At 58.7% G+C, this 57,488-nt stretch carries 49 protein-coding genes (2 of these 49 only partly in view); 17 read left to right on the top strand and 32 right to left on the bottom strand.

Going from position 1 to position 57,488, the window contains the following annotated elements:
• Positions 1-2,168: the 3' portion of an efflux RND transporter permease subunit gene (locus ACOYXJ_RS08250; RefSeq protein ID WP_460368870.1), read on the top strand. The gene continues 898 nt to the left of window position 1, outside the view; only the last 2,168 of its 3,066 coding nucleotides appear in the window; its start codon lies off the left edge, out of view; it ends in the stop codon at positions 2,166-2,168.
• 90 nt (positions 2,169-2,258) lie between these two features.
• Entirely contained in the window at positions 2,259-4,511 is a 2,253-nt protein-coding gene (locus ACOYXJ_RS08245) for a glycoside hydrolase (protein ID WP_460368868.1), read from the top strand.
• 1 nt (position 4,512) lies between these two features.
• On the opposite strand, the gene ACOYXJ_RS08240 is transcribed toward ACOYXJ_RS08245, so the two are convergent.
• Entirely contained in the window at positions 4,513-5,139 is a 627-nt protein-coding gene (locus ACOYXJ_RS08240; protein WP_150794211.1) for a class I SAM-dependent methyltransferase, read from the bottom strand.
• 243 nt (positions 5,140-5,382) lie between these two features.
• Here ACOYXJ_RS08240 and ACOYXJ_RS08235 point away from each other — a divergent pair, with 243 nt between their 5' ends.
• A complete protein-coding gene (locus ACOYXJ_RS08235; protein WP_460368865.1) occupies positions 5,383-6,810 on the top strand; it encodes a hypothetical protein in 1,428 nt (475 codons plus the stop codon).
• A 231-nt stretch (positions 6,811-7,041) separates the two neighbouring features.
• Here ACOYXJ_RS08235 and ACOYXJ_RS08230 read toward each other — a convergent pair whose 3' ends face one another.
• The 11 genes from ACOYXJ_RS08230 to ACOYXJ_RS08180 form a co-directional block, all read right to left on the bottom strand.
• Complete coding sequence (locus ACOYXJ_RS08230) at positions 7,042-7,686, bottom strand: methionine ABC transporter permease (protein WP_401042959.1); 645 nt, start codon at positions 7,684-7,686, stop codon at positions 7,042-7,044.
• Positions 7,676-8,797 carry a methionine ABC transporter ATP-binding protein gene (locus tag ACOYXJ_RS08225; protein WP_460368862.1) on the bottom strand — a complete coding sequence of 374 codons (1,122 nt, stop codon included), beginning with the start codon at positions 8,795-8,797 and terminating at the stop codon, positions 7,676-7,678. The genes ACOYXJ_RS08230 and ACOYXJ_RS08225 overlap by 11 nt, the downstream gene beginning before the upstream one ends.
• Positions 8,798-8,799: 2 nt before the next feature.
• Entirely contained in the window at positions 8,800-9,609 is an 810-nt protein-coding gene (locus ACOYXJ_RS08220) for a MetQ/NlpA family ABC transporter substrate-binding protein (protein ID WP_460368860.1), read from the bottom strand.
• A gap of 119 nt (positions 9,610-9,728) precedes the next feature.
• A complete protein-coding gene (locus ACOYXJ_RS08215; protein ID WP_460368858.1) occupies positions 9,729-11,081 on the bottom strand; it encodes an LLM class flavin-dependent oxidoreductase in 1,353 nt (450 codons plus the stop codon).
• Complete coding sequence (locus tag ACOYXJ_RS08210; protein WP_460368856.1) at positions 11,081-12,274, bottom strand: SfnB family sulfur acquisition oxidoreductase; 1,194 nt, start codon at positions 12,272-12,274, stop codon at positions 11,081-11,083. The genes ACOYXJ_RS08215 and ACOYXJ_RS08210 overlap by 1 nt, the downstream gene beginning before the upstream one ends.
• A gap of 23 nt (positions 12,275-12,297) precedes the next feature.
• Complete coding sequence (locus ACOYXJ_RS08205; protein WP_007918734.1) at positions 12,298-13,539, bottom strand: SfnB family sulfur acquisition oxidoreductase; 1,242 nt, start codon at positions 13,537-13,539, stop codon at positions 12,298-12,300.
• Positions 13,540-13,807: 268 nt separating this feature from the next.
• On the bottom strand, positions 13,808-14,572 hold the full coding sequence (locus tag ACOYXJ_RS08200; protein ID WP_460368854.1) for a hypothetical protein: 765 nt from the start codon (positions 14,570-14,572) through the stop codon (positions 13,808-13,810).
• A gap of 473 nt (positions 14,573-15,045) precedes the next feature.
• Positions 15,046-15,795: an L-cystine ABC transporter ATP-binding protein TcyN gene (tcyN, locus tag ACOYXJ_RS08195; protein WP_016983649.1), complete on the bottom strand. Its 750-nt coding sequence runs from the start codon at positions 15,793-15,795 to the stop codon at positions 15,046-15,048.
• A 4-nt stretch (positions 15,796-15,799) separates the two neighbouring features.
• Positions 15,800-16,465, bottom strand: a complete 666-nt coding sequence (tcyL, locus tag ACOYXJ_RS08190) for a cystine ABC transporter permease (RefSeq protein ID WP_007918741.1) — start codon at positions 16,463-16,465, stop codon at positions 15,800-15,802.
• Positions 16,465-17,265, bottom strand: coding sequence for a cystine ABC transporter substrate-binding protein (gene tcyJ, locus ACOYXJ_RS08185; RefSeq protein ID WP_095122237.1), 801 nt, complete (start codon positions 17,263-17,265; stop codon positions 16,465-16,467). Before tcyJ ends, tcyL begins: the two co-directional genes overlap by 1 nt.
• Before the next feature lie 309 nt (positions 17,266-17,574).
• Positions 17,575-18,567 (bottom strand): D-cysteine desulfhydrase, encoded by a 993-nt coding sequence (locus ACOYXJ_RS08180; protein WP_460368851.1) that lies wholly within the window; start codon positions 18,565-18,567, stop codon positions 17,575-17,577.
• 190 nt (positions 18,568-18,757) lie between these two features.
• On the opposite strand from ACOYXJ_RS08180, the gene epsC reads away from it, so the two are divergent.
• Both epsC and betT read left to right on the top strand, forming a co-directional pair.
• Complete coding sequence (gene epsC, locus ACOYXJ_RS08175) at positions 18,758-19,684, top strand: serine O-acetyltransferase EpsC (RefSeq protein ID WP_016983653.1); 927 nt, start codon at positions 18,758-18,760, stop codon at positions 19,682-19,684.
• Positions 19,685-20,134: 450 nt separating this feature from the next.
• The gene (gene betT / locus ACOYXJ_RS08170) at positions 20,135-22,096 is read left to right on the top strand and encodes a choline transporter BetT (RefSeq protein WP_162835968.1); all 1,962 of its coding nucleotides are present in this window, start codon (positions 20,135-20,137) and stop codon (positions 22,094-22,096) included.
• Positions 22,097-22,120: 24 nt separating this feature from the next.
• Here the strand turns inward: betT and ACOYXJ_RS08165 are convergent, their stop codons facing one another.
• Together ACOYXJ_RS08165 and ACOYXJ_RS08160 are read right to left on the bottom strand one after the other, a co-directional pair.
• Entirely contained in the window at positions 22,121-22,381 is a 261-nt protein-coding gene (locus tag ACOYXJ_RS08165) for a hypothetical protein (protein WP_460368849.1), read from the bottom strand.
• 189 nt (positions 22,382-22,570) lie between these two features.
• Positions 22,571-23,608 (bottom strand): LacI family DNA-binding transcriptional regulator, encoded by a 1,038-nt coding sequence (locus ACOYXJ_RS08160; protein WP_460368847.1) that lies wholly within the window; start codon positions 23,606-23,608, stop codon positions 22,571-22,573.
• Between the two features lie 205 nt (positions 23,609-23,813).
• On the opposite strand from ACOYXJ_RS08160, the gene ACOYXJ_RS08155 reads away from it, so the two are divergent.
• From ACOYXJ_RS08155 to mgrA, 3 genes are all read left to right on the top strand, one after another.
• Complete coding sequence (locus ACOYXJ_RS08155) at positions 23,814-26,039, top strand: TonB-dependent receptor (RefSeq protein WP_460368845.1); 2,226 nt, start codon at positions 23,814-23,816, stop codon at positions 26,037-26,039.
• Between the two features lies 1 nt (position 26,040).
• On the top strand, positions 26,041-27,360 hold the full coding sequence (locus tag ACOYXJ_RS08150; protein WP_460368842.1) for an LLM class flavin-dependent oxidoreductase: 1,320 nt from the start codon (positions 26,041-26,043) through the stop codon (positions 27,358-27,360).
• A 109-nt stretch (positions 27,361-27,469) separates the two neighbouring features.
• Positions 27,470-28,507, top strand: a complete 1,038-nt coding sequence (gene mgrA, locus ACOYXJ_RS08145; RefSeq protein ID WP_123449464.1) for an L-glyceraldehyde 3-phosphate reductase — start codon at positions 27,470-27,472, stop codon at positions 28,505-28,507.
• Between the two features lie 225 nt (positions 28,508-28,732).
• Here the strand turns inward: mgrA and tauD are convergent, their stop codons facing one another.
• From tauD to ACOYXJ_RS08110, 7 genes are all read right to left on the bottom strand, one after another.
• Positions 28,733-29,575 carry a taurine dioxygenase gene (tauD, locus tag ACOYXJ_RS08140; protein ID WP_038359808.1) on the bottom strand — a complete coding sequence of 281 codons (843 nt, stop codon included), beginning with the start codon at positions 29,573-29,575 and terminating at the stop codon, positions 28,733-28,735.
• A gap of 143 nt (positions 29,576-29,718) precedes the next feature.
• A complete protein-coding gene (gene tauC, locus ACOYXJ_RS08135) occupies positions 29,719-30,558 on the bottom strand; it encodes a taurine ABC transporter permease TauC (protein WP_460368839.1) in 840 nt (279 codons plus the stop codon).
• Complete coding sequence (gene tauB, locus ACOYXJ_RS08130; RefSeq protein ID WP_460368837.1) at positions 30,555-31,349, bottom strand: taurine ABC transporter ATP-binding subunit; 795 nt, start codon at positions 31,347-31,349, stop codon at positions 30,555-30,557. The genes tauC and tauB overlap by 4 nt, the downstream gene beginning before the upstream one ends.
• Positions 31,350-31,365: 16 nt before the next feature.
• The gene (gene tauA / locus ACOYXJ_RS08125) at positions 31,366-32,343 is read right to left on the bottom strand and encodes a taurine ABC transporter substrate-binding protein (RefSeq protein ID WP_460368835.1); all 978 of its coding nucleotides are present in this window, start codon (positions 32,341-32,343) and stop codon (positions 31,366-31,368) included.
• Between the two features lie 330 nt (positions 32,344-32,673).
• Complete coding sequence (gshA, locus tag ACOYXJ_RS08120; RefSeq protein WP_150794196.1) at positions 32,674-34,257, bottom strand: glutamate--cysteine ligase; 1,584 nt, start codon at positions 34,255-34,257, stop codon at positions 32,674-32,676.
• A 284-nt stretch (positions 34,258-34,541) separates the two neighbouring features.
• A complete protein-coding gene (locus ACOYXJ_RS08115; RefSeq protein ID WP_007917925.1) occupies positions 34,542-34,925 on the bottom strand; it encodes a PaaI family thioesterase in 384 nt (127 codons plus the stop codon).
• On the bottom strand, positions 34,925-37,249 hold the full coding sequence (locus tag ACOYXJ_RS08110; protein WP_095123418.1) for a Tex family protein: 2,325 nt from the start codon (positions 37,247-37,249) through the stop codon (positions 34,925-34,927). The genes ACOYXJ_RS08115 and ACOYXJ_RS08110 overlap by 1 nt, the downstream gene beginning before the upstream one ends.
• 357 nt (positions 37,250-37,606) lie before the next feature.
• On the opposite strand from ACOYXJ_RS08110, the gene ompR reads away from it, so the two are divergent.
• Entirely contained in the window at positions 37,607-38,347 is a 741-nt protein-coding gene (gene ompR, locus ACOYXJ_RS08105; RefSeq protein WP_095123420.1) for an osmolarity response regulator transcription factor OmpR, read from the top strand.
• A 113-nt stretch (positions 38,348-38,460) separates the two neighbouring features.
• Positions 38,461-39,774: an ATP-binding protein gene (locus ACOYXJ_RS08100; RefSeq protein WP_007917930.1), complete on the top strand. Its 1,314-nt coding sequence runs from the start codon at positions 38,461-38,463 to the stop codon at positions 39,772-39,774.
• Between the two features lie 330 nt (positions 39,775-40,104).
• On the opposite strand, the gene rimK is transcribed toward ACOYXJ_RS08100, so the two are convergent.
• From rimK to rimA, 3 genes are read right to left on the bottom strand one after another with little or no spacing between them, the layout of a single operon-like run.
• Positions 40,105-41,010 carry a 30S ribosomal protein S6--L-glutamate ligase gene (rimK, locus tag ACOYXJ_RS08095; RefSeq protein WP_007949201.1) on the bottom strand — a complete coding sequence of 302 codons (906 nt, stop codon included), beginning with the start codon at positions 41,008-41,010 and terminating at the stop codon, positions 40,105-40,107.
• Positions 41,007-41,486, bottom strand: a complete 480-nt coding sequence (gene rimB, locus ACOYXJ_RS08090) for a retropepsin-like aspartic endopeptidase RimB (RefSeq protein WP_042557136.1) — start codon at positions 41,484-41,486, stop codon at positions 41,007-41,009. Before rimB ends, rimK begins: the two co-directional genes overlap by 4 nt.
• A gap of 16 nt (positions 41,487-41,502) precedes the next feature.
• Positions 41,503-42,282 (bottom strand): S6 modification regulatory phosphodiesterase RimA, encoded by a 780-nt coding sequence (gene rimA / locus ACOYXJ_RS08085; RefSeq protein ID WP_095123422.1) that lies wholly within the window; start codon positions 42,280-42,282, stop codon positions 41,503-41,505.
• A gap of 116 nt (positions 42,283-42,398) precedes the next feature.
• On the opposite strand from rimA, the gene ACOYXJ_RS08080 reads away from it, so the two are divergent.
• On the top strand, positions 42,399-42,806 hold the full coding sequence (locus ACOYXJ_RS08080) for an RNA-binding S4 domain-containing protein (protein WP_007917939.1): 408 nt from the start codon (positions 42,399-42,401) through the stop codon (positions 42,804-42,806).
• Between the two features lie 121 nt (positions 42,807-42,927).
• Here ACOYXJ_RS08080 and ACOYXJ_RS08075 read toward each other — a convergent pair whose 3' ends face one another.
• Entirely contained in the window at positions 42,928-43,728 is an 801-nt protein-coding gene (locus ACOYXJ_RS08075) for a phosphatase PAP2 family protein (RefSeq protein WP_102899596.1), read from the bottom strand.
• A gap of 105 nt (positions 43,729-43,833) precedes the next feature.
• Here ACOYXJ_RS08075 and hslO point away from each other — a divergent pair, with 105 nt between their 5' ends.
• Together hslO and ACOYXJ_RS08065 are read left to right on the top strand one after the other, a co-directional pair.
• Positions 43,834-44,736, top strand: a complete 903-nt coding sequence (hslO, locus tag ACOYXJ_RS08070) for an Hsp33 family molecular chaperone HslO (protein WP_150794193.1) — start codon at positions 43,834-43,836, stop codon at positions 44,734-44,736.
• A gap of 181 nt (positions 44,737-44,917) precedes the next feature.
• Positions 44,918-46,459 carry a phosphoenolpyruvate carboxykinase gene (locus ACOYXJ_RS08065; RefSeq protein WP_007917942.1) on the top strand — a complete coding sequence of 514 codons (1,542 nt, stop codon included), beginning with the start codon at positions 44,918-44,920 and terminating at the stop codon, positions 46,457-46,459.
• A 63-nt stretch (positions 46,460-46,522) separates the two neighbouring features.
• Here the strand turns inward: ACOYXJ_RS08065 and ACOYXJ_RS08060 are convergent, their stop codons facing one another.
• The 7 genes from ACOYXJ_RS08060 to ACOYXJ_RS08030 form a co-directional block, all read right to left on the bottom strand.
• Positions 46,523-48,142 carry a TIGR04141 family sporadically distributed protein gene (locus tag ACOYXJ_RS08060; RefSeq protein ID WP_460368829.1) on the bottom strand — a complete coding sequence of 540 codons (1,620 nt, stop codon included), beginning with the start codon at positions 48,140-48,142 and terminating at the stop codon, positions 46,523-46,525.
• A gap of 244 nt (positions 48,143-48,386) precedes the next feature.
• Positions 48,387-49,658, bottom strand: a complete 1,272-nt coding sequence (locus ACOYXJ_RS08055) for a type II toxin-antitoxin system HipA family toxin (protein ID WP_460368827.1) — start codon at positions 49,656-49,658, stop codon at positions 48,387-48,389.
• On the bottom strand, positions 49,655-50,149 hold the full coding sequence (locus tag ACOYXJ_RS08050; protein WP_460368825.1) for a helix-turn-helix domain-containing protein: 495 nt from the start codon (positions 50,147-50,149) through the stop codon (positions 49,655-49,657). The genes ACOYXJ_RS08055 and ACOYXJ_RS08050 overlap by 4 nt, the downstream gene beginning before the upstream one ends.
• A gap of 172 nt (positions 50,150-50,321) precedes the next feature.
• Entirely contained in the window at positions 50,322-50,483 is a 162-nt protein-coding gene (locus tag ACOYXJ_RS08045) for a YhfG family protein (protein WP_460373105.1), read from the bottom strand.
• Positions 50,484-50,659: 176 nt separating this feature from the next.
• A complete protein-coding gene (locus ACOYXJ_RS08040) occupies positions 50,660-50,959 on the bottom strand; it encodes a hypothetical protein (RefSeq protein ID WP_460368823.1) in 300 nt (99 codons plus the stop codon).
• 365 nt (positions 50,960-51,324) lie between these two features.
• The gene (locus ACOYXJ_RS08035) at positions 51,325-52,467 is read right to left on the bottom strand and encodes a hypothetical protein (RefSeq protein WP_460368821.1); all 1,143 of its coding nucleotides are present in this window, start codon (positions 52,465-52,467) and stop codon (positions 51,325-51,327) included.
• A gap of 93 nt (positions 52,468-52,560) precedes the next feature.
• Positions 52,561-52,836, bottom strand: coding sequence for a hypothetical protein (locus ACOYXJ_RS08030; RefSeq protein ID WP_102899589.1), 276 nt, complete (start codon positions 52,834-52,836; stop codon positions 52,561-52,563).
• Positions 52,837-53,139: 303 nt separating this feature from the next.
• Here ACOYXJ_RS08030 and ACOYXJ_RS08025 point away from each other — a divergent pair, with 303 nt between their 5' ends.
• The 4 genes from ACOYXJ_RS08025 to ACOYXJ_RS08010 all read left to right on the top strand — a co-directional run.
• Positions 53,140-53,643, top strand: a complete 504-nt coding sequence (locus ACOYXJ_RS08025) for a polysaccharide deacetylase (RefSeq protein ID WP_460368819.1) — start codon at positions 53,140-53,142, stop codon at positions 53,641-53,643.
• 181 nt (positions 53,644-53,824) lie between these two features.
• Entirely contained in the window at positions 53,825-55,753 is a 1,929-nt protein-coding gene (locus ACOYXJ_RS08020; protein ID WP_150794186.1) for a RecQ family ATP-dependent DNA helicase, read from the top strand.
• A gap of 213 nt (positions 55,754-55,966) precedes the next feature.
• On the top strand, positions 55,967-57,193 hold the full coding sequence (locus ACOYXJ_RS08015) for a 3-hydroxyacyl-CoA dehydrogenase (RefSeq protein ID WP_460368817.1): 1,227 nt from the start codon (positions 55,967-55,969) through the stop codon (positions 57,191-57,193).
• A 212-nt stretch (positions 57,194-57,405) separates the two neighbouring features.
• Positions 57,406-57,488, top strand: partial view of an acyl-CoA thioesterase gene (locus ACOYXJ_RS08010; RefSeq protein ID WP_150649944.1) — the 5' end (the start) only. Its footprint extends 343 nt past the window's final position; 83 of the gene's 426 nt are visible here — the first part of the coding sequence; its start codon is at positions 57,406-57,408; its stop codon lies beyond the right edge, outside the window.

The raw sequence follows: 57,488 nt of genomic DNA, 5'->3' as shown, positions 1-57,488 counted from the left end.
TCGGCAAGGCGTTGCACCAGCGCATCGATGAACTGACCGCAGACTTGCCGGTTGGCGTGGGTGTGCACACCGTGTCCGATCAGGCGGTGGTGGTGGAAGAAGCCGTCGGTGGCTTTACCAGTGCCCTGTTCGAGGCGGTGATCATCGTGCTGGTGGTCAGCTTCATCAGCCTCGGCGTGCGCGCCGGTCTGGTGGTGGCGTGCTCGATTCCGCTGGTGCTAGCGATGGTCTTTGTATTCATGGAATACAGTGGCATCACCATGCAGAGGATTTCCCTCGGCGCACTGATTATCGCCCTCGGCCTGTTGGTGGACGACGCGATGATCACCGTGGAGATGATGGTCACGCGCCTGGAAATGGGCGAGACCCGCGAGCAGGCCGCGACGTTTGCCTACACCTCGACGGCGTTCCCGATGCTCACCGGTACCCTGGTGACCGTCGCGGGTTTTGTGCCCATCGGCCTCAATGCCAGTTCCGCCGGTGAGTACACCTTCACCCTGTTCGCGGTGATTGCCGTGGCCATGATTGTGTCGTGGATTGTCGCGGTGTTCTTCGCTCCGGTGATCGGCGTGCACATCCTCAGCGCCAACGTGAAGCCCCATGACGCCGAGCCGGGCCGGGTCGGGCGTGCGTTCAATGGCGGTCTGTTGTGGGCGATGCGCAATCGCTGGTGGGCGATCGGCATCACCGTGCTGCTGTTTGTCCTGTCGATTTTTTGCATGCGTTTTGTGCAGAACCAGTTCTTCCCGGCATCGGACCGCCCGGAAATTCTCGTCGACCTGAACCTGCCGCAGAACGCCTCCATCGACGAAACACGCAAAGCCGTCGACAAGCTGGAAGAAACCCTCAAAGGCGACCCGGACATTGTGCGCTGGAGCACCTACATCGGTCAGGGCGCGATCCGTTTCTACCTGCCCCTCGACCAGCAATTGCAAAACCCGTACTACGCACAACTGGTGATCGTCAGCAAAGACTTCGAGGCCCGTGAGGCACTGAGTCAGCGTCTGCGCGAGCGCTTGCACAAGGACTTCGTCGGCATCGGCAGTTATGTCCAGGCGCTGGAGATGGGCCCGCCGGTAGGGCGGCCGATCCAGTACCGGGTCAGTGGCAAGGACATCGATCAGGTGCGCAAGCACGCCATCGACCTCGCCACCGAACTGGACAAGAACTCGCACATCGGCGAGATCATTTATGACTGGAACGAGCCGGGCAAAGTCCTGCGCATCGACATCGCCCAAGACAAGGCGCGCCAGCTCGGGCTGTCGTCCGAAGACGTGGCGAACCTGATGAACAGCATCGTCAGCGGCGCGCCTCTGACCCAGGTCAACGACGACATCTACCTGATCAATGTGGTCGGCCGGGCGGTGAATTCGGAGCGTGGTACGCCGGAAACCCTGCAGAATCTGCAGATCGTTACGCCCAACGGCACATCGATTCCGTTACTGGCGTTCGCCACTGTGCGCTATGAGCTGGAACAGCCGCTGGTGTGGCGTCGCGACCGCTTGCCGACCATCACCATCAAGGCCTCGGTGCGCGACGAGATCCAGCCGACCGATCTGGTGAAACTGCTCAAGCCGTCGATTGATGCCTTCGCTGACAAACTGCCAGTGGGCTACAAGGTCGCCACTGGCGGTACGGTCGAGGAAAGCGGCAAGGCCCAGGGACCGATCGCCAAGGTCTTGCCGTTGATGCTGTTTTTGATGGCGACCTTTCTGATGATCCAGTTGCACAGCGTGCAGAAGATGTTCCTCGTCGCCAGTGTCGCGCCGCTGGGACTGATCGGCGTGGTGCTGGCGCTGGTGCCGACCGGCACGCCGATGGGCTTCGTGGCGATTCTGGGGATTCTCGCGCTGATCGGCATCATCATCCGTAACTCGGTGATTCTGGTGACGCAGATCGATGAGTTCGAGAAGAAGGGCTATGCGCCGTGGGATGCGGTGGTCGAGGCGACTGAGCATCGGCGCCGGCCGATCCTGCTGACCGCCGCTGCGGCGAGCATGGGCATGATCCCTATCGCCCGCGAAGTGTTCTGGGGGCCGATGGCGTACGCAATGATTGGCGGGATTGTGGTCGCGACGTTGCTGACGCTGCTGTTTCTGCCGGCGCTGTATGTGGCCTGGTACAAGATCCGCGAGCCGAAGAAGGACGCTTCGTCATCGACCCACTGAGTGCGTTTGTTACACCTTTGGGAAAGGTCCGACTTACAACTGTGATGCCTTGCGTTACCGTCCTTCCTCCATTTGGAGGAGGGACGCCTGATGTCGACGGTCACTTGCTGGTTGCGCCAACTGCTGTTAGTGGCCGGCCTGTGCCTGTCGCCCTCATCGCTGGCCGACATCCTTTTGGTGAACCCGCTGTGGCGCGTACAGCTCGACCCCGCGACCCTCGCCGTGCGAGTCACCCCGGCCAACGGCGCGACTGTGCAGGCCTCGACGGGCGTCGCTGCGCACAGGATCAGCAACCTGGTGCAACGTGACAATCGTGTCGACTGGCAATGGGACGATGGCGCCTGGTCACTCAGCGTTGATCTCGCTCAACGCGACCTGAACTTCTCGATCACCGCACGCGCCCCGACTGAACTTGAGTTCTTGCGCCAGCCCGGCAATGCCATGGGCAAGGGCCTGATCTGGCCCTTGGCCGAGGGCCATTATGTGCCGCGCGGCGATCCGGTGTGGCAGGCGTTTCTGGTGAGTCAAGGGGTGCTCAATGCCACTCAGGATATGAGTCTGCCGATCTGGGGCGTCGAGCATGAGGGATTCAGTCTCAACTGGTTGCTGACCAACCCCTACAACAATCAACTGCTGTTCAGCGCTGAGGGCGATGCGCTCGCTTTGTCGGTGCGGCATCAATTCACCTCACTCAAGCCGTCGACAGCGCTGACGTTCAGCCTGTTTCTGGGTGACGCCGAGCCGCTGGCCGGTGCCAAGCGCTACCGACAATGGCGGATCGACACCGGCCGTCACGAAAGCCTGAGCAGCAAGCTTGAGAAAACACCGACATCGCGAAAGCTGTTGGGCGCCAGTCATGTCTACCTGTGGGGTAACGATCTGCTGGGGCAAAAGGATGTGCGTAACTGGCCGGCGTTGCTTGGCAAGTTGCGCGGCCAGACTGACCTTGCCGGTGCGTTGCGCGGCGGCATGGATGGTGAAGCCTTGCAACTGCTCGCCACGCAGACCGTGCTCAATCGTTATCAGCAAAACATTCTGCTGCGTAGCCTCAATCGGGCGCTGAACACTCAGGCGCGCAAAACCTGGCAGGCCCGCGCGGTGCCGGACATGCAAGCACTGGTCAACGGATACGCTGCCCTGCGTGGCCAACTGGCCCGCAAATTCGCCGGTGCCGTCACAGCCAGGCCCGAGCAATGGGGCAGCACCCTGTCGCTGGACTCCATTGCGCAATTGCAAAACGCCGGGCTGTCGCGCTTGTGGCTGGGTCTTGGTGAGGGCTGGGAGGGCGGGCTCTGGCATCCCGAGGCGGTTCGAGCAGGCGTGCAGGCCGGGTATCTGCTGGCGCCGTATGATTCTTACGAGACGGCGCTGAGTCGGGATGAGAACCCGGACTGGACCACCGCGCATCTGGGTGACACGGCTTACCGCGAGTGCGCCATCGTGCTGGAAAATCGCACGCTGAAAAGCGGCTTTCAGCAATCAGGTCACTACACCGACCCACGTTGCGTGCGCCCTTTGCTGGAGAAACGAGTCAAAGCGGTCAGCGTCGCCGCCGGTTTCAACAGCTGGTTTCTCGATGCCTACGCCACCGGCATGCTGTTCGACAGCTACCGCGCGGACGCCCCCATGACGCAGGCGCAGAATGCCGAGGGCAACGTCGCGGCGTCGCGCTGGATCAACGAAACGCTGCAATTGCCCAGCGGCTCCGAGGATGGCAATGCGACCACGGCTCAAAGCGTGCTGTTCGCTCATGGCATGCAGACACCGGTGATCGGCTGGGGTGATGCCGACATGAGTAAAAACCCGGATTCCGAATACTTTGTCGGCAAGTGGTTTCCGCCGGAGCAACCGGCCGTGTTCTTCAAATCCGTGCCGATAAAGGAACCGTTGCGGCGCATTCACTTTGACCCGGCCAGCCGTTTGCCGCTGTATCAAGCGGTGTTCCACGGCTCGCTCATCACCACCCATCACTGGTTGTTCGACAGCCTTAAATTGAGCAACGCAAGGGTGGAAAACGAACTGACGCAATTGCTTTACAACGTGCCGCCGCTGTACCACCTGAGTGCGGCGACGCTGGCGCAGCGATTGCCGCTGATGGCCCGCCAGGATGCATTCTTCCGTCCGCTGCATGAGCGCCTGGCGACACAGGCGCTGACCGGTTTCCAATGGCTGAGCGAGGATCGGCAGGTGCAGCAGACCTCATTTGAAGACGGCACTCGGCTGCTGGCCAACTTCGATCCAGCCCCGCGTGAAGTGGACGGCCGCACCTTGCCCGGCGAGAGCATCACGCTGCTGCTGCCGGAAGGTACCGTCAGCCACTACCGGGTGCAGGCAACTCCCTGACTCAGCCTTTGCGCCAGACGCTGGCCAACCACGGCTGCTGCTCGCGCGGCAGGCCTGCGGGACGGAAGTAGTGTTCAAGTTCGACGAATCCGGCGCGGGCAAGCAGCCCGCGCCATGCCTCCAGATCGTGATACGAGCCATAGCGCGGCCCGTTCCAGCCCTCGCGGTTATCCCCGCGCGGGTTAGAGCTGAACAGCACACCGCCCGGTTTCAAGGTATCGCGCAGCTGTTGCAAAACCCGTGGCAATTCCTGCAATGGCACATGAAACAGCACCGCGTTGGCGAAGATTCCGTCGAAGCGTTCGGCGGGTAGATCAAGCTTGAGGAAATCCTGGCACCACACTTCACAGCCACTGTCCTCACGGGCCATCCGCGCAAACTCGGGTGAGCCGTCGAGACCGACCGCGACGTGCCCCATGCGTGTAAACGTCTGCAGATCCCGTCCCGGTCCACAGCCAAAATCAAGAATCGCTAACGGCGCTACGCCCTGGATGTGCCGCAATAGAGCCTCGATGTTCTGGCTGACATCGTGATCGCGGGTGCCCTCACGAAAGTCTTCGGCCACTGAGTTGTAGTGGGCAAGGGTGGTGGCGGTGATCTGTTCCAGGTCGGTCGGAGTCTGCTTCATGGTCGGTTCGTGGTGGCAAGGACGATGGGCAGACTATAAGCGCTTTCGCGCTTTAAAGGATCGCAGCCTGCGGGCCTTGGATCTTCATTCTCCAGAAAGCACAAAACCCCGGCGCCTGTGCAATACATATGTACCGCACGCAGTAGCGCGCTGCGGGATGTAATGACGCCTGCGCGATAGACCACTGTCGCGATGTCTGCCCTGTTTTTTTATCGGGGGGAATCACTCAGGAAAAGGATGTTCATGAGCATTGTTCGCAAACCTGGCACTACCTCGCCAACCAACCGTAACCCGGTGAACGCCACACCACTGCGGAAAAGATCCGGCAGTTCGCCATCCGGCGACGGGACTCCCGTGAAGATTTACCGTTCTGATACGGATCCAGCAAACCAGGAGGCGGGGGCGCATTTCCCCGCCGTTACGATTGCGCCGTTGCACTCTGCCCAGATCCGGCCCGTGTCTGCGCAAGTCAAAACCCTTGAACGCTACAGCTTGCGCGCGCCAGCCAACTTGCCTGCCGCCAATGCTCAAGGCCTGCGCGTGTACAAGAACCGAAAATATGTCGATGTTGCCCCCGGCGAGATCGTCCTGGTTCGGGAAACCGGCACAGTCGGTGAATATCGGGCATCGCTGGTCTCTGAATCGGCGGCGTTGGGCCCGGCCTTGTTTCTTGATCCGCGCAGCAAGATCTGGACACTCGAACGGCCTCAACCGTTAACCGGTCCAGGCAAAGTGATTGACATCGACATCGATGAGCTCATTGGCGAGGTCAGAAGGGAGCATGCGCAAAAAAACCGGGTTCATACCGGTAGCGATGACTCGTTTGAGTACACGGCGGCACAGGAGGGCGCGCTGGTCGCTCGCGGCTTGAAGCAGTTCTCGCCGGAACAGGTGGCGATCATTCGCTCAGAACTGAAAGCGGTTGAAAACATCTTCGCTGATGCCAGCCACGCCATAGCTCTGAAATACCGGGAGGCGGATGCCGTTTACGACAGCTTTTTCGGCACCGGGCACCTCAATGTTGCGCAGCGATTCTCCGATTCTGTCGCGCGCGGTCTGGCGGTTTCCAGGGAATACCAGGGGGTTTGGGGCGCCGAGAAAATCCTCGGCGTCGATGCGCACAGCAATAGCGCGGCGTGGATGTACAAAAGCGATTTCCACGGCCGGCTGTTCATCAATCGCAAGTACATGCAGCGCGGTACATTGAGCCTGTCGTTGGGCCATGAAATGTTGCACACCAACAGAATCGACCGGTTCCAGGCCATCGGGCCCAACGCCGCAGACTATTTTTATCTGGATGGCCGACTGGGCCGTTTGCTGGTCCGGGATTCGCTATCCATGTACGACGTTCCCGAGCGCGGCGTCTCCGAGGCAATCATGCGTGGCGGTTTGACGGTCGACTATCTGAACGCGTTTTCAGACGACCACGATGCCTTCCTGTTCGCTGTCAGTGATTACCTGGGTAGCGGCGACGATCTGCAACTTCAGGCGGCGGTTGACGCGTTCAACGCCAGTCCGCCGTTGCGTGCGCAGTTGGCGGTGAACAACGCTGACAGCCTGATTTGTGCGGCAAAAGCTCTGCAAGTGCTGCATCAAAACAAAAGTGAATATTCGTGGCTGGACAGCCTGATTGAAGATCAAGACCGGCGCCCCTCCAATTCAGTTGTTTGAGTGTGTACCTGCTAGTTCTTACAGTTTCGGAACACCGTCAAAGCGCTCATTCTCCACTCTAAGGTGAGAAAGGACGCTTGTGACCATGAATGTTCACCACGCCGCCACTGTCGGATCATTGAGCTACGTTCGCTGATGATCCGCAGTGATGTCGATGCTCTGATTGAAGAAATAGCGCCGCCGCAGTCGGTCAGATTTATCCCGATTCCCAAAAACCAATCCTTCTTTTTTTCAGCGCTTGTTGAGACCCCGCGCCAACCGGTCCCCACCCAACTGAATTACCGCCACCAGAGCCACCAGCAACACAATCACCGTCAGCATGATCTGGCTGTCAAAGCGCTGATACCCATAGCGATAGGCGATATCCCCCAACCCACCCGCGCCAATCGCCCCGGCCATGGCCGACGAGTTGATCATCGTCACCAGCGTAATGGTGAAACCGCCGACAATCCCCGGCAGCGCCTCTGGCAGCAACACATGCCAGACAATGTGCCAGCGCCGGCAACCCATCGCCTGCGCCGCTTCGATCAAGCCATGATCAACCTCACGCAAACTCACTTCGGCAATCCGCGCAAAGAATGGCGTAGCAGCAATCGTCAGTGGCACCACGGCAGCCCAGACACCGTACGTAGTGCCGACAATCAAGCGGGTAAACGGAATCAGCGCGACCATCAGAATCAGAAACGGGATCGAGCGGAACAGGTTCACGAACGCCCCCAGCGCACGGTTCAACACTGGCGCTTCGTAGATCCCGCCCTTGTCGCTGGTGACCAGAATCACCGCCATGGGAATCCCCACCAGCAGCGCGATCAGTGATGACACACCGACCATCAGGAAGGTGTCGATAAAACCCTGCCACAAGCGATCAAACCACATAACCCAATACCTCCACGCGTTGCGCCCATTGCGCGGCGCGCTCACGCAATTGCTCGGTGCTGAACGATGTACCGCTGACGGCCAACAACAGTTGCCCCAGCGCATGCCCCTGAATCCGTTCGACACCGCCCTGAAGCAACTTCACCCGACCGCCGAGTGCTGTGAAAAGCGCGGCCAGATCCGGTTCATCACTGGCACTGCCGGTGAACTGCAAGCGCAGCACCACAGCGGCGTCGGAGGAGGGCGGCTGCGTCTGCAAACGGCTTTGCAATTCTTCCGGCAACGCGTGTTGCAGCGGCGCCAGCAAGGTCTGGCTGACCTCATGCTGCGGATTGCCGAACACTTCCCATACCGGGCCGTGTTCGACAACCCTGCCGTGCTCAAGCACGACAACGCGGTCGCAGATTTCGCGGATCACTGCCATCTCGTGAGTGATCAGAACGATGGTCAGGCCCAGGCGTTTATTGATTTCGCGCAGCAGGCCGAGGATCGACTGGGTGGTCTCTGGATCGAGCGCCGAAGTGGCTTCGTCGCAGAGCAGAATATCCGGGTCATGCACCAGCGCGCGGGCGATGCCGACACGCTGTTTCTGCCCACCGGAAAGCTGCGCCGGATAAGCCTTGTGCTTTTCCTCCAGGCCAACCAGTTCGAGCAGTTCGCGAACCTTTTTCTCGCGTTGTTCCTTCGCGACGCCCGCGACTTTCAGCGGCAGTTCCACGTTCTGCCAAACAGTCTTGGCCGACATCAGATTGAAGTGCTGGAAGATCATGCCGATGCGCCTGCGTAGCGCTACCAGACGATCTTCATCGAACTCGCCGATGTCGACCTGATCGATCAAAACCCGTCCAGACGTCGGCTGCTCCAGACGATTGATCGTGCGAATCAGCGACGACTTGCCGGCGCCGCTGCGGCCGATGATGCCGAACACTTCACCGCGCTGGATCGCCAGATCGATGCCCTGTAATGCCGCGACCGGGCCTTGTCGACCGTTGTAGGTTTTGCCCAGGCCGATAAAGCGTACGTGGGCGCGATTCAGCTCGGGGTGCAGCTCGGTTTTTTCAGCATGGTGTGGCTCTGGAATTTCCAGTCGCCGTTGGATCGCGGCCGTCATGCTCAGCTTTCCCAACCGGCTTGATACAGCTTGCCGTGGGCTTTATCCAGCGCCGCGCGAACGACCGGCGAATGCTGGTAGATGTCGACGAATTTGATCAGGCGCGGATCGGTTTTGCTCTTCGGCTGGATGACGAACTGGATCACGTATTCCTTGTGGTCGAGGCCGTCGAACAGCAGCGCCGAACCGGCATCGAAAGTCTTCGCCAGACGAATGTAGGCCGGGTAGCCCTGGACCAGATCGGCGTCGTCATAGGCGCGTACCAATTGCACGGCTTCGACCTGGAGGATTTTGATCTTCTTCGGGTTGGCGACAATGTCATCTTCGGTGGCTTTGTAGCCGACGCCCGGTTTCAATGTGATCAAGCCGGCCTTGGCCAGCAGTTGCAGGCCGCGACCGCTGTTGATCGGATCGTTGGCGATGGCGACGCTGGCGCCTTCGGGCAACTCGTCGAAGCTTTTGTATTTTTTCGAATAGAGGCCGACGTTGTTGATGATCCCCGGGGCGAACGGCACCAGATCAAAACCCGCGGCGGCTTTGGCGTTTTCGAGGAACGGAATGTGCTGGAAGTAGTTCACGTCGATGTCGCCGGCAGCGAGGCTGACGTTGGGTGCGATCCAGTCGGTGAACTCGACCAGCTCGACTTTGAGGCCTTGTTTGGAGGCTTCTTCGACGGCGGCTTCCAGCGGGATGGCGAAGGCGGCGGTGGTGCCGACTTTCAGTGGGGCGTCGGCGGCGAAGAGGCTCGAGCTGAACAGGCCGAGGGCCAGGGCCAGTGCTTTGACTGGGTGGGACAGGGTTTTCTTGGTCATGATGGTTTTTCCAGTCAGTGCATGAAATTTGTGGTGTTTGTTATGGCCTCATCGCGAGCAGGCTCACTCCTACATCTGGAATGCGTTCCCCTGTAGGAGTGAGCCTGCTCGCGATGCTTTTAGCGGCGAAACGCGGAGCCGGTGTGTTGCTCGGGTAGCTGCGCCGCTCCTTGAAACAGCTTCTCGCGCAGGCTGCCGGTGTCGTACGCGGTCTTGTACGACCCGCGCCGCTGCAACTCGGGAATCACCAGCTCAATGAAATCGACATAGCTTTCCGGCGTAACAATCCGCGTCAAATTGAACCCATCAAGACCGGTCTCGGCGATCCATGATTCCAGCTCATCCGCGACTTGCTCAGGTGAGCCAACCACGGTGATGTAGCGGCCACCGAGGGCGTGCTGATCAAGCAATTTGCGTCGCGTCCAGTCGTTGTTCTGCAGGTTCTTGGTCGCCGACTGAATGGCGTTGCTCTTCACGTACTGGATCGGTTCGTCGATCTCGTACTGGGAAAAATCGATGCCGGTGGAGGCGGAAAAATGCGCCACACCGGCTTCGGCGCTGGCGTAGCTCAGGTATTCGGCGTGCTTGGCCCATGCAGCCTCTTCGGTCGGGCCGACAATCACATTCAGGCCCATGAACACCTTGATGTCCTCAGGATTACGCCCGGCCTCCACGGCACTGGCGCGGACCTTGTCGACTTGAACCTTGGTCGACGGTTTGTTCTGGCCGCTGATGAACACACACTCGGCATGACGACCGGCGAAGCGCAAACCGCGATCGGAGCTGCCGGCCTGAAACAGCACAGGCGTGCGCTGCGGCGACGGCTCGCAGAGGTGATAACCCTCGACCTGATAGAACTCGCCTTTGTGCTCGACCTTGTGGACCTTTTCCGGTTGGGCGTAGATGCGCTGCTCGCGGTCATTGAGCACTGCGCCGTTTTCCCAACTGCCTTCCCAGAGTTTGTAGAGCACTTCGAGGTATTCATCGGCCTGATCGTAACGACGGTCATGCTCGACTTGTTCGCGCAGGCCCATGGCTTTGGCGGCGCTGTCGAGGTAACCAGTGACGATGTTCCAGCCGACGCGACCACGGCTCAGATGATCGAGCGTCGACATACGGCGGGCGAACAGATACGGCGGCTCATAAGTGAGATTCGCGGTCAGACCGAAACCAAGATTTTTGGTCACGGCAGCCATGGCTGAAACCAGCAGCAACGGATCGTTGACCGGCAACTGGATCGACTCTTTCAGCGGGACATCGACCGAGTTCTGATAGACGTCGTACACACCAACGATGTCGGCGATGAACAAGCCGTCGAACAGTCCGCGCTCCAGCAACTGCGCCAGTTCGGTCCAGTATTCGATGGTGTTGTAGCGCGTCGAGGTATCACGCGGATGCGTCCACAAACCATGGTTTATATGCCCGATGCAGTTCATGTTGAACGCGTTGAGCAAGATTTTTTTCTTCGCCATCAGATGGTCCCCCGCAGTGGCGGGTTTTCATCATTGAGGTAGTAATTGCCCACCGCGTGATACTTCCAGCGCACCGGGTCGTGCAGAGTGTGCACGCGCGCGTTGCGCCAGTGACGGTCGAGGCCATGTTCGATCAGCGTGGCCTGGCTGCCCGCCAGTTCGAACAGCGTGCTGCCGGCGGCCAAAGAGATTTCAGTGCTGATCGCACGTGCTTCGGCTACGGCAATCGAGGCCGCCGCAACCGTGTCAGCGTTGGTTTCAGCCTGCGCGGCATCAAGGAATTCGCCGGCTCGTTCAAGCAAGGCTTCGGTGGCATGCAAGCGAATGCTCAAGTGGCCGAAGCTCTTCAACGTCAGCGGGTCTTCGGTGGCTTTGTCGTTGCCGGAATCGATCCAAGGTCGGGTTTTGCTGCGCACAAAGTGCAGGGCATCTTCGTAAGCGGCGCGGGCGATGCCGGTGTCGATGGCGGCGTGAAGGATCTGCGCCAACGGGCCGACAGTGGTCGGGCGTTCGAAAGCGCTTTGGAACGGCAAAACGTCTTCGGTGGCTACATACACGTCTTCGAACACTACGGAGCCGCTGCCGGTGGTGCGCTGACCGAAGCCGCTCCAGTCGTCGATCACGGTCAGGCCTTTGCTGTCACGCGGGACGAAGGCCAGTTGCTGCACACCGTTTTCATCGACAACCGAAGTCGGAATGCGCTGTGCGTAAATCGCACCGGTTGAATAAAACTTGCGGCCATTGATGCGATAGCCGTCACCGTCGCGTTTGAGACTGGTGACGCGGTCGTGGGCGGTTTTTGTGCCCAATTCCGCCAGGGCATTGCCGAAGCGCTGGCCTGCAAGCACTTCGGCATACAGCCGTTGTTTTTGCGTGTGGCTGCCGTTAACCCGAAGCACTTCCAATGCATAAAAATGGTTCTGCGGAATCTGCCCGAGCGAGCCGTCAGCCTGGGCGATCAGCGCAATGACTTTGGCCAAGGTGACGTTGGATACGCCAGCGCCGCCGTATTCCTTGGGCACGCTGATGCCCCATAGGCCGGAGCGGGAAAATACATCGAGCTCCGGCAGTGGCAAGCGACGTTCACGGTCGCGGATCGCGCTGTCGCGTTTGAAATCTTCGGCCAGATCGCTGGCGACGATCAGCGCTTGCTCATCGCTGGTGATGACCGCGACGTGATGGGAAAAAGTCATAGGTTTCTCCAGATGTCTGGTCGTCAGATCCAGGAATGGCGAGCAGGTAAAGTGCCGTTGAGGCGATAGGCGCCGACCGCGTGATACTTCCAGCGCACCGGGTCGTGCAGGGTATGCACCCGGGCATTGCGCCAGTGACGGTCGAGGTTGAATTCGGCGAGGGTCGCGCGGCTGCCGGCCAGTTCGAAAAGCTTTTCGCTGGCCAGCAGCGAGATCTCGGTGGTCAGCACTTTCGCCTCGGCCACGGCAATGGATGCGCGAGCGGCGGACTCGGCGGTGAGCGGCGCGGCGTGCACTTGATCGAGCACCTTGCCGGCCTTGCGCAACAGTGCTTCGGCGGCGTGCAGTTCGATTTTCAGTTTGCCGATGTCAGCGATCACATAGAGGTCATCGCTGGCGCGATCAACCTTGGCGTCGATCCATGGCCGTGCGCGGGTTTTGACGAACTCGATGGCGTCGTCAATGGCGCCACGGGCGATACCGGCGTCGATCGCGGCTTGAATCAGCTGCGACACCGCGCCTTGGGTATTCGGGGTTTCGTTGATCTTCCAGTTGTCGACGACCAGGCTCGACTCGACGCGCACGTTGTTCAGCAGAATCGTGCCGCTGGCGGTGGTGCGCTGACCGAAGCCCGACCAGTCATCAACGATGCGCAGACCCGGCGTGCCGCGACGGACGAAGGCCAGCACTTGCTTGCCGTCATCGTTGAGCGCCTTGACCGCGACCCAGTGCGCGAACAGCGCACCGGTGGAATAAAATTTCTGGCCATTGATCACGTAATCGTCGCCGTCGGCGGTGATTCGCGCTTTCAGTTCCAGGGTATTTTTGGTGCCGCGTTCCGGGCCGGCATTGCCGATGCGCCAGCCTTCCAGAACGCTCTGGAACAGCTGTTTCTTCTGCTCCTCGGTGGCGCTACCGAGCACCAGATTGATGATGCCGAACTGGTTCTGCGGGATCTGCCCCAGCGCCGGGTCGGCGGCGGAAATGATCGCGAACACTTCAGCCAGGGTGACAAAGGAAACCTGCGGACCACCGTATTCACGCGGGATGGCGATGCTGCCTAATCCGCTGCGGGTGAACTGCTCGATTTCCGACCACGGCAGTTTGCGCTGACGGTCGCGTTTGGCGGCCTGCACGCGGGCGACTTGCGCCAGCTCATGGGCAGCCTTGATGGCTTGGGCGTCGTTGCGCAAGACCTGCGCGGGCAACAACAGTGGGGCGATGTCCAGATCCGACTGGACGTTTGCGTCTGCCAGACTGGACATCAGTGCCGCTCCTTGGCTGCACGCAATGCCCTGGCGATCTGCACTGGGGTGATTGTGTTCCGGACCATACTACCTACCTCACATCTCATGAAAAACGCCGCAAGAGTGCGGCGAACGAAAGAATGTCCGGTGGTCCGGTTCATATACCCTAAGCGTGTATAAATATTAAATAAACTAACTTTTAGGAATATGTATAGAAGGGCGGATGGTCGGGCTGGTTAAGAATTTTCAGGAGAGGGGGCTGAGCCCCCGCCGCCAGCAAAGCGCATCAGACTTTGCGCGATTCGGCCGCCTTGAGTTCCTGCCTCAGAGGGACCTTCAGATAAGGATTTACACAGCCGATCTTCAAGGTGCGGGGCGGTGCCCAACGCGAGTTATTGCCGACTCGGTCAATGACGCAATAAGTCACGTCCAGCCGCAGATCCTCACCCGCTTCGACAATCACCGCTGGCGGTACCCAGACCTGAATCGGCAAGCCGATATCCGCGACAGTGATCGGCGCCAGATCCATGCGTACGTCGCCCCAGCGCAAGGTGATGGCGTCGTCCTCAGCCATGTTCAGGTACGGCTCGATGGTCAGCGGCACGCCGCGTTTGATCTGGTTCGGATTCACGCCCTGGCGGCGAATCGCGTCGGGAATGGTCACGGGGGCCAATTGCTGGTTTTCATCTGCGCTCAGCGCCGAGGGTTGCCCACCGGGGCAGTCCAGTTTGACCTGCACGCGCGTCGCTGCCGACAGCGCCGGACCCTGACCGACCTGCATCACCCGGTAGTGAATGCGCGCGGTGCCGCTGGCGATGAAACTCTCCGGCACCCGCAGGCGTATCGCTGTGCCGACGTCATCGGCCGTCAGCACCCTGGAGGCGACATAGCATTTGTTCCAGAACAGCTCGATGAGATCTCCGCTGTCCATATCGGGGTAGGGCGAGACCTCGACCAGAAAATGTGCGGCGGCGCTCAGATTGATGCCGGTTTTTTGCGCAGGCGCCAGGATCGGCGCTGCCAGTTCGGGGGTATGCGAAGTGCGGGTCATCGATTTCTCTCCTTGAAGCCTTGCAGCGAAGTCCGTTTCTGGAAGAACAAAAGACATGAATAAACTGGCAATAAAGCTTTGAACTTTTATTCAAGTTGGATACGGGTTGGTTGAACTAAGTGGTGCCGGTTGTCGACTAGATAAGAGTGCGCGGGATAAGCTGTCAATAGACGATATTAGTTAATTCGTGGATTACGAATTAATCAGAAGTTTCCTACGTCGCTATGACCTCTTGCCTAGACCTATAAGTGAAATAAGCCACGGTGCCTCGGGCTTTTTGCCGGTTTTTACGCAAGGTTTATTCGAGCACGGACAGGTCAGTCGGAGAGGAAGACAGGCGGGTATTATCTGTTGCAGAACATATATATGTAGCGCTTCTGATAAGTTTTGTTCAGGTAGGGTGTTGGTTGATACTGAAGTTGTATTGGGATAACTTCCGTCCGTGGAAGTTTTCGATGGTGCAATGAAAGTTCTCAGGCGTGATTCAGAAACTTGCTGAGAAACTGTTTAGTGCGTTCTTCTTTCGGATTGGCAAACAATGCCTTGGCGTCGCCTTGTTCGACGATCACACCTTTGTCAAAGAACACTACACGGTTGGCCACATCGCGAGCAAAACCCATTTCGTGGGTGACAATCACCATGGTGCGTTTCTCTTCTGCCAGGCCTCGAATGGTTGCCAGCACTTCACCGACCAGTTCCGGATCCAGAGCCGAAGTCGGCTCGTCGAACAGGATCACTTCCGGTTCCATCGCCAGCGCTCGGGCAATCGCTACGCGCTGTTGCTGACCTCCGGACAGGCGACGCGGATAGGCGTCCTCCTTACCGGCAAGACCGACCTTGGCCAGCAGCTTCTTGCCCAGGCCAACAGCCTCGTCGCGCGGCATCTTCTTGACCACGATCGGGCCTTCGATGACGTTCTCCAAAGCGGTGCGATGCGGGAACAGGTTGAAGTTCTGAAACACGAAACCCACGTGCTGGCGCAGATTGCGCACCAGGCTTTGCTGCTGGTTCAGCGGGCGGCTGGTATCGATTTCGATATCGCCGACCTTGATCCGTCCGCTGGTGGGTTGTTCAAGGAAATTCAGGCAACGCAGGAACGTAGTTTTCCCCGAGCCGCTGGGGCCGATGATCGCGACCACCTCGCCTTCCTTGACCTCGAGGTCGATGCCGTTGAGCACGACTTGACCCTTGAATTGCTTGGTCAGTTTTTCCACGACAATCATCAGGTCAGGACTCCTGGTCATGCCGATTGACCCGCTCTTCCAACTTGTTCTGGAAGTGCGAAAGCACCGTGGCCAGAATCCAGTAGATCAGTGCGGCGGCAAGATACATGGTGAAGACTTCGAAAGTCCGGGCGGTAATCAGCTGCGCCTGACGGAACAGTTCCGGTACTTGAATGGTGGCTGCCAGAGCGGTGTCTTTGACCAGTGAAATGAAGCTGTTGCCCAGCGGCGGCAATGCCGTGCGCATTGCTTGCGGCAGGATGGCCCGGCGCAGGGTTTGCGCGCGGGTCATGCCAATGCTCGCAGCCGCTTCCCACTGACCACGCTCGATCGAGCCGATCGCGGCGCGGAGGATTTCACAGGCGTAAGCAGCCATGTTCAGCGAGAAGCCGATCAGCGCCGCTGGCAGCGGATCCAGTTCGAGACCCAATTGCGGCAAGCCGTAATAGATCACGAACAGTTGCACCAGCAGCGGCGTGCCGCGAAAGAACGACACGTAGATGCGTGCCAGCCAACTGACCGATTTGAAACGCGACAGGCGCATCAATGCCAGGCCGAAGCCCAGCAGCAGGCCGAAGAACATGCCGCCGAGGCTGAGGACTACCGTGTAATACGCGCCCTTGAGCAGGAAGGGCGCGGAGTCCAGTGCGAGTTGGAAAGCTTCTTCCATTATTGAGTGACGTCAGCGTTGAAGTACTTCTCGGACAGCTTCTTCAGGGTGCCGTCGGCACGCAGTTCGTCGAGGGCCTTGTTCACGGCAGCCAGCAGTTCAGGCTCGCCTTTGCGCAGGGCGATACCGGCTTCCTGACGGGAGAAGGCTTCACCGGCGGCAACGGTTTTCGGGGCTTTCTTGGCGTATTCCAGTGCAGCCAGACGGTCGATCAGGATGGCGTCAGTACGGCCGTTGTTCAGGTCAGCGAACTTGGTCGGATCATCGTCATAAGTACGTACGTCGGCACCCGGCACGTTGGCGCGGACCCATTGTTCGTAGTTGGTGCCCAGGCCTACGCCGACTTTCTTGCCGGACAGGTCTGCGGCGGTCTTGATGTTCAGCGCGGCTTCCTTGCTCTTCAGCACCAGTGCCTGAATCCCGGAAACGGTGTACGGCTCGGAGAAGTCATACTTCTTCTTGCGCTCGTCGGAGATGGTCACCTGGTTGACTACAACGTCCAGACGCTTGGATTCCAGCGCGGCGAGGATACCGTCCCACTTGGTTGGCTGAACCTTGGCTTTGACGCCGAGTTTTTGTGCCAGGGCTTCGGAAAGCTCGACTTCGAAACCGGACAGTTTGCCGTCGGCATCGACGAAGCTGAACGGTGGATAAGTGCCTTCCAGGCCGACGTTGATAACGCCTTTGTCCTTGATCTGTTGCAGCTGCTCACCGGCCACTGCCTGGCCGATAAGACCGGCGCTCAGCGCCAGGCCCAGCGAACCCACCAGCAGATTGCGACGTAGTGCGGAAAAATTCATGACAAGCCCCTGTGTTTTCTTATGGAAGACGCTTAAGGAAAGGTGGCGAATTTATGATTTCGACGACAGCGCTATCCTGCCTTAAAGCAGCTTATGCGTCTTGCGCGAAATTCGCCTGCGGCGAGACTATAAGATGTCTTTGTTAGACTTGAAAATACTTAATAATTGAAATGTTATTCTTTATTTGAATATGAGGATCGTTCCCACGCTCTGCGTGGGAACGCCTCTAGGACGCTCCGCGTTCCAGTGCTCAAGGGGACGCGGAGCGTCCACGGCTGCATTCCCACGCAGAGCGTGGGAACGATCTCGCTACAGGAAATCCTTGTAGGCAAACAACGCTGGCGCGCCACCAGTGTGCAGGAAGATGATCGGGCCTTCATTGAAGCGCTGACGGCCGATGCCATCGAGTAACCCAGCCATGGCCTTGCCGGTGTATACCGGATCGAGCAACAGCGCTTCCTGGCTCGCCAGCAATTTCACCGCCGCCAACGTCCCGGCATTCGGCTCGCCATAACGCGGGCCAAAATATTCGTCCCACAGCTCAACCTTGAAGCTCGCTGGCAGCTCGACGCCGAGCAGGTCCGCCGTACGTTCGGCAAGTCCCTGAACCTTGGGCCGCTGGTCTTCTTCGCTGCGCGAAACGGTCACGCCAATCACCGGCAATTGCGGCAACACTTCGCTCAACGCCAACGCCAGACCGCTGTGCGTTCCGGCACTGCCCGAGGCCAACACTACAGCGGCGAAATTCAGGCCGGTGTCCTTGATCTGCTCGGCCAGCTCCAGACCGGCGCGCACATAACCTAACGCACCGAGCGCATTGGAGCCACCGATCGGCACCAGATACGGCTTCTTGCCGTTGCTGCGCAGGCGTGTGGCGAGGGCAGCCAATTGGTCGTCGGCGTTGTCGAGGTTGTCGACCAGTTCGACTTTGGTGTCGAACAGATCCAGCAGCAGGCGGTTGCCGTTGCCGGTGTAGTTGCTGTCGTCAGTGCCCAGCGGATTTTCCAGCAGCGCCACGCAACCCAGGCCCAATTTGGCGGCGAGTGCGGCGGTCTGGCGAACGTGATTCGACTGCAGCGCACCGGCGGTGATCAGCGTGTCGGCGCCTTGCGCCAAGGCGTCGGCAGCGAGGTATTCGAGTTTGCGCAGTTTGTTGCCGCCCATGGCCAGCGGCGTCAGGTCATCGCGTTTGATGTACACCTCGCGACCGAGCCATGCGGACAGGCGTTCGAGTTTTTCCAGTGGCGTCGGGTGGCCGAGCAGGTCGAGACGGTTAAAGCGGTCCAGCTGTTGTTTGATCATGAGTCCGTACTGGCGGAGGAAGATGAAAGGACTATAGGCACGCGCTTTTGCAGGGGCAACCGCCAATCGCTTATAGCCAAATGACCTTAGGCCAGCACTATCGGTTCTTAATTCGCCCTCGCAGCCATGCCGTAAAGTAGTCGCCGTTGACGCGGCCAGACAGTCCGGCCGCCCGTGAGGAGTCTTAACCGTGAGTGAGCGTTCCAGCCATTGGCAATTGCAGACCATCGTCAGTCAACTGCGCAGCGCGCGGGATCAGTGGCGGGCACAGAACGGCCGGGCGTCCGGCGAGCAGGGTGGTCGCGAGTTGCCGTCGCGGGCGGCGATGGCGGAAATCCTCGAAGCGCTGTGTGGTGCGCTATTCCCGATGCGGTTGGGGCCGGTTGATCTGCGCGAAGAGAGTGAAGATTTCTACGTCGGTCACACCCTTGATGTCGCCCTGAATGCCTTGTTGGCGCAGACCCGCCTGGAGCTGCGCTACGTCGCCCGCCACAGCGCGCAGGCCGATACTGAAGTCGAGGCACGCGCGATTCAGATCGTGCAGGATTTCGCCCTCGCATTGCCGGGCTTGCGCACGCTGCTCGACACCGATGTGCTGGCCGCTTATCACGGTGACCCGGCGGCGCGCAGTGTCGATGAAGTGCTGCTGTGCTATCCGGGGATTCTGGCGGTGATTCACCATCGCCTCGCGCACCATTTGTATCGTGCCGGGTTGCCGCTGCTGGCGCGGATCAGTGCGGAAATCGCCCATTCGGCGACCGGTATCGATATCCATCCGGGTGCGCAGATCGGCCGTAGCTTCTTTATCGATCATGGCACGGGCGTGGTGATCGGCGAGACCGCGATCATTGGTGAGCGCGTGCGGATTTATCAGGCGGTGACGTTGGGTGCCAAACGCTTCCCGGCGGATGAGGACGGGCAGTTGCAGAAGGGCCATCCGCGTCATCCGATTGTTGAAGATGACGTGGTGATTTATGCCGGGGCGACGATTCTCGGGCGGATCACCATTGGCAAGGGTTCGACCATTGGCGGCAATGTGTGGCTGACGCGCAGCGTGCCGGCGGGGTGCAATTTGACACAGGCGAATCTGCAGCATGATGACGGGACGCAGAAGTAGGGGCAAAGCAAACCCTCACCCCAGCCCTCTCCCAGAGGGAGAGGGGGCCGACCGAGGTGTTTTGGGTTATCCATCGACCTGAAACACCGAGTCGATGATGGATTCGGTACAGCAGGACCATGTCGGCGTATCTACCCAATATCCCCCAATCAGTCCCCTCTCCCTTTGGGAGAGGGTTAGGGTGAGGGGATGTTGAACGAATCCCCCCAAACCCACGTCATACCCATCCTTGAGCTAGCGTAGGAAAACTACCGCCTAGCCGTACGATTAGTCCTTACCACCCCATCCATGTTTAACTTGAACGTTCATTCAAGTTAAACCGGTGGTTCGCTGCCCGCTCACAACAGGAGGCTTGCCTTTGCTGAGTCCGATCATTTCAGCCACGTTTCAACCCCTCGAGGTGCACGTTTCATGAGTGCATCGTCAACCCCCGCCAGCGGTCTGGTGCGCATGAATCCGCCGGTGTTCTACTTCGCCGCGACGGTCATTCTGCTGTTTGGTCTCGTTGTCATTGCCATGCCTGAGCAGGCCGGCGCCTGGCTGCTGGAAGCGCAAAACTGGGCGGCCAATACGGTCGGCTGGTACTACATGCTCGCGATGACCCTGTATCTGGTCTTCGTGGTGGTCACCGCCTTATCCGGCTACGGCAAGATAAAACTCGGTGCCGACCACGACGAGCCCGAATTCAGTTATCTGTCCTGGGCCGGCATGCTGTTCGCCGCCGGGATCAGCATCACGCTGTTTTTCTTCTGCGTCTCTGAACCGCTGACTCATATGCTGCAACCGCCGCAAGGCGAGGCCGGCACCGCGGATGCGGCACGTCAGGCGATGCAGATTCTGTTTCTGCACTGGGGCCTGCATGGCTGGGGCGTGTTCGCTTTCGTCGGCATGGCGCTGGCGTATTTTGCCTACCGTCACAATCTGCCACTGGCCCTGCGCTCGGCGCTGTATCCGCTGATCGGCAAACGCATCAACGGCCCGATCGGTTACGCGGTGGACGGCTTCGGGATCATCGCCACGGTGTTCGGTCTGGGCGCCGACATGGGCTTTGGGGTGCTGCACCTCAACTCCGGTCTCGACTACCTGTTCGGCATCGCTCACACCCAGTGGATTCAGGTCGGCCTGATCACGCTGATGATGGGCGCGGCGATCATCGTGGCGGTTTCCGGCGTCGATAAAGGCGTGCGGGTAATGTCCGACATCAACATGCTGCTGGCCTGTGCGCTGCTGCTGTTCGTGTTGTTTGCCGGGCCAACCCAGCACCTGCTCAACACCCTGATCCAGAACTTGGGCGACTACCTCGGCGCCTTGCCGATGAAGAGTTTCGACCTCTACGCCTACGATAAACCGAGCGACTGGCTCGGTGGCTGGACAGTGTTCTACTGGGCCTGGTGGATTGCATGGTCGCCGTTCGTGGGCCTGTTCATTGCACGTATTTCCCGTGGCCGCACCATCCGTGAATTCGTCTTCGGCGTGCTGTTGATTCCGCTCGGTTTCACCCTCGCGTGGATGTCGATCTTCGGCAACAGCGCAATCGATCAGGTACTCAACCACGGCATGAGCGCGCTGGGCATGTCGGCCATCGACAACCCGTCGATGAGCATTTACCTGCTGCTGGAAACCTACCCGTGGAGCAAAACCGTCATCGCCGTGACGGTGTTTATCAGCTTCGTGTTCTTCGTCACCTCTGCCGATTCCGGCACTGTGGTGCTCTCGACCCTGTCGGCCAAGGGCGGCACCCCGGACGAAGACGGACCGAAATGGCTGCGGGTATTCTGGGGCGCGATGACGGCGTTGATCACCAGTGCGCTGCTGTTCTCCGGCAGCATCGATGCGCTGAAGTCAGCGGTGGTGCTGACCTCGTTGCCGTTCTCGCTGATCTTGCTGCTGATGATGTGGGGCCTGCACAAGGCGTTCTATCTGGAGTCGCAGAAACAGATCGCGCAGTTGCATTCGCTGGCGCCGGTCTCCGGTTCACGGCGCGGCACCGGTGGCTGGCGTCAGCGTCTGAGCCAGGCTGTGCACTTCCCGTCGCGGGACGAGGTGTACCGCTTCATGGACACCACGGTGCGCCCGGCGATTGAAGAAGTGACGGCAGTGTTTGTCGAAAAAGGCCTGAACGTGGTCACCCAGCCGGATCCGGCAAATGACAGCGTCAGCCTCGAAATCGGCCATGGTGATGCGCATCCGTTCATCTATCAGGTGCAGATGCGCGGCTACTTCACGCCGTCGTTCGCGCGTGGCGGCATGGGTTCCAAGCAGCTCAACAATCGTCGCTACTACCGCGCCGAAGTGCACTTGAGCGAGGGCAGTCAGGACTACGATCTGGTCGGCTACACCAAAGAGCAGATCATCAACGACATCCTCGACCAGTACGAACGGCACATGCAGTTCTTGCATTTGGTACGTTGATCGGCGGCTGAGCGCCGGGACGTTTTACGACTCGGCGCTCAGCACCATGAACAACACCATCGCCGCGATCGGCACGCCGAATACCGCACTGCCAATGGCTATTTCCGATCCCACGGACTGGCCGGCATGCACCACCCCCACCGCACCATTGATCACCGTCAACGCCAGCCAAAGGGCGGCGAAGCCGTAGGCCATGGTCTGGCGGCTGAAGCCGATGCGCTCGCCGATGTAGAGCATCAGGGCGAGCAGGATCAGGCCGAAGAAGATGATGATGGCGGTGTGCATGGCGGGTTCTGCCTGGTGGAGGTGCATTGCCTGAAGGATCGCTTTCGCGAGCAGGCTCGCTCCCACAATGGATCTCGGCTGGACATAAATTTCATGTACACAGGAAATCCTTGTGGGAGCGAGCCTGCTCGCGAAAGGGCCACCTCTGTGTCCTTTAGAGCATAGCCAATCCAGCCCCTGCCATATTCATCAGGTGCTTTCGCGTTCGATGACTTGGCACTGCAGCAGGTTCAGCCGCTGCACTTCGTCGCTCGGTAATACCCCAAGGCTTTCCAGTACGCGTGTTGCAGCCAGCACGCCAATCTCCAGTGCCGGTGGTTTGATCGTGCTGAGGCTGGGCAAAAGCATCTCGGCGAACGGGTAATCGCCGAAGCCGATAACGGCGCAGTCTTCGGGGATTTTGATACCTGCGCGTTGCCCGGCGAGCAGGCCGCCGGCGGCGAGGTTGTCGTTGGCGAAGATGATCGCGTCGGGGCGCGGTGTGGTGTTCATCAGGGCATCCATCGCCTGTTTGCCGGCCTCGAACGGTGCTCGATCAGCGTCAGGGGCATAGACCCAAGGATCCAGGCCGGATTCGCGCAAGGTCGCCGCGTAACCGTCGCGGCGCTCCAGTGCGCTGAAGTCCCCCGGCGCGCTGTTCTGCACGAAGGCGATACGTCGGTAGCCTTTTCCCAGCAGATGTTTTGCCGCCGTCACGCCCACTTCAAAATGCGAAAAACCGATCTGCATCGGCTCACGATCCGGCTGGTAATCCCAGGTCTCAATCACTGGAATATCCGCCTCGGCGATCATCTTTTCCGTACCGGCACTGTGAAAGTGACTGGTCAGCACCAGCGCCGCGGGCGACCAGCCAAGAAACGCGCGCACGGCGTTTTCTTCCTGCTCGGTGCTGAAGTAACTCGACGCCAGCAACAGCTGATAACCGTGACGGCTGAGCGTGTCGCTGAAGCCTTGAATGGTATTGGCGAAGATCGGCCCGGAGATGTTCGGGATCACCATCCCGACGATTTTCCCCCGTGCCGAGGCCAGCCCGCCGGCCACCAGATTCGGCACGTAACCCAACTCCGCCACCACCGCCGCAATCCGTTCGCGGCGTTCGGGTGAAACTTGCTCGGGCTGATTGAAATAGCGCGACACGGTAATCGCTGAAACCCCGGCCTCACGTGCTACGGCATTCAGGGTCACGCGTCCGGCGCCACGGCGTTTGCGGGGTTTTTCTTCGCTCAAGGCTCGATCCTTCTTAAAAACCAAATCGCATATAAAAGTAATTTTTCAGTATTGGACGCTCTATGTGTGGCTTGCCAATACTGTCGATGGTAGCGCTAACAAAGCGCGCTGTCTGCTACTCGCTCGAGCGAATGCCCAAGACACCGATTCAGGCGCTGTCGTCGCAGAACGGCAGCGGTTAAGGGCCAATTTCGAGCGGGCAAACATGCACAACATTCCTGGGGCGACACACACACTGGCGCAATCGATTCGCGCCGCCGGCTGGTTATTCACGGGGTTGGCGGCGCTGCCGTTGCCCAACGCATTGGCTGCCGAGAGCAGTGATCAGGAGCCGACACTCAAATCCGTGACCGTCACCGCCACGCGCCGCGAAGAGTCGCTGCAAAAAGTGCCGGTGGCGGTCTCGGTGATCGATGGCGAGCAGCTCGAGCGCGACAACCGCAACGGCGTAGCCAGTATCGTGCAGCAAGTGCCGTCGCTGAACTTCCGCACCGGCGCTTCGAACAAGGACACCTCGTTGTTCGTGCGCGGCGTCGGCACGATTTCCACCTCGCCGGGCGTCGAACCGACCGTGGCGACGGTGATCGATGGTGTGGTCTACGCGCGTCCCGGCCAATCCACTCTCGACTTGCTGGATCTGGAGCGCGTCGAAGTATTGCGCGGGCCGCAAGGCACGCTGTTTGGCAAGAACGCCTCGGCCGGCGTGCTCAACATCACCAGCAAAGCACCCACCGCCGAGACCCACGGCTACATCGATCAGTCGTACTACAGCGGCAACGAAAGCCGCACCCGTTTTGGTATCGGCGGCAGCCTGATTCCGGACACGTTGAAAGGCTCGATCAGCACGCTGTTCGGCAGCTACGACGGCAATGTCGACAACAAACACAACGGTCAGGAGGTCAACGGCTACAACCATCGCGGCGTGCGCGGCAAACTCGAATTCACCCCGAATGACGACGTCACTTTCACCCTGATTGCCGACTACATGCAGTCCCACGACGACGGCCCCAACGGCGTGGTCAGCAAGTCGCTGACGCCGGCCTTCACCAACGCACTGAGTCCGGTCAATGCAAGCAGCCACAACCGCGACATCAACACCGACACCCGCAGCCATGTCGAGGACACCAACAAAGGTCTGTCCGGCCAACTCGACTGGCAATTGGGCGATTACACCCTGACCTCGATTACCGCGTGGCGCGGTTGGGACAATACGCAGTATCAGGATGGCGACCGTCTCGGCACCGTGACCGCAGCGTTTCCCGGCACGGCGGACAAGGGCGATCTGGCTTTCGATCAATACTCGCAAGAGCTGCGTCTGGCTTCGCCGAAGGGTGAATTTCTCGAGTACGTCGGCGGCCTGTTCTACATGCACGGCAAGGACGACGAGACGTATCAGCGCACGCTGACAACGACCACACGCACCGATCGCGGCGTCGCTGATTACAGCACCACCAGCGACAGCTACGCAGCGTTCGGCGAGGCCACCATGAACTTCACGTCCGACTTTCGCGGCATCGCCGGCCTGCGCTACACCCACGATGATCTCGAATACGATCACCGCCGCGTTTCCACTTCAGCGACCACCGTCAGCGGCATCCAACCGGCGACCAGCAGTTCCGGTTCAGTGGACGAAGACGGTTGGTCCGGCCGCCTCGGCGTGCAGTACGACCTGAGCGATACGGTCACTACTTACCTGACCTACTCGCGCGGCTACAAAGGCCCGGCCTACAACGTGTTCTTCAACATGCAGCCGCGCGACACCGAAGCACTCAAGCCGGAAACTTCCAACACCTGGGAGGCGGGCATCAAAGCCACGTCCTGGAACAATCGCCTGACCACCAACCTCGCGGTATTCCACAGCGAGTACGACAACTATCAGGCGAACTTCTTTGACACCGTCGCCGGCCAGGTTGTGACACGTTTGATCAACGCCGGCAGCGTCAGCACCGAAGGCGTCGAGCTCGATTACGCCTTGCAGGCGACCCAGCAATTGAAACTGTCCGGCGCACTGGCCTATACCCGCGCGCGCATCGACGAATTCGCCTGCCCGGCGGGCGCGGCGGCGTCGTGCAACGTTAACGGCAAACCACTGCCGTTCAGCCCGGACTGGAAAAGCTACGTGCGCGCCGACTACAGCATCCCGCTGGATAACGGTCTGGATATCGAACTCGGCACCGACTACAGCTGGCAGAGCGAAGTGCAGTACGACATCAGCCAGAACGCCGACACCAAGCAGGGCGCCTACGGTCTGTGGAACGCCAGTGTCGCGCTGGCCGATTACAGCAATGGCTGGCGCGTGGCACTGCTGGGCAAAAACCTCACCGACAAGTCTTATTCGCCATTGCTCGCCAGCGGCGGCAACTACATCTATCGCGCTGTGCCACGGGATGACGAGCGTTACTTCGGCGTGCAACTGCGCAAGGATTTCTGAGATGAGCAGACAGTTGAAACTCGGCGCGTTCCTTATGGCCACCGGGCACCACGTTGCAGCATGGCGTCATCCGGATGTGCCGGCCAATGCGGGTCTGGATTTCGCCCATTACAAACGGCTGGCGCAAATTGCCGAGGCGGCGAAATTCGATGCGTTGTTTGTTGCTGACAGTGTTGCCGCGCCGACCCAGGACATCGCCAGTCGCATGGCACGCTCCGATCACTTTGAACCGCTGACGTTACTCTCGGCGCTGAGTGCGGTGACCGAGCACATCGGGCTGATCGCCACGGCGACCACCAGTTACAACGAGCCGTATCACGTGGCGCGCAAATTCGCTTCGCTTGATCATCTTTCGGGAGGGCGAGCGGGGTGGAATCTGGTGACTTCGGACAATGCTGCCGAGGCGCTTAATTTCGGGCGTGACGAACATATCGGCCATGCCGAACGCTACAGCCGAGCCCGCGAGTTTCATCAGGTGGTGACCGGGCTTTGGGACAGTTGGGAGGATGATGCCTTCATTCGCGACAAGGCCAGCGGGGCGTATTACGACCCTGCGAAATTGCATGTGCTGGATCACGTCGGTGAACACTTCAGGGTCAAAGGCCCGCTTAATGTTGCACGTTCGCCGCAGGGGCAACCGGTGATCGTGCAGGCCGGCTCTTCCGATACCGGGCGTGAATTGGCGGCGCAGACCGCTGAAGTGGTGTTTACCGCGCAAACTTCCTTGGCCAATGCTCAGGCGTTTTACGCTGACCTCAAAGGACGTCTGCCGAAGTACGGCCGCAGCGCCGATTCGCTGAAAATCATGCCGGGTGTTTTTGTTGTGGTTGGCGACACCGAAGCCGAAGCGCAGGAAAAATGTGAAACGTTTCAGCAATTAGTCGAACCCGAGGTTGGCGTTGCCTTGCTTGGGCGTATGCTGGGCAACTTCGATTTGTCGAAGTACCCGCTGGACGGGCCGTTGCCGGAGTTGCCGCTGACGGAAAGCGGTCAGCAGAGCCGGCAGAGATTGCTCACGGAACTGGCAGGCCGGGAGAACCTGAGCCTCGCCGAACTGGGTCGCAAGATTGCCGGCGGGCGAGGGCATTACAGCCTGGTCGGTACGCCTGAGCAGATCGCTGATCGCTTGCAGGAATGGTTCGAACAGGGCGCGGCTGACGGCTTCAACGTGCTGGTGCCGCACCTGCCGGGCGGGCTCGAAGACTTCGCCAATGGCGTGGTCCCGGAACTGCAACGGCGCGGGTTGTTCAGAACGGAATACGAGGGCCGGACATTGCGCCAGAACCTGGGCCTGGCTCGGCCCGGCAATCGATTTGTGTAACACCCTTCGCGAGCAAGCTCGCTCCCACAGGAGGCTGCATTCCAATGTGGGAGCGAGCCTGCTCGCGAAGCAGTCGACACCCATTTCAAGACAGACAAGAGAGGATTCGATGACTTACACCGCTGCCGAAAACCGCTACGACTCCATCCCTTACCGCCGCGTCGGGCGCAGCGGTCTGGTGCTGCCGGCGCTGTCGTTGGGCCTGTGGCACAACTTCGGCGACAGCACGCCGATCGACACCCAACGCGCCTTGCTGCGCACTGCGTTCGACCTGGGCATCAACCACTTCGACCTGGCCAACAACTACGGCCCGCCGTACGGCAGCGCCGAGATCAATTTCGGCCGCCTGCTGCGCGAAGACTTCAAGCAATACCGCGATGAGCTGATCATCTCCAGCAAGGCCGGCTGGGATATGTGGCCCGGCCCGTACGGCCAGGGCGGTGGCTCGCGCAAATATGTGCTGGCCAGCCTCGACCAGAGCCTGCAACGCCTGGGGCTCGACTATGTGGATATCTTCTATTCGCACCGCTTCGACCCGGACACCCCGCTGGAAGAAACCGCCAGCGCCCTTGCCACTGCCGTGCAACAGGGCAAGGCGTTGTACATCGGTATCTCGTCGTACTCCGGGGTGAAAACCCGCGAGATGGCCGCGCTGTTGAAAGAGTGGAAAGTGCCGCTGCTGATTCATCAACCGGCGTACAACTTGCTCAATCGCTGGGTGGAAAAAGACCTGCTGGATACCACCGATGAACTCGGCACCGGCGTGATCGCGTTCACCCCGTTGGCGCAAGGTCTGCTCACCGACAAGTACCTCAACGGCGTGCCGGCAGATGCGCGGGTCAATCGTCCGGGCGGTGGTTCGCTGCAGGCTTCGCACTTGTCCGATGCCAACATTGCTCACGTGCGCGCGCTGAACGAGATCGCCAAGCGTCGTGGTCAGAGCCTGGCGCAACTGGCGCTGGCGTGGACGTTGCGCGATCCTCGGGTGACGTCGGCGCTGATCGGGGCAAGCCGGCCGGAGCAGATCATCGAGAACGTCGGGGCGTTGAAGAATCTGAGTTTCAGTGCTGAAGAGTTGGCGGAGATTGACCGGTTTGCCCAAGAGGGCGGGATCAATCTTTGGGAGAAGCCTTCGACGGCGGAGTGATGAAGATTGGGTTGGGTCAGCAAGATCCAACCCCCTCACCCCAGCCCTCTCCCCCAGGGGGGGCGAGGGGGAAAGGGAGCCGATCTTCATGCTTTTCAATACTTGAATTCAACCCGATATTTCAGGTCGATGTAGCTCGTACAAACACCTCGGTCAGTCCCCTCTCCCTCCGGGCGGTCCGACGTTTCGGGAGGGTTAGGGTGAGGGGCTTTTGCTGTTCAGGGCTCAACGAAAAAACGGCACATCCCCCAACACCGTCGCCCGCTGCATCACCCGTCGCGCCGGCCGATAGTCATCCACCGCGTAATGTTGCGTCACGCGGTTGTCCCAGAACGCAATATCGTCCTGCTGCCAGCGCCAGCGAATGGTGAATTCCGGCCGCGTCGCATGGGCGAAGAGAAACTTCAAAATCGCCTCGCTCTCGGTTTCCGACAGCTCATTGATCTTCGAGGTGAAGCCTTCGTTGACGAACAACGAGCGCCGCCCACTGACCGGGTGCGTACGAATCACCGGGTGCGACAGCGGCGGATTCTTGCGTCGTGCCTCTTCCCACTGCGCCAACGCTTCAGGCGTATTGCCGTAGCGCTCCAGCGGAAACGAGCGAGTGAAATCGTGAGTCGCTGTCAGCCCTTCGAGCAAGCCTTTGAGCGGCGCCGATAGCGCTTCGTACGCAGCAATCCCACTGGCCCACAGCGTGTCGCCACCAAACTCCGGCAGCAACTTGGCGCTGAGCACCGCGCCCATCGCCGGCGTCGGCAGGAAGGTCACGTCGGTGTGCCAGATCGCGTTGTCGCGCACGTCGGTGACGGCGGTGTCGAGGATCAGCACTTCCGGCTGTTCCGGCACGTTCGGGTAAATCGGGTGGATGTGCAGGTCGCCGAAATAGGCGGCGAAGCGTGCCTGTTGCGGCGGTTCGATTGGCTGGTTACGAAAGAACAAAACCTGGTATTTGAGCAGTGCCTGCTCGATCGCGTCGCGGTGTTCCAGGCTCAATGGCTGACTGATGTCGACGCCGCTGATCTGTGCGCCGAGGGCCGAGCTTAATGGGGTGATGTTGAGGCTGCTCATGGTCTTTCTCTTCGAATTCGGGGTTCAAGCTTTTGTGGGAGCGAGCCTGCTCGCGAATGCGCAGTGTCAGGCGACAGTGCAGTGACTGATCTGACGCTTTCGCGAGCAGGCTCGCTCCCACAGGGGGATTTTCACAAGACGATTTAGTGGGCCTGGCCGTGCCACGGCACCAGTTTGCGCTGCAGGGCACGCAGGCCCATTTCCATGGCGAAGGCGATCAGGGCGATGACCAGAATCCCCAGCACCACCACATCGGTGACGAGGAACTGCGCGGCCGACTGCACCATGAAGCCCAGGCCACTGGTGGCAGCAATCAGTTCAGCCGCAACCAGCGTCGACCAACCCACCCCCAGACCAATGCGCACGCCAGTGAGAATGTCCGGTAGAGCGCTCGGCAAAATCACATGACGAATCAGCTGCACGCGAGTCGCGCCCAAAGACTGCGCCGCGCGCAATTTCGCCGGATCAACCGTGCGCACACCGGTGGCGGTAGCGATGGCAATCGGCGCGAAAATCGCCAGATAAATCAGCAGCACTTTCGACAACTCACCGATGCCGCACCAGATCACGATCAGCGGCAAATAGGCCAGCGGTGGAATCGGCCGGTAGAACTCGATCAGCGGATCGAGCACGCCACGGGCGATGCGGTTGGCGCCGATGGCAATGCCCACCGGCACAGCGGTCAATATCGCAAAACCGAGGCCCAGACCGATGCGGCTCAGGCTCGCACCAAGGTGCTGCCACAACGTCGAATCCATGTAACCGGTAGTCGCCAGCAACCAGCCCTTTTGCAGCACGGCGGACGGTGGCGGCAGGAACAGCGGTTCGATCAAACCGGTGGCGGTCACTGCCCACCAGATCGCCAACAAGGCAAACAGCGTCAGCAGGCTGATCCAGCGCGTGCTTAGGCTGCGGCGTACGGGAATCGCCGCCGAAGCGCTGACCGGTTTTACCGCAGTCGAAGAAACGTCGTAACTGCTCATGCGCGCTCCTGCCGTTGCCCGGCGCCGCGTTGCGAGAACACTTTGCTCAGCACGTGTTCGCGGGTTTCGATAAAACGCGGGTCGGATTTAATCGCGCGGGCGGACTCGCCAGCGGCGTAACGCTGACCGAAATCCAGGTGCAGGCGCTCAACGATCTGCCCCGGATTCGGCGCGAGCAGAATCAGGTCAGTGGCGAGGAACACCGCTTCTTCAATGTCATGGGTAATCAGAAAAACCGGCTTGGCCGTGCGCTGCCAGACTTGCAGCAACAGCTCCTGCATCTGTTCGCGGGTGAACGCGTCGAGCGCGCCGAAGGGCTCGTCCATCAGCAATACACGCGGATCAGCGGCGAGGGCGCGGGCGAGGCCGACACGTTGTTTCTGGCCACCGGAGAGTTGCCAGATACGGCGGCTTTCGAAACCGGAAAGGTCAACCAACGCGAGCATTTCACGGGCGATTTTTTCGCGTTTGTCCCTGGCGACACCGGCCAGTTCCAGACCGAACGCGACGTTGGCCAACACGTCCTGCCAAGGCAGCAAAGCGTCGTCCTGAAACACAACGCCCCGTTCGGCGCTCGGGCCTTTGACCGGCACGCCGTCGAGGGTGATGCGCCCGGCGCTCGGCTCGACGAAACCGGCAATCAGGTTCAACAGCGAAGTCTTGCCACTGCCGGACGGGCCGAGGGCGACCAGCAATTGCTGAGGCCCCAGGGTCAGAGAAATATCCGCCAGCACCGGTGTCGGGCTGCCCGGGTACTGTGCGCTGATGCGCTCCAGCTGTAGCAAGGCCATCGCGGTTAACTCCCGATCAGTTGGTGATGAATTTGGCGCTGACGTACGGCGCGTAGTCCGGCAGAACGGCTTCGACCTTGCCTTGCTCCTTGAGGAACGCGGCGGTGTCGGTGATGGCTTTGGTGGTCGGCGCGCCTAGGCTGACGACCTGATCAGCCGCGAGCGGGTAGACGTTGCCTTGCAGCAGCAGCGGAATATCGCTGGCCTTGGCGCCGGAGAGTTTCACCAGTTTGTCGACGTTGGCTTGATCGGCGAGCCAGGCTTTCGGGTCTTTGCGGTAATCGGCGTAGGCGTCGAGGGTGACCTTGGCGAACGCGGTGACGATTTCCGGGTGCTTCTCGGCGAAGTCTTTGCGCACGATCCACGCATCGAAGGTCGGCGCGCCGAACTTGGCCAGTTCGCCGGAGGTGATCAGCACTTTGCCGTTTTCCTTGGCCACACCGAGTGCCGGATCCCAAACGTAAGTGGCGTCGATGTCACCGCGTTTCCACGCGGCGATGATCGCTGGCGGCGCGAGGTTGAGCACGGTGACTTTCGATGGGTCGATGTTCCAGTGCTTCAGCGCGGCGAGCAGGCTGTAGTGACCGGTCGATACGAACGGCACGGCGATTTTCTTGCCGATCAGATCCTGCGGGGTCTTGATGCCAGAACCGTCGCGCGCGACCAGTGCTTCAGCGGCGCCGATCTGCGTGGCGATGAGGAAAGTTTCGACCGGGACTTTGCGGGTGATCGCCGCGGTTAGCGGGCTCGAACCAAGGTAGCCGATCTGCACGTCACCGGAGGCGATGGCGGCGATGATGTCGGCGCCGTTGTCGAACTTGCGCCAGGCAATGTTGGCTTTGGTGGCTTCCTCGTAAGCGCCGTCGGCCTGGGCGACTTTCGCCGGGTCAACAGTGGTTTGGTAGGCGACGGTGAGGTCGGCGGCCTGAGCCAGAAAACTCGCGGCAGCCAGAGAGGCCGCGGCAAGCAGGCGAAGCGGGAAATTCAGTTTCATTGAAGAGCTCCATATCAGGCGACCGAGCGTCGGCGTGAAAGGAGACTAAATGATCTAAGAATCAGTAAATAAATAACTTTTTAGAATGAGCTTATGAGCGGAAAAATCTAAGAGCGGGGGAGTTTGTGGGCTTTTCGGATTTATTCGTTCGACGTTAGATCTTTGCCCCCTCACCCCAGCCCTCTCCCCCAGGGGGGCGAGGGGGAAAGGGGGCCGATCTCTGTGCTTTTCAAGGCCTGAGTTCGACTCGGTATTTCAGGTCGGCGTAACTTTCATGAGCACCTGAATCAGTCCCCTCTCCCTCCGGGAGAGGGCTAGGGTGAGGGGCTTTTAGTTGCTGATCGCCAAAATACTCGCCTGATACGACCCGACAAACACGTCAAAATCCCCCACCTCGTTCTGCTCCAGCTCAGCCTGTGCAGCCAGCGAAGTGCGCGCCAACTCCTCAAACTTCGCCTGCTCATCCGCCGCCAGTGGCTCGTTACGGAAAAACTCCGCATGCGCCTGGCTCTGACGCAACGAAAACTGCGCAAAGCTTTCCTTGTGCTCAGCCATCGCCGCCAACACCTGCGCGGACGGCGTCAGGGACGGATCACTGACCTTGGCCAGTTGCACGTCCAGTGCCTTGCTGTGCGCATCGCCGCCATGGCTCTGATCCAGCAACGCCGCCAGTGGCGCGATTTGCTCCAGCAGTTCGGCCGCCCAGGTCTTCATCTCCACCGACTCACCGTCACGCTGCAATTGCAGGCCCGGACGGCGACCTTCCTTGACCACGCTGAGGAAGTTCGACGTCGCGTTACCGCACGAGGTATTGGTCAGCAACGGACTATCGTTGAGCGCGCAATACAGCAGGAACGCATCGAGAAAGCGCGACTCGGTCAGGTCGATGCCCATCGGCAGGAACGGGTTGATGTCCAGGCAACGCACTTCAACGTACTGAATGCCACGGGCCACCAGCGCCTGAATCGGCCGTTCGCCGGTATAGGTCACGCGTTTCGGGCGGATGTTGGAGTAGTACTCGTTTTCGATCTGCAGGATGTTGGTGTTCAGCTGCACCCACTCGCCATCCTGATGTGTGCCGACTTCAACGTACGGCGCGTACGGCGTGGCCACGGCTTTGCGCAGGCTGTCGGTGTAGCTCGCCAGATCGTTGTAGCACGGCGTCAGGCCGGCCTGGGCGTTGCTCTGGTAACCGAGGTCGCTCATGCGCAGGCTGGTGGCGTACGGCAGATACAGGGTGTCCGGATCGAGCTGTTCCAGCTGATGCGAACGACCGCGCAGGAAACCGGCGTCGAGCGCTGGCGAGGCACCGAACAGGTACATCAGCAGCCAGCTGTAGCGACGGAAGTTACGGATCAGTGCGATGTAGGAAAACGACTGAAAATCGCGGTCAGTGCCGACAAATCCTTCGGTTTCACGCAGCAGCGGCCAGAGCTTTTCCGGCAGGGAGAAGTTGTAGTGAATCCCGGCGATGCACTGCATGGTCTTGCCGTACCGCAGGGCCAGACCCTTGCGATAGACGTACTTGAGCTGACCGATGTTGGAGGTGCCGTAATAGGCGATCGGGATGTCTTCCTCGGCCGGCAACGGGCACGGCATCGATGGACTCCACAGGTACTCGTTGCCGAGCTTGCTGTAGGCAAAACGGTGAATCTTGTCCAGGCTCGCCAGCGTATCCGCCGGATCCGGCAGGGCGGGTGTGATGAATTCCAGCAGCGACTCGGAGTAGTCGGTGGTGATCTGTTCGTTGGTCAGCGCGGAACCCAAGGCTTCGGGGTGCGGCGTTTGCGCCAGGCGACCTTCGCTGGTCACGCGCAGGCATTCACGTTCGATACCGTGCAGGCACTGCTCGAGCAGAGAGAGGTTAGCGCGCTCGCCGAGCAGAGCCAGGCGGCGGTTGAGAAGTTCGCTCAATTTGAATTCCTTCACGCGTCAGTCGCCCCAATATGGGGGTGGGCAGGACGGTCTACAAGGGTGAAGTTGAAACTGGCGTTTTCGCCTGGTTTTGTAGCGGCAGGCCATTTGCCGGTCAGTCAGGAACTGCACAATCCCTGTGGGAGCGACGGTGCGGCGATCCGACCTGCTCGCGAAGGCGGTGTGTCAGCCAACATCTGCATTGCTGATACACCCTCTTCGCGAGCAGGCTCGCTCCCACAGGATTCGTTGCGCCGAAATTAACTCAAAATGATGACCGGTAGCTACAGGACAGCGAACGTGCCTTGCGCTTTTGCGACCAGTTTGTCGCCCTGCATCACGTCGGCTTCGACCACCAACGTGCGCCGGCCCGGGTGAATCACCCGTGCCGTGCACAGCACCTCACCGTCGGAAACGGCGCGGATATAGTTGATCTTGCATTCGATGGTCGCGCTCTGCTGATCGAAGCCATGAGTGCTGGAACAGGCCAGCCCCATGGCGATATCGACCAGACTGAACAGCGCGCCACCGTGCAATTTGCCGCCGCGATTGCGCAGTTCCGGTTCCAGCACCAGGGCGACTTGCGCCACCCCGGTTTCCAGGCTGTGCAGGCGGCAGCCCAACAGCTTGAAAAACGCGCTCTCGACGAGCCCGGCCGGAATTTCCATCAGCGTTTCTTCAACTGCTTGGCGTTGGCGAACAGCGAGGCCATCGCGTTGTTCACTGGCGCTGCGGTCGCGGTTTCCTTGCGTGGCGCGTTGTTCGAAGGCTGGCGCTGCGCCGAGCCCGGACGCGAGCCACGGGCACCGTCGATCTTCTCGCCCGGGGTGTCGCCCATGCGCATCGACAGGCCAACGCGTTTGCGCGGGATGTCGACTTCCATGACCTTCACTTTCACCACGTCGCCGGCCTTCACCGCTTCGCGCGGATCCTTGATGAACTTCTCCGACAGCGCCGAGATATGCACCAGACCGTCCTGATGCACGCCGATATCGACGAACGCGCCGAACGCGGTCACGTTGGTCACCACGCCTTCGAGGATCATCCCCAGTTGCAGGTCTTTCAGATCTTCGACGCCTTCCTGGAACTCGGCAGTCTTGAACTCCGGACGCGGGTCGCGGCCCGGTTTTTCCAGTTCCTGGATGATGTCGGTGACGGTTGGCAGACCGAAGGTCTCGTCGGTGAATTTCTTCGGATCCAGACGCTTGAGGAAGCTTGCATCACCGATCAGCGAGCGGATATCACGGTCGGTTTCAGCGGCAATGCGTTGCACCAGCGGATAGGCTTCCGGGTGCACCGCCGAGGAATCCAGCGGGTTGTCGCCGTTCATCACGCGCAAGAAACCGGCGGCCTGTTCGAAGGTTTTTTCGCCCAGACGTGCGACCTTCTTCAGGGCTGCGCGGGTTTTGAATGCGCCGTGCTCGTCGCGGTGCGCGACGATGTTTTGCGCCAGCGTCGCGTTGAGGCCGGAGATACGGGCCAGCAGCGCCACCGAAGCAGTGTTCACATCAACGCCGACGGCGTTCACGCAGTCCTCGACTACAGCGTCCAAGCCGCGCGCCAGTTTCAGCTGCGACACGTCGTGCTGGTACTGGCCGACACCGATGGACTTCGGATCGATTTTCACCAGTTCGGCCAGTGGATCTTGCAGACGGCGGGCGATGGACACCGCGCCACGGATCGACACGTCGAGATCCGGGAATTCCTTGGCCGCCAGTTCCGACGCCGAGTACACCGATGCACCCGCTTCGGAAACCATGACCTTGGTCATTTTCATCGCTGGGTATTTTTTGATCAGTTCGATCGCCAGTTTGTCGGTTTCGCGGCTGGCAGTGCCGTTGCCGATGGCGATCAGATCAACCGAATGCTTGGCGCACAGGGCGGCCAGAATGGCGATGGTCTGATCCCACTTGTTGTGCGGCACGTGCGGGTAAACCGTGGCGTGATCGAGCAGTTTGCCGGTCGAGTCGACCACCGCCACCTTGCAGCCGGTACGCAGGCCCGGGTCGAGGCCCAACGTTGCGCGCGGGCCGGCCGGTGCGGCCAGCAGCAAGTCGTGCAGGTTGTGCGCGAACACGTTGATTGCTTCGGTTTCGGCGCCGTCACGCAGTTCGCCGAGCAGGTCGGTTTCCAGGTGCGTGTAGAGCTTGACCTTCCACGTCCAGCGCACCACTTCGCCGAGCCATTTGTCGGCCGGGCGATTCTGGTTTTGAATGTTGAATTGCTGGCCGATCATGCCTTCGCACGGGTGCATGGTGCCCGGCAGCTCGTCGCCGACTTTCAGCGCGGAGCTGAGGATGCCTTCGTTGCGGCCACGGAAAATCGCCAGTGCGCGGTGCGACGGCATGCTTTTCAGCGGTTCGTCGTGTTCGAAGTAATCGCGGAACTTGGCGCCTTCCTCTTCCTTGCCAGCGATGACGCGGGCACTGAGGGTCGCTTCCTGTTTCAGGTAGTTACGCAGTTTTTCCAGCAGGCTGGCGTCTTCGGCGAAGCGCTCCATGAGGATGTACTTGGCGCCTTCCAGCGCGGCTTTCACATCGGCCACGCCTTTTTCGGCGTCGACGAAGCGTGCGGCTTCGGTTTCCGGGGTCAGGTTCGGGTCGTTGAACAGGCCGTCGGCCAGGTCGCCGAGGCCGGCTTCCAGGGCGATCTGGCCCTTGGTGCGGCGCTTCTGCTTGTACGGCAGGTACAAGTCTTCGAGGCGGGTCTTGGTGTCGGCGAGTTTGATGTCGCGCTCAAGGGCAGGGGTGAGCTTGCCTTGCTCTTCGATGCTGGCGAGGATGCTGATGCGCCGTTCGTCGAGTTCTCGCAGGTAGCGCAGGCGCTCTTCCAGATGACGCAACTGAGTGTCATCGAGGCTGCCGGTGACTTCTTTCCGGTAACGGGCGATGAAGGGAACGGTAGAGCCTTCATCGAGTAGCGCGACGGCCGCTTCGACCTGTTGTGGGCGTACGCCGAGTTCCTCGGCAATGCGGCTGTTGATGCTGTCCATAAAACCACCTGACATATTGTGAAATCAGGCTCTCAGGCACGGAAATAAAGGCCCGGAGTCTGGTTGAGCGGCTAGAAAATTGCCGCTGCCTGGGTCAAAAGGCAGGCCATTGACCCGTGAAATCGAACAATTACTGCGCTAGGCAGGAAAAAAGCCTGCCACCTGCGGTAACGATTCAGACGTTGCCTGGCACAAAACGCCGCGCATTATAACCAGCGTTCTGTCATTCGGGGGCGTCGCAGTCTGTAGGCATAAACCCCGGTTTTCTGGCAGTGAAGGAAAAATCTGCTAACAATGCACACGGTGCGTATAACGGCAGCTACGCCATAATGCGCGCCGAGCTAAAAGGAGCATCCAATGAGCAGCACTGCACAAACTGCTGAAGGCGAAAAAATTCTCATCGTTGACGACGATCCGGGGCTGAGCAGCCTGCTGGAACGTTTTTTCGTCAGCAAGGGCTACCGCGCCCGTACCGTACCGAACACCGAGCAGATGGATCGTCTGCTGTCGCGTGAAGTTTTCAATCTGGTCGTCCTCGACCTGATGCTGCCCGGCGAAGACGGTCTGACCGCGTGCCGGCGTCTGCGGGCCGCGAACAACCAGATCCCGATTATCATGCTCACCGCCAAGGGCGATGAGATGAGCCGTATCAAGGGTCTGGAACTGGGCGCCGACGATTATCTGGCCAAGCCGTTCAACCCGGACGAGTTGATGGCGCGGGTCAAAGCTGTACTGCGTCGTCAGGCCGCACCGGTACCCGGCGCGCCGGGCAGCGAAGACGAAAACGTCACCTTTGGTGATTACGTGTTGTCGCTGGCCACCCGCGAACTGAAACGCGGCGACGAAGTGCACATGCTCACCACCGGTGAGTTTGCGGTACTCAAGGCCCTGGTGATGAACGCGCGTCAGCCGCTGACCCGCGACAAACTGATGAACCTGGCCCGAGGCCGCGAGTGGGATGCCCTCGAGCGTTCCATCGACGTGCAGATTTCCCGTCTGCGCCGCATGATCGAGCCTGATGCATCGAAGCCGCGCTATATCCAGACTGTCTGGGGTGTGGGCTACGTGTTCGTACCGGATGGCGCCGCCACCAAGTGATCGGCGATTTGTAGGAGCGGGTCTGCAGGTTTTGGTCGAACGGCCATGCCCGCAGACTCGCAATCCGCAATATGCGAGCATTGCTCGCTCCTGCAAGTGTGTAGCGGTTATAGATGAAAACCCCCGTCTGGTTCCCCCAAAGCTTTTTCTCCCGCACCCTTTGGCTGGTGCTCATCGTCGTGCTGTTTTCCAAGGCGCTGACCCTGGTTTATCTGTTGATGAACGAGGACGTGCTGGTGGATCGCCAATACAGCCACGGCGTCGCCCTGACGCTGCGTGCTTATTGGGCTGCCGACGAAGAAAACCGCGCGAAGATCGCGGATGCCGCCACCCTGATCCGGGTCGTGGGCGCCGGTGTGCCGGAAGGCGAACAGCACTGGCCGTACAGCGAAATCTATCAGCGACAAATGCAGGCGGAGCTGGGCGCCGACACTGAAGTGCGTTTGCGCATGCACTCGCCGCCGGCGTTGTGGGTGCGCGCACCGAGCCTCGGTGACGGCTGGCTGAAGGTACCGCTGTATCCGCATCCTTTGCGCGGCCAGAAAATCTGGAACGTGCTCGGCTGGTTCCTCGCCATCGGCTTGCTGTCGACGGCGTCGGCATGGATTTTCGTCAGTCAGCTCAACCAACCCTTGAAGCGTCTGGTCTATGCCGCCCGGCAACTCGGTCAGGGTCGCAGCGTACGTCTGCCGATCAGCGATACGCCGAGCGAGATGACCGAGGTGTATCGCGCCTTTAACCAGATGGCCGAAGACGTCGAGCAGGCCGGACGCGAGCGTGAGTTGATGCTGGCCGGCGTGTCCCATGACTTGCGCACACCGTTGACGCGGTTGCGCCTGTCGCTGGAATTGATGGGCGATCGCAATGACTTGACCGATGACATGGTCCGCGACATCGAAGACATGGATGCGATTCTCGACCAGTTCCTCGCGTTTATTCGCGATGGTCGCGACGAATCGGTGGAAGAGGTGGATCTGACTGATCTGGTGCGCGAGGTCGCGGCGCCCTACAACCAGAACGAAGAGAAGGTGCGTTTGCGTCTGGAGCCGATTCAGCCGTTTCCGCTGCGTCGGGTATCGATGAAACGCTTGCTGAACAACCTGATTGGCAACGCCTTGAACCATGCCGGCGGTCACGTTGAAGTCGCGGCTTATGTGTCCGGTGACGTCAGTGCGCCGTATGTGGTGCTGAGCGTGATGGACCGAGGGGCGGGGATCGATCCTTCGGAGCTGGAGGCGATCTTCAACCCGTTTACCCGTGGCGATCGTGCCCGGGGCGGGAAGGGTACTGGCCTGGGTTTGGCGATTGTGAAGCGGATTGCTTCGATGCATGGCGGCAATGTTGAATTGCGCAATCGGTCCGGGGGTGGACTGGAGGCGCGGGTGAGGTTGCCGTTGGGATTGATGTTGCCGCGGGATGCTGTGTAGATCAAAAGCCCCTCACCCCAGCCCTCTCCCGGAGGGAGAGGGGGCCGACCGAGGTGTTTTGCGTCATACATCGACCTGAAAGACTGAGTCGATTATGGATCCGGTACAGCAAGATCAAGTCGGCGTATCTCTTAATCATCCCCCAATCGGCCCCTCTCCCGGAGGGAGAGGGGCAGACCGAGGTGTCTGGCGTAATACATCGACCTGAATGACCGAGTCGATTATGGATTCGGCACAGCAGGATCAGGTCGGCGTAGTTCTCCAATATCCCCCAATCAGTCCCCTCTCCCCCTGGGAGAGGGTTAGGGTGAGGGGCTCTTGCTCTTCGCTCTAGCCCTTGCCTTTGGTCCGGGTCATATTCGGTCCGCCATTCTTCTCAAGATGCTCAATGATGATGCCCGCCACATTCTTCCCTGTGGTGGTCTCGATCCCTTCCAGTCCCGGCGACGAGTTCACTTCCATCACCAGCGGCCCGTGATTGGAGCGCAGGATATCAACACCCGCCACCGCCAGGCCCATGACCTTCGCCGCACGCAACGCGGTCATGCGTTCCTCTGGGGTGATCTTGATCAGGCTGGCGCTGCCGCCGCGATGCAGGTTGGAGCGGAACTCACCCGGTTTGGCCTGACGCTTCATTGCCGCGATGACTTTGTCACCGACCACGAAGCAACGAATATCCGCACCGCCCGCTTCCTTGATGTATTCCTGAACCATGATGTTCTGCTTCAGGCCCATGAACGCCTCGATCACCGACTCTGCGGCCGTGGCGGTTTCGCACAGCACCACGCCGATACCTTGCGTGCCTTCCAGCACTTTGATCACCAATGGCGCACCGTTGACCATGTCGATCAGATCGGGAATGTCATCCGGCGAGTGAGCAAAACCCGTCACCGGCAGACCGATGCCGCGACGCGACAGCAGTTGCAGCGAACGCAACTTGTCCCGCGAACGGGCGATGGCCACCGATTCGTTGAGCGGGAATACCCCCATCATTTCGAACTGGCGCAACACCGCGCAGCCGTAGAACGTCACCGACGCACCAATCCGTGGAATCACCGCGTCAAAGCCTTCCAGCGGTTTGCCGCGATAGTGGATCTGCGGCTTGTGGCTGGCGATGTTCATGTAGGCGCGCAAGGTGTCGATCACTACCATTTCATGCCCGCGCTCGGTTCCGGCTTCGACCAGACGGCGGGTGGAATACAGACGCGGGTTCCGCGACAGCACAGCGATCTTCATGCAACACCTGTGGAGGAGGTAGATACCGGGAACACCGGCTTGTCTTGTACATACTTGATGCCCGGATTGACGACCAGTTGGCCATCGATCAGGGCTTTGGAACCGAGCAACAGGCGATAGCGCATGGATTTGCGGCAGGCGAGGGTGAACTCGATCGGCCAGACCCGATCACCCAAAGCCAGAGTGGTGCTGATCACATAGCGCTCCTGGGCATGGCCGTTGGAGCTTTTGATGGTTTTGCGCGTCACCAGTGGCGCTTCGCAGCGGCGGTGACGCAACTGCACCACCGTGCCCAGGTGCGCGGTGAAACGCACCCATTTCTCACCGTCGCGTTCGAACGGTTCGATGTCGGTGGCATGCAGGCTGGAGGTGCTGGCGCCGGTGTCGATTTTCGCTCGCAGGCCTGCGACTCCCAGATCAGGGAGCGCCACCCACTCGCGCAGACCGACAACGGTCAAATGATCAAATGTCTTCAATAGAAAAAACCAACGATTAACGTGTCCAGGCCTCAGGTGAAACCTGGGCCAACGCTTTGAATGCAGGTTTGGCGAACCAGTAGCCCTGCATCAGAAATATTCCACAGTCCGCCAGGAAATCCCGTTCACCGGCGCTCTCGATGCCTTCGGCAATGACTGTAACGTCCAACTCCGCACAGATTGTGACAATCCCCCGCACTATCGCCTGACGAACACGGTCTTGATCGACATCGCGGATCAGCGCCATGTCGAGTTTGATCAGGTCCGGTTGGAAATCAGCCAGCAGATTGAGCCCCGAATAACCGGCACCGAAATCGTCGATGGCAGTCTTGAAGCCGAATTCGCGGTATTCACGCAGAATATTGGTCAAATGGCGATAGTTATCTACGTGCTCGCTTTCCAGGGTTTCGAAAATCAGCCGGTCGATAGGGAATCGGTGTTTTTTTGCCGCCTCCAGGGTACTGCGAATGCATAACTCTGGACGATAGACCGCGTTGGGCATGAAGTTGATCGACAAGTGTGTCTGCATATTAAGATCGGCCGCGCCTTCGATGGCGCGGGTCCGGCAGAGCTGGTCGAAACGGTAGCGGTTATCTTCTGTAACCTGATCCAACACAGTGAGTGCGCCTTCACCCTTCACACCGCGAACCAGCGCTTCATGGGCGAAAACCGACTGGTCGCGCAGATCGACGATGGGTTGGTAGGCGAAGGAAAAATCGAAGCCCAGCGGTTCGCTTTGCTGACACCCTTGGCAACCGGCCTTGGGTGAGGTTAATGAAGACGGAAATTTAGTCACTCGATCACTCCATGCCGATGTACCGGCCAAGATCACAGTCTATCTGGAGGGCCGAGTTCTTGCGCCCGACAGAAACGGTAGTACAGTTCCGACTACTGGCCGAACGAGGAATTCAAATGGCACAAAAAAGCGAAGAGGACGACAAGGTCCGTCTCGACAAGTGGCTGTGGGCCGCGCGGTTTTACAAAACCCGCGCCTTGGCCAAAGCGGCGATCGAGAGCGGCAAGGTGCATTGTCGCGGCGAACGCTGCAAGCCTGGCAAAGAGCCACGCATTGGCGATGAGTTCGAGATTCGTACCGGGTTTGAAGTGCGTACGGTGAAGGTTGAAGCGTTGTCGATTGTGCGACGTGGCGCCCCGGAGGCGCAGACGCTGTATGCAGAGACCGAGGCAAGTATTGCCAAGCGTGAAGCGGCTGCGGCGATGCGCAAGGCGGGCGCGTTGGGCGTGAGCACCGACGGCAAGCCGAGCAAAAAGCAGCGGCGGGATTTGTTCAAGTTTCGCGGTAGCAGTAACGACGAATAATCGCGTTGTTGGTGCTGGCCTCTTCGCGAGCAAGCTCGCTCCCACAGGAAACTGCATTCTAATGTGGGAGCGAGCCTGCTCGCGAATCGCGGGCGCAGCCCTCGCCGAAGACAGCTCGGTATCAGGCGCTACGCACCACACTCATCCGCGAAACCAGCGGCAACTTGCCCACCAGCGAAAAGATCGGCGCCGTCACCTTCAGCCAGAAGTTCGAGGCGTGATACGCAAACGGCGTGTAGTAACCCCAACCCAACGCCCACACCGCCAGCAGCAGACCACCGATGTAATCGTCCTGACCCCAATGCGCACCGGCCACCAGGCGCGGCAGCATGAACAGCAGCGCCAGACCCCAGATCGTCAGAAACTGGCCGACCGTACGACTGAACACGCCCATAAATAGCGCCCAGATCAACAGCACTGAAGCATGATCACCCGGAAAACTCTGGCCGGAGCGATCCTTCAGCTCCCAGGTTTTCTCCAGGTGCGGGAAGTAATCGCTGATATGCACCGCGCCTTCGAGCACCATCGACGGGCTGCTGTGTTGCCAGTCCATATGATCGGCGAACTTGGAAAACAGCGCGCGGATCACCACCATCAGCAACAGGATCGAGAAAAAACCGAAGAATGCGCGACGCACGTCGATGGCCTTGAACACCCAGTCGCCCTTGATCAGCAGCGTCAGCAGGATCAGTCCGACAACGATGTCGAATGGGCGCAGACTTGCAATTGCCCAGATGTGGAGCCATATCGGGTTGCTGGCCAGCGGTGCATTGAGCGAGCGGAACAGCCACTCGTCGAAAATCACACACAGCGAGTTGCCCGTAGGCCATAACCAGAAAGCCAGTAGCGCCAACGGCACTACGTTGCACAGAACCAGCCGGCCGAGGTTCCACCTTGATTGGAACAAACCCGGATTGTTCATAAAATGCCTCCCATGGCAGAGCAGTCGGCACCAAAAAGGGTGCCAAGAAGCGCAAATTTTCACGTCTTGTAACCATTTTGTCACCACATTCAGATACCCAAAATTATGACCGACCTAGCGGATACCGATTTCACCCAACGTTTCATCTTCGATGACAGCGACACGCGCGGCGAACTGGTTGCGCTTGAACGCAGCTACGCCGAGGTTCTCGCCAAGCACCCGTACCCGGAGCCAGTGGCGCAACTGCTGGGCGAATTGATGGCGGCCGCCTCGTTGCTGGTAGGCACGCTGAAGTTCGATGGCTTGCTGATTCTGCAGGCGCGTTCCGAAGGCCCGATCCCGCTGCTGATGATCGAATGTTCCAGCGAGCGCGATATCCGTGGCCTGGCGCGTTACAACGCCGAGCAGATCGCGCCGGATGCGACCCTTGCCGACCTGATGCCGGGCGGTGACCTGACCCTGACCGTCGACCCGACTGTCGGTCAGCGCTACCAGGGCATTGTCGATCTCGACGGCGAAACCCTGTCGGAATGCTTCACCAACTATTTCGTCATGTCGCAACAGGTCGGCACGCGCTTCAAGCTGTTCGCCGATGGCCGTCGTGCCCGCGGGATGCTGCTGCAACAACTGCCGGCCGATCGCTTGAAAGACGAAGAAGAGCGCGCCGCCAGCTGGCAGCACCTCACCGCACTGGCGAGCACACTGACCGCCGATGAGTTATTGAGCCTGGACAACGAAACCGTGCTGCATCGCCTCTACCATGAAGAGCAAGTGCGCCTGTTCGATGTGCAGAACCTGCGTTTCCGTTGCACCTGCTCGCGCGAGCGTTCGGGCAACGCGCTGGTCAGTCTGGGTCATGAGGATGCACAACAATTGGTTCAAGAGAACGGCGGCACTATCGAGATCGATTGCCAGTTCTGCAATCAGCAGTACCTGTTCGACGCGGCCGATATTGCTCAATTGTTCGCTGGCGCAGGCGTCGACACGCCGTCAGATACCCGGCACTAAAACGGTTCAGCGCAGGTAAATTCACTGCGTAACGACGGAATTTCGCCGTTACGACGGGAGGACCCTACTCTTTTTGGGCTTTTCTGGCATAATCCGGCCCACTTTTTTCGCGGTAGTAGTGCACGACTTTCTACTACAAAACGTTTGGAGCACACTCGGCCACTGGCCGACGGGGAACCTCATGACGCAAGCCAATAACGCCGTGTACACCGATCTGAGTGTTGATGATCTGGTAAAAGAAGCCCTGAACCGCGGTGAGGGCGAGCTTGCCGATACCGGCGCTCTGGTTGTTCGCACTGGTCACCGCACCGGTCGTTCGCCTGTTGACCGTTTCATCGTTGAAGAGCCTTCCACCCAGGCCGCTATCGCCTGGGGCCCGATCAACCGCAAGTTCCCGGCCGACAAGTTCGACGCGCTGTGGGCTCGCGTAGAAGCATTCAACAACGCGCAAGAGCACTTTGTGTCCCACGTGCATGTAGGCGCGGCGGAAGATCACTACCTGGCCGTGAAAATGACCACCCAGACTGCCTGGCAGAATCTGTTCGGTCGTTGCCTGTTCATCAACCCGGCCCAGTACAACCCGGCCGGTCGTGAAGAGTGGCAAGTACTCAACGTGGCCAACTTCGAGTGCGTGCCTGAGCGTGACGGCACCAACTCCGACGGTTGCGTGATCCTCAACTTCGCACAGAAAAAAGTGCTGATCGCTGGCATGCGTTACGCCGGTGAGATGAAGAAAGCCATGTTCTCCGTGCAGAACTTCCTGCTGCCGGCCGCTGACGTGCTGCCAATGCACTGCGCTGCCAACATCGGCGAAGAAGGCGACGTGACCCTGTTCTTCGGTCTGTCGGGCACCGGTAAAACCACCCTGTCGGCCGACGAAAGCCGTTACCTGATCGGTGACGACGAACACGGCTGGGGCGAAGGCGTGGTGTTCAACATCGAAGGCGGTTGCTATGCCAAGTGCATCGACCTCTCCGAGAAGAACGAGCCGGTTATCTGGAAAGCCATCAAGCACGGCGCTGTGCTGGAAAACGTCGTCATCGACGACGCCAAGCACGCCGACTATGCCGATGTGAGCCTGACCCAGAACAGCCGCGCCGCGTACCCGCTGGAGCACGTTGCCAAGCGTTCCGAGCACAACCTCGGTGGCGAGCCAAACGCTGTAATCTTCCTGACCTGCGACCTGACTGGCGTACTGCCGCCAGTGTCGATCCTCAACGAAGAACAAGCGGCCTACCACTTCCTGTCCGGCTACACCGCTCTGGTGGGCTCGACTGAAATGGGTTCGGGTAGCGGCATCAAGTCGACCTTCTCCACCTGCTTCGGCGCACCGTTCTTCCCGCGCCCGGCTGGCGAATACGCCGAGCTGCTGATCAAGCGCATCCGCGGCTTCGGCTCCAAGGTCTACCTGGTCAACACCGGTTGGACCGGCGGCGGCTACGGCGTCGGCAAACGCTTCAACATCCCGACCACCCGCGCGGTGATCGCAGCGATCCAGAGCGGCGCGCTGATCGGTGCAGCCACCGAACACCTCGACACCATCAACCTCGACGTGCCACTGGCCGTACCGGGCGTTGAAACCAACCTGCTCAACCCACGCAACACCTGGGCTGACAAGGCTGCGTACGACGAGGCTGCGAAAGCACTGGCCGGTCTGTTCATCGAGAACTTCAAGAAGTTCGAAGTGAGCGACGCGATCAAGGCTGCAGGGCCGAAGTTGTAAGATTGGTTTGTTGTGAATGAAAAAGCCGCCCGTTAGGGGCGGCTTTTTTGTGGATGAAGGAATCTATTTGTTCTTTCTATGATTTTTCTTACAGGCTAGAACCGGATCTACTTCAATCCTTGCTAGATTTACTTCAAAGTCTAATGCTCGCAAAGTTTTGAAAGCATTTTTGAGGGTTACTTTTGAAAAGAAAGGTAGCTTGATTGGTATGTCTCGGTTTATAGCAATGGCGTAAACGACACGGAACTGTTTTGACTCAGGACGACAGCCTGTATCGACTAACTTCATTTCAACTGGAAGTTTTTTGTTCAATCTATCTCGAAACTCTCTATCGCTCACAAATGCTTCTGCGGCTACACAGCCTTGAGAAAATAAATGGCTGAGAGTACTGGAGCTCCGGTAATACTTAACATGAATTAGATCTCGAAAATTTCGTACAATATCGCAGAATTCTATTTTGTCTTGTTTTCCACCCAAGCCAATAGTTTTTTTATCAAAAAGCACATAGTTCGAATCATTCGCAACGACGTGATTGTTGTAGTCATCCTCTCTGTCATGGTTGTAAATCGGCAATTTATGGTTGTAGTTGGTCAGTTCGCTAAGGTAGCTATCGATGCGCCGCACAAAATCTTGGTTGACTTTATACCAAATGCCATTTCTAAGGATGTATTGGTCGTTGCTGTATGTTATTTCTGCATAAAGGCAGCGATATGCGGACCAAGATTTGGTACCTTGGCGTTCCTCATTGGTTATATATATATCTTGTTTCTTCAAAGCTTCGGTGCAGATGCTCTCGCCACTATTAGTTTGCATATATGCAGCAAGTTCTTTGATTTCGAGCGTTGGGTGTATCGCGGTTTTGTAGCGCTGGTCAAAGGAGTATCCCGATTGGTACTCCCAGTCTACAATCTCTGGCTCTCCTAACCAAAAATGGTCAAAATCTTTGTCGGTTAATAATTTTTCATCTAACTCCATATCCAGTATTGATGCGATATCCGTATCTTTTATTTTGTTTACATTATCAACCCATTCGAAATTTTCTGGAAGCTTCATATTGAAGCGTGTCAATGCCTCTAATAAAATATCCGTCAACGTTTCTAGGCTAACTTCTGGGCAAATTACAAGTGCGTCTCTTCCCGTTATTTGAGCTCCGAAGATATCAACCATAGACTCGCCAGTTATCGCGTAAAGCATATCCGTTTCGGAGTCTATCTCTAGCTCAAAAATGCCTACGTTTTTAGGGCTCTGATTCCTAGAGTTTAGTGGGTTGTCTTCATAATTGGATTTATCTAAGCTTCTTAGCTTTTCCGGGCTCACTGAGTTTAAAGTTACGCGAAGCCCAAAGTCTCTTTCGATACTGTCTGTTATCAGTAAGTGGTAGCCTGAACCAAATGCTAAAGAAAATATTTTTCCGTGATCTCGAATTACGAGGAGCGCACCGATGGTATTGCTGTTTCCAAATATGTCGGGTGAGAAATCCTGATCTTTGCAAAGAAAGCTCGCCCATTTTGGAGGATGCGGTATGGCTTCCTTTTTTATATATAGTGTTGCTGTGCCGGAAGGAAGTACAACAGTTTTAGGCGTTGTTGAGTTTTCAACCTTTACGAATTCAATGTCAGATGCGAGATCGTTTTTTGCCAAGTATATAGAAAGTTTTTCTTTGTGCTTTTTTGTTCTTGGCATTCTGAAACTCCCTGTCCATCGCTTATCCGATTACTCAGGTTTAGATTTTTTAGATCTGCAATCTATTATTGGGTGCATGCATCGCTACGCCACAATTTGAGGTTAATACGAATATAGATCATGGCCATCAAATGGCCAGTGAAGGTCGTGTGATTAATTACCTTTCGATGTTCTGGAAGGCGCTAGGGGGGCAACCTTAGCTGTCGAGAATCTGAGTCGGTGGTGGCTGTCCGGGTTTGTGACGCTATTGCCCAGAGTTCCGAAACGCCGTGGTCATACTGTCCTGCTCTCGCGTCGATAGCCTCAAAGCTCCAGCCAAAGCCGGCCATTGGCTAATTACAGATTTAAAATGTTGAAAGATGTTTTCAGCATCTGAGCGGCTAACCCGAAAATACTCCGCCACTTCCCTCGCCAGCTCCAAATCCAAAGCATTGTCAGAATCAGTGATGTTCAGCTTCAACCCATCCGCATGCGCCACCGGATTCATGTCATACGCTGCCGACAGTCGCCATCCCCGACCAGGATCGAGAACAAACCCATGATTGCGTAGGTGGTCGTCGGTGTTGGAGACCAGGATGTTGAAGACTATTCGTGACCAGAGTTCACGGAGGTCGGTGTTGGGTTCCGAGCCGTGTTCCATGATCACTTCCGCCAACTCTAGATAGCTGGCGCCGGTTGAGGCGTCGTCGCCGTCGACGCGGTTGGTCATGGTCATGGCTGATGCGAAGTGATGTCGGCCGCCGCGCGCGGTTCGGTCGAAACGCTTCACCAGGAAGCAGTGGTGATCGCTTGCGTAGCGTCGGGCCATGCCGGTCGCAACACGCAGACCACAGTTGACCGCCAAAGCGTTTACTACAAATTCCCAACCACCAACATCGTAGTCATCCCTCGTACTTGGGAATTTGGCGATCCACAGTTGGCCGAACTCGTCGACGACGCTGGCTTTCGGTCTGGCGCCGCCCAGCGAGCCGCCAGGTGCGATGAGCATTCTTAGCCATTCGCGGCCCTCGGTGGCTGTGTTGTCCCTATCGTTTTCCAGGGCGAGACTTGCCTGTTCTAACGCGCGTAGCTCGACAAAGGGTGGAGCGGCAACGCCGTCGCGGTCGTCGAGGAATTTGCCTTCGTCATTGAGTTTGTAGCGAAGGGCGCCGACACGGAACAGGTCGTGGACGCCAAGCAGGTAATCGGATTCGAACAACTTGCTGTTGCTGGGGAGCAAGCCGTCGCGAATGTCCCTTTCCAATCGGCGTTTCATCAACAGTTGGCCCCAACGATCGGGGCTTGAGTCTGCAAAGACGCCAAAGCGGCTCTGATGTTCGCCGGGGAATTGGCGGCCTTCGAAGGGGCCGATGCGCGGGTCTAGAGTTATGGAATTCAACTCGGGATCGGCCAACGCCTTAGGGTCGTACTCAAATTCGAACACGTTGGTGTTGCGTGTTTTCCTTGCGTGTAGAAACCCGAGGCGTCTGGCGCCTTTCAAGGATTCCCAGTCTGCATAAACAGCAATCAGCGTCATTCTTCACCTGTTGGGGGGCCGGCCTTTTTCTTCTTGTTCAAAAGGCTGGAGAGTGAGTGTGTGTTGAATGGGAAGTCAGCCGGAATTTTCGTGGTAGTGGCGGCATCGATAACGTTTGAAGTATCGACGTGTTCGAATGCGCCCTTTTTTGCCGCACTGACTGCTCGTACTCGCTGGGGCTTTTTCGCTGCGGATCGTGTTGCAGGCATTAACTGCGCATCCTGCAATTGGCGACCCATTTCATCGGCTGCAGCCAGTTTATTCAGATCCTTTTCCAGCCCCAGCACTTGCATGACCGACAGGTAGGCCCCGATGGTTACGCCTGATCCACCTGACTCCAGATGGCGTAAGGTTGTTAGCGACATGCCAGATCGTTCAGCGACTTGCTTGGCCGTCAATTTTCGGCGCAGGCGAGCCAGCTTCAGGCGTTCACCAAAGTCGACCAGAAGTCGAGCAGTGGAGGGCAAAAGCGGCGCTGTTTTCTTGGCCATGTGGCAGTATTCCTTCATTTGTAAACCTTAACTGCCAGAATAATAGCACTTAAGCTGAAGGATGCTGTTTGCCGCAAGATCCCTGAAAAAACGAAGTTAAGTGGCATTATTCCATCTGTTTTTGGTTTGTATAGCTAGAATACTGCTACTTAAACGTGAGCGCTTCCTCGAGTCAGGCCGGTTTTTGCCGGTACTTTTCGAGAACCTCCATGCGTGAGGAAAGTGGCTTTTCAGCATCGGCAGGGGTGGTTTCAAAACCTTCAATGCGTAGGCTGGCCAAATAGTTTGATCGGCGAACCTTGTCGTAATGGGCCTGCTTTTGCTGAAACGTCAAAACGCTCGTATCAGCATTCGAGTCTGAATCGCGATGCTTTTTGCGTAAGATCTCGTCCATTTCGATAACGCTTTCCATCAGCTCATCAAAGAATTTGCTCATGGTTGCTCCCATGGTTGATTACCGTTTTTTGATCGCTCTCACAGAGTGCATAAGAGCGATACGATCACTCTATTTCAGGCTGGAGCCTTCCAGTTGAGCATCTGCTGCTGTGCGACTTGCAGCAGGTCACAGCCATCCTGCGTCAGCAGATAGAGGGCGTGGGTGATGTGGGGGATGTCTTCGACGTCGGCTTGTTTGAAGCTGAGGCAGTAGAGGGTTTTTAGCAGGTCGCTTGAAGCGCGCAGGCGCTGGACGGCGCATTCGAGGATGTCTTGCGGGTTGGCCTGGGTGTCGATGAGTAGAGGCTTGGTGTCGGTGAGGTTGGATTCGAGTGGGCGGTAGCGATCAGGGGTAAGCGGATTCCATGCTTTCATTGTTCTTCTCTCTATAGGCGTTCCAATAGCTGCCGCCATCATGACCAAACGATGGGAGGCGACTGTGTTCGGGTTGGTCAACCAGAGAGAGAGAACTCCGTGTACGCCGAAGCGTCCCAAACACAGCCGCCATAAAGCATGCCGCACAATAGATGGCGGCAAGCATACAAGGGCATGCGCAGTTTCTCTCTCTCAATTTCAGGTGACCAAACCCGAGTCGCTGATTTGGCAGCGACAGTCACGACTATAGATTTGACTTACCAAGCCGCGATAGGCGGCAAGGGAGTCTGAGCTTGTAGGAACGGGACGAATACCCGATAGGCCATTGCTGTAGGTTCTTTCGCCCCATCACACACTCAGAATCTTCAACCAATAACCCGATACGCCGCCACATCCAGCACACTCGTCGTCAGCCCCGTCGCAGGCGCGTAGATCGTGCCTTTCACCGCCGAGAACGGCACGCCTTTGCTGCCCAGAGACACGTAGCGTTCGCCTTTATCCAGTTCGGTGAAGTAGGTGTAGGAGATGTTGTGCATTCGTTTGTACCGGGCTTCATCGCTGACGATGCCGTTGGTGAGGTTTTGCAGTTCGGTCTGGGTCAGGTTGAGGGTTTTGTTCAGTTGTACGCCCCAGCGCTTGAGGCAGGTTTCGGCGTAGTGACGGACCACACGGCCAGGTTCCACCAGGGTTTTCAGGTCGCTTGCGCTGGCAGGCACGCCACCGTCAGCTGTGGCGTTGCCGGCCATGGTCGCGTGACGGCCGGCCATCGGGTAGACGCAGGTTTTAGTGCCGGTGGCGGTTTGCGGAATGACACAACTGAAACCTTTGGAGCGTTCATCGCGGGCATAGAAAGCGACATATTCTTTGACGTTGGCGCCGAGTTTGACCCGGTTTTCCTGGAAGTTTCCGATACCCGGAACAGGGTCCAATGCAAAGATGTTCACCGGAATGTTTTTAAGTTGGCTGTCCTTTAACATCGCATTGGCCAGCATGTGGCAACTTATGCCGCCTCGGCTCCAACCCACCAGATTGACGCTGGTGGGAATAATGCCATCTTTGCGGAACGTTCTGATGATCCCTTCCTGTAACTTCTGTTGAGTAATGCTGCGGTCGCCGTAGTTGTACTTTCGCCACATCCACGAGCCTTCGACTTTGACATCGTCAATAGGAATACCGGCGGCTTTGAGGCGGTTGTATTCGGCCTCGGTGAGTTGTACGCGCTGCCAGTCGCATTTGCCCTTGATGATATTGATGGCGTGCCGCACGTTTTCTTCCCAGCCTTTGCCGAACAGTGTGCCGGACACGCCGTATTCCTTGGTCTTGGTGAACAGGTCGTCAGCTTGCAGGTTGCCGCTGCCGGGTCCGTCGACGACGATCCATTCGGCGAACTCGCGGCCGGTATGGTTGGCAGCCAGTGTGGAAACCAGTTCGCCGTCCCAGAAGTTTTCATGGGCGGTATCGAACTTGTTGGAACCCGTGCCGCAAAAAAATATAGTTAAAACTGTCATGGTGTTGCTCTCGTTTATTTGTAAGAGCGAACAAGTTAGTGTGAGTTGCATGTATAAATAAAGAGTGTTGGTGTTTCCGTATTTGTAGAAGAGTTAGTTGTGTGTTGTTTGTGATGGTTGTTGTTTGGCGACTTCAAGCAAGTTGCAACCATCCTGTACCAGCAAATAAAGTGCATTGACGATGTTGGGAATATCTTTCACGTCAGCCTGTTTGAAACATAGGCAATAGAGCGTTTCCAGCAAATCTCCGGCCGCGCGTAAACGCTGATCGGCGGCATTGATCAGGTCAGTCTGGCTGGAGTGGCTGTCGATAAGCAGCACCGGGTTTTCGCTGTAGCAAGTCTTGAGTGGGCGATAGCGGTTGATCATGGTGAGGCGTGTCCTGTTCTAAAGCGCTGGGGCGGGCCGGCAGAGGGTTTGCAGCCGCGCCGGCCACTATAGAAGGGCGTTTCTCTGTGGGACAAGACAGCCGCAATGGACAGTATTCGTAGGGGTTTTTCCGTGTTTTGAGGAAATGCCCTACGTGTTTTCGCAGCTTTTTCAGGCCAAAACCCTTAGGCGTAATAATTCCTACTTGTTTGTCAGGCGATTCGCGGTAAACCGCTGTATCGTGCGCGCCAGAATCTGTAGGGCGTTTCCAAACGTCTGACACGCGCTTAAAGGGAATTAGGTATGCACTGGCTACGAATGGCCGCGATTTTATTGCTCGGGCTGAGCTCTTGCCGTTTGACCATGGCCTCTGACATTGGCAATGCATGGGTGCTGGATCGTCTCGATCGCACCGATTGGCCGGAGGCACTCATCAGCCAGGCGAGCATGGACACGGCGTCGCGCGGTGAAGTGTTGATGTTCGCCAAAGCCTTGTTGGCCAGCGAAGCACTGGATGAAGAGGGGCTTGAGCAGCGACTCGGTGTGCCCCACGTGCAACTGAAGTCGATTCGCCACGTGCGCGATGGCCTCTGGGAGGGATTGCTGCGCACCTATCGCAACGCCAGTCAGAGCTGTGATGAGCAACCGTTCTGCCCGCGTGTGCGCAGCGTCGCTGATCTGCGTCAGTTGGCGGCGGCATTCACCGGCGACATCAGCCCGGCCCATGCGCTGTGGGCGAGCAAGAGCCAAGGTGTGCATGAGCAGATGCTGAATGAGCAGTTGCGGGTGGCGGTGTTGCGTCCCTGAACTTCAGGATTTTGCGTTGTTCTGACCGGCCTCTTCGCGAGCAGGCTCGCTCCCACAGGGACCGTGGCGTTCAAGTAATCGCTGTATCATTCCGAATCGATTTTGGCCCCGACCTTTTCTCGACTCGCTGCGATCGCCCGCTAGGCTGTTGGCATGGCAGCAGTCAATGGAGTGACAGCGAATGCACAACACCCTGGAACAGGTTTTTGGTTTTCCACAGTTTCGACCCGGACAAGAGGCTGCGATCAGCGCGGTGCTGGCCGGGCGTTCGGCGGCGGCGATTTTTCCCACCGGTTCCGGCAAGTCGATTTGTTATCAATTGCCGGCGCTGATGCTGCCGCACCTGACGTTGGTGGTCTCGCCGTTACTGGCGCTGATGCAGGATCAACTGGCCTTCTTGCAGCGTCATGGCATATCCGCAGGCAGCATCGATTCGGCGCAGAGTCGCGATGATGCCAATGACGTGATGGCCCGCGCCCGTTCGGGTGAATTGAAGATTTTGATGATCTCGGTGGAGCGCTTGAAGAACGAGCGCTTCCGCAACTTTTTGCAGCAGGTGCCGATCTCGTTGCTGGTGGTGGACGAGGCGCATTGCATCTCGGAATGGGGCCACAACTTTCGCCCCGACTACCTCAAGCTGCCGGACTACCAGCGCCAGTTCAACATCCCGCAAACCTTGTTGCTGACGGCCACGGCAACGCCGAAAGTCATCGCCGACATGCAGGCCAAATTTGCGATCGCCGCCGCCGATGTGGTGACCACCGGCTTCTATCGGCCCAACCTCAACCTGTTGGTCGAACCGGTGCGCGGCCAGGACAAGCGCCGGCGTCTGGTGGAGTGGATGAGCGATCGTCCGGGGCAGCCGAGCATCGTCTACGTGACCTTGCAGAAAACCGCTGAGCACATCGCCGAACACCTTGAACGCAACGGCATTCAGGCCGAGGCGTATCACGCCGGTTTAGCCCACGACAAACGCGAGGCGATCCAGAAGCGCTTTATGGCTGGGCAGTCCAATTGCATCGTTGCGACGATCGCTTTCGGTATGGGCATCGACAAGAGTGATATCCGCAATGTCGTGCACTTCGACCTGCCGAAATCCATCGAAAACTATAGTCAGGAAATTGGCCGTGCGGGGCGCGACGGGCAGCCGTCGGACTGTCTGGTATTGGCCAATCGCGACAGCCTCAACGTGCTGGAAAACTTCGTCTACGGCGATACGCCGGAGCGTGATGGCATCCGCTATGTGCTCGACGAACTGAAGGCCTCGGTGCCGGAAGGACAGTGGGAGTTTCTGCTCGGGCCATTGGCGGATCAGAGCAATATTCGCTCACTGCCGCTGAAAACATTGCTGGTGCAACTGGAGCTGCGCGGGTTGATCGCGCCGCGCTATGCCTACTACGCCGAATACCGTTTCAAATACCTGCTGGAACCGGAAGCGCTGCTTGAGCGTTTCGACGGTGAGCGCAGGGAGTTCGTAGCCGCGATCATTCAGACCTCGACGCGCGCACGCACCTGGGCCACGGTGAATTTCGAGGCGATGTATTCGCAATATTCCGCCGAACGCAATCGGGTGGTGAAGGCGCTGGATTACTTTCAGGAAAAGGGCTGGGTCGAGCTGGAAAGCAAGCAGATGACCGAGGTCTACAGCCTGCTGAATAGTGACTTTGACAGCGATGCCCTGAGCGCTGAACTGCATGACTATTTCACCCGACATGAGCAGGCCGAAGTGGCGCGCATCCACGCGATGCTTGAAGTTTTTGCCACCGAGCGTTGTCTGGGTTATCGCCTGGCCGAGTATTTCGGGGATCGCAATGCGCCTGAGCGGTGCGGGCATTGCTCGGTGTGTCATGGCCAGGTGGCGCGGTTGCCGGCACCACCGGAATTGCCCGCGCTTGTGGATAAAAACTTTGCGGCGTTGTGTGGCGATTTTATCCACAGGCATGAGCAGCACACCGGGGTCATCCCGACAGCGGAGCGGGTGACGAGGTTTCTGTGCGGGATCAGTGTGCCGTTGTTCACCAAGCTCAAGGCGCGAGCGATTCCCGGGTTTGCGGAGTTGGAGGAATATCCCTACGGCGAAGTCCGCAGCTGGGCGCAAGAGCACCTTTGATCGTTGTAGGAGCTGCCGAAGGCTGCGATCTTTTGATGTTGATTTGTTCAAGATCAAAAGATCGCAGCCTTCGGCAGCTCCTACATTAAGTGTCATCAAGGCGAGGGCTCTATCCATCCGCTGAATGTCGATCATCACGGTAATAAACTTCAAAAACCGTCGTTGGCTGACTATGGTTGAGGTCTGTCTTTGGATCGCCAACACGAGAACAACATGAGCCAGACATCCTTCGATATTCAGCAGGCCGCGGTGATCGGTGCGGGCACCATGGGCCGGGGCATTGTCATGTGCCTGGCCAACGCCGGTGTGACGGTGCAGTGGGTGGATAACAATCCACAGATGCTTGAGCAGGCACTCGCCACCGTGGCCGAGACTTATGCACATAACGTGCGCCAAGGCCGGATTGATCAGGCCGAGGCGGATGCGCGTATCGCACGGGTCAGTGCGGCGGCGGATTACGCGGCGATTCGCAATGTCGATCTGGTGATCGAGGCGGTGTACGAAAATCTTGAGCTGAAGCAGAAGATCTTTCGTGAGCTGGATGGTTTGCTCAAGCCTGAGGCGCTGTTGGCGAGTAATACCTCGGCGCTGGACATCGATGCGATTGCTGCCGCGACAAGACGCCCGGAGCAAGTGTTGGGCCTGCATTTCTTCAGCCCGGCACACATCATGAAACTGCTGGAAATCGTTCGCGGTGCGCAGACTTCCGCGGCGGTGCTGGAGGCCGCACTGGCGCTGGGCAAACGCATGAGCAAGGTCAGCGTGGTGTCGGGCAACTGCCACGGTTTTATCGGCAATCGCATGTTGCATCCGTATGTGCTGGAGGCGCGCAAGATGTTGCTCGAAGGCGCTTATCCACAGCAGGTCGACGCAGCGCTGCAAGGTTTCGGTTTTGCCATGGGGCCGTTCCGCATGTACGACGTAGTCGGCATCGATCTGGAGTGGCGTGCACGCGAGTTGGCCGGCAAGGGGCAGGATGCGCCAGAGGTTCAGGTAGATAACCGTTTGTGCGAGATGGGCCGGTTCGGGCAGAAGTCCGGCAACGGTTATTACCATTACGAACCGGGCAGTCGTCAGGCTGAGCACGATCCTGAGGTCGATGCGCTGGTATTGCGGGTCAGCGAAGGGCTGGGCTTCCAGCGCCGCGAGATTGGTCCGGAGGAGATTCTGGAGCGCAGTTTGCTGGCGTTGGTCAATGAAGGCGCGAAGATTTTGCAGGAAGGCATTGCCCAATCGGCGCACGACATCGATCTGGTGTATCTGAATGGCTACGGCTTCCCGGCGGACAAGGGCGGGCCGATGGCCTGGGCGGATCAGCAAGGGCTGGCGGACATTCATCAGCGCTTGCTGGCGCTGGAGACGCGGCAGGGTGATCAGTGGAAACCGGCGCGGTTGATTGGTGAGTTGGCGGCGCAGGGTAGGCGGTTTGCTCAGGATTAGTGTTGAAGTCAAAATCTTACCCCCTCACCCCAGCCCTCTCCCCCAAGGGGGCGAGGGGGAAAGGGAGCCGATCTCTGTGCCTTTCGCGTTCGGCTCGGCAATTCAGGTCGGTGTATGTCGAGAGAACACCTCGGTCAGTCCCCTCTCCCTCTGGGAGAGGGCTAGGGTGAGGGCAAGCGGCCCCACTGAAAAACAGGAGAATCAGCCCAACCATGTCCACCCCTCAACGCACCGACTACCCACACTTCCAGCCCATCACCACACGCTGGCACGACAACGACGCCTACGGTCACGT

It is taken from the genome of Pseudomonas sp. Tul2A7, from assembly GCF_054790505.1.
Note: the sequence above shows the minus strand (reverse complement) of the source record. Positions and strands in the feature narration are given on the sequence as shown.

Excerpts from the sequence above, each read along its gene's own strand:
- hslO (WP_150794193.1), top strand. The coding sequence starts at position 43,834 with ATGACCGACCTAGCGGATACCGATTTCACCCAACGTTTCATCTTCGAT.
- ACOYXJ_RS08050 (WP_460368825.1), bottom strand. The coding sequence starts at position 50,149 with ATGGCCAAGAAAACAGCGCCGCTTTTGCCCTCCACTGCTCGACTTCTG.
- ACOYXJ_RS08225 (WP_460368862.1), bottom strand. The coding sequence starts at position 8,797 with ATGACGGCCGCGATCCAACGGCGACTGGAAATTCCAGAGCCACACCAT.
- tauB (WP_460368837.1), bottom strand. The coding sequence starts at position 31,349 with ATGGCCTTGCTACAGCTGGAGCGCATCAGCGCACAGTACCCGGGCAGC.
- tauA (WP_460368835.1), bottom strand. The coding sequence starts at position 32,343 with ATGAAACTGAATTTCCCGCTTCGCCTGCTTGCCGCGGCCTCTCTGGCT.
- ACOYXJ_RS08165 (WP_460368849.1), bottom strand. The coding sequence starts at position 22,381 with ATGCACACCGCCATCATCATCTTCTTCGGCCTGATCCTGCTCGCCCTG.
- ACOYXJ_RS08030 (WP_102899589.1), bottom strand. The coding sequence starts at position 52,836 with ATGATCAACCGCTATCGCCCACTCAAGACTTGCTACAGCGAAAACCCG.
- ACOYXJ_RS08180 (WP_460368851.1), bottom strand. The coding sequence starts at position 18,567 with ATGATCAAACAACAGCTGGACCGCTTTAACCGTCTCGACCTGCTCGGC.
- ACOYXJ_RS08115 (WP_007917925.1), bottom strand. The coding sequence starts at position 34,925 with ATGGAAATTCCGGCCGGGCTCGTCGAGAGCGCGTTTTTCAAGCTGTTG.
- rimK (WP_007949201.1), bottom strand. The coding sequence starts at position 41,010 with ATGAAGATCGCTGTGCTGTCGCGGAACCCGCGTCTGTATTCCACCCGC.
- ACOYXJ_RS08150 (WP_460368842.1), top strand. The coding sequence starts at position 26,041 with ATGAGCAGACAGTTGAAACTCGGCGCGTTCCTTATGGCCACCGGGCAC.
- ACOYXJ_RS08075 (WP_102899596.1), bottom strand. The coding sequence starts at position 43,728 with ATGAACAATCCGGGTTTGTTCCAATCAAGGTGGAACCTCGGCCGGCTG.
- ACOYXJ_RS08200 (WP_460368854.1), bottom strand. The coding sequence starts at position 14,572 with ATGACCCGCACTTCGCATACCCCCGAACTGGCAGCGCCGATCCTGGCG.
- ACOYXJ_RS08155 (WP_460368845.1), top strand. The coding sequence starts at position 23,814 with ATGCACAACATTCCTGGGGCGACACACACACTGGCGCAATCGATTCGC.
- ompR (WP_095123420.1), top strand. The coding sequence starts at position 37,607 with ATGAGCAGCACTGCACAAACTGCTGAAGGCGAAAAAATTCTCATCGTT.
- ACOYXJ_RS08040 (WP_460368823.1), bottom strand. The coding sequence starts at position 50,959 with ATGAAAGCATGGAATCCGCTTACCCCTGATCGCTACCGCCCACTCGAA.
- ACOYXJ_RS08065 (WP_007917942.1), top strand. The coding sequence starts at position 44,918 with ATGACGCAAGCCAATAACGCCGTGTACACCGATCTGAGTGTTGATGAT.
- ACOYXJ_RS08235 (WP_460368865.1), top strand. The coding sequence starts at position 5,383 with ATGAGCATTGTTCGCAAACCTGGCACTACCTCGCCAACCAACCGTAAC.
- tauD (WP_038359808.1), bottom strand. The coding sequence starts at position 29,575 with ATGAGCAGCCTCAACATCACCCCATTAAGCTCGGCCCTCGGCGCACAG.
- ACOYXJ_RS08245 (WP_460368868.1), top strand. The coding sequence starts at position 2,259 with ATGTCGACGGTCACTTGCTGGTTGCGCCAACTGCTGTTAGTGGCCGGC.
- ACOYXJ_RS08220 (WP_460368860.1), bottom strand. The coding sequence starts at position 9,609 with ATGACCAAGAAAACCCTGTCCCACCCAGTCAAAGCACTGGCCCTGGCC.
- ACOYXJ_RS08015 (WP_460368817.1), top strand. The coding sequence starts at position 55,967 with ATGAGCCAGACATCCTTCGATATTCAGCAGGCCGCGGTGATCGGTGCG.
- ACOYXJ_RS08240 (WP_150794211.1), bottom strand. The coding sequence starts at position 5,139 with ATGAAGCAGACTCCGACCGACCTGGAACAGATCACCGCCACCACCCTT.
- mgrA (WP_123449464.1), top strand. The coding sequence starts at position 27,470 with ATGACTTACACCGCTGCCGAAAACCGCTACGACTCCATCCCTTACCGC.
- tcyN (WP_016983649.1), bottom strand. The coding sequence starts at position 15,795 with ATGATTGTCGTGGAAAAACTGACCAAGCAATTCAAGGGTCAAGTCGTG.
- ACOYXJ_RS08025 (WP_460368819.1), top strand. The coding sequence starts at position 53,140 with ATGCACTGGCTACGAATGGCCGCGATTTTATTGCTCGGGCTGAGCTCT.
- ACOYXJ_RS08100 (WP_007917930.1), top strand. The coding sequence starts at position 38,461 with ATGAAAACCCCCGTCTGGTTCCCCCAAAGCTTTTTCTCCCGCACCCTT.
- betT (WP_162835968.1), top strand. The coding sequence starts at position 20,135 with ATGAATCCGCCGGTGTTCTACTTCGCCGCGACGGTCATTCTGCTGTTT.
- ACOYXJ_RS08215 (WP_460368858.1), bottom strand. The coding sequence starts at position 11,081 with ATGGCGAAGAAAAAAATCTTGCTCAACGCGTTCAACATGAACTGCATC.
- ACOYXJ_RS08035 (WP_460368821.1), bottom strand. The coding sequence starts at position 52,467 with ATGACAGTTTTAACTATATTTTTTTGCGGCACGGGTTCCAACAAGTTC.
- ACOYXJ_RS08210 (WP_460368856.1), bottom strand. The coding sequence starts at position 12,274 with ATGACTTTTTCCCATCACGTCGCGGTCATCACCAGCGATGAGCAAGCG.
- ACOYXJ_RS08110 (WP_095123418.1), bottom strand. The coding sequence starts at position 37,249 with ATGGACAGCATCAACAGCCGCATTGCCGAGGAACTCGGCGTACGCCCA.
- ACOYXJ_RS08060 (WP_460368829.1), bottom strand. The coding sequence starts at position 48,142 with ATGCCAAGAACAAAAAAGCACAAAGAAAAACTTTCTATATACTTGGCA.
- ACOYXJ_RS08020 (WP_150794186.1), top strand. The coding sequence starts at position 53,825 with ATGCACAACACCCTGGAACAGGTTTTTGGTTTTCCACAGTTTCGACCC.
- tauC (WP_460368839.1), bottom strand. The coding sequence starts at position 30,558 with ATGAGCAGTTACGACGTTTCTTCGACTGCGGTAAAACCGGTCAGCGCT.
- ACOYXJ_RS08230 (WP_401042959.1), bottom strand. The coding sequence starts at position 7,686 with ATGTGGTTTGATCGCTTGTGGCAGGGTTTTATCGACACCTTCCTGATG.
- ACOYXJ_RS08080 (WP_007917939.1), top strand. The coding sequence starts at position 42,399 with ATGGCACAAAAAAGCGAAGAGGACGACAAGGTCCGTCTCGACAAGTGG.
- ACOYXJ_RS08205 (WP_007918734.1), bottom strand. The coding sequence starts at position 13,539 with ATGTCCAGTCTGGCAGACGCAAACGTCCAGTCGGATCTGGACATCGCC.
- tcyL (WP_007918741.1), bottom strand. The coding sequence starts at position 16,465 with ATGGAAGAAGCTTTCCAACTCGCACTGGACTCCGCGCCCTTCCTGCTC.
- tcyJ (WP_095122237.1), bottom strand. The coding sequence starts at position 17,265 with ATGAATTTTTCCGCACTACGTCGCAATCTGCTGGTGGGTTCGCTGGGC.
- ACOYXJ_RS08055 (WP_460368827.1), bottom strand. The coding sequence starts at position 49,658 with ATGACGCTGATTGCTGTTTATGCAGACTGGGAATCCTTGAAAGGCGCC.